39 protein-coding genes, 1 tRNA gene and 1 riboswitch are annotated in these 40435 nt (G+C 67.6%); of the genes, 35 read left to right on the forward strand and 5 right to left on the reverse strand.

What is annotated here, in order from left to right; translation table 11 throughout:
- Window positions 1-45 precede the first annotated feature (45 nt).
- The 18 genes from RJ1_RS35260 to RJ1_RS35345 all read left to right on the forward strand — a co-directional run bounded on the left by RJ1_RS35260 (window position 46) and on the right by RJ1_RS35345 (window position 17602).
- Window positions 46-1008, forward strand: coding sequence for a tetratricopeptide repeat protein (locus RJ1_RS35260; RefSeq protein WP_073367247.1), 963 nt, complete (start codon window positions 46-48; stop codon window positions 1006-1008).
- Window positions 1005-2000, forward strand: a complete 996-nt coding sequence (locus tag RJ1_RS35265) for an HAD-IIA family hydrolase (RefSeq protein WP_073367250.1) — start codon at window positions 1005-1007, stop codon at window positions 1998-2000. Before RJ1_RS35260 ends, RJ1_RS35265 begins: the two co-directional genes overlap by 4 nt.
- Before the next feature lie 77 nt (window positions 2001-2077).
- On the forward strand, window positions 2078-2305 hold the full coding sequence (locus RJ1_RS46350; RefSeq protein ID WP_073367252.1) for a hypothetical protein: 228 nt from the start codon (window positions 2078-2080) through the stop codon (window positions 2303-2305).
- Window position 2306: 1 nt separating this feature from the next.
- A complete protein-coding gene (locus tag RJ1_RS35275; RefSeq protein WP_073367255.1) occupies window positions 2307-3137 on the forward strand; it encodes a TlyA family RNA methyltransferase in 831 nt (276 codons plus the stop codon).
- Entirely contained in the window at window positions 3134-4096 is a 963-nt protein-coding gene (locus RJ1_RS35280; RefSeq protein WP_073367258.1) for an NAD kinase, read from the forward strand. The genes RJ1_RS35275 and RJ1_RS35280 overlap by 4 nt, the downstream gene beginning before the upstream one ends.
- A 2-nt stretch (window positions 4097-4098) precedes the next feature.
- Window positions 4099-5871 (forward strand): DNA repair protein RecN, encoded by a 1773-nt coding sequence (gene recN / locus RJ1_RS35285; protein WP_073367260.1) that lies wholly within the window; start codon window positions 4099-4101, stop codon window positions 5869-5871.
- 110 nt (window positions 5872-5981) lie between these two features.
- Window positions 5982-7166, forward strand: a complete 1185-nt coding sequence (steA, locus tag RJ1_RS35290; protein ID WP_073367263.1) for a putative cytokinetic ring protein SteA — start codon at window positions 5982-5984, stop codon at window positions 7164-7166.
- Complete coding sequence (locus RJ1_RS35295) at window positions 7163-8113, forward strand: copper transporter (protein WP_073367265.1); 951 nt, start codon at window positions 7163-7165, stop codon at window positions 8111-8113. The genes steA and RJ1_RS35295 overlap by 4 nt, the downstream gene beginning before the upstream one ends.
- Before the next feature lie 141 nt (window positions 8114-8254).
- Window positions 8255-10030 (forward strand): CTP synthase, encoded by a 1776-nt coding sequence (gene pyrG, locus RJ1_RS35300; RefSeq protein WP_073367268.1) that lies wholly within the window; start codon window positions 8255-8257, stop codon window positions 10028-10030.
- Window positions 10031-10044: 14 nt separating this feature from the next.
- A complete protein-coding gene (locus tag RJ1_RS35305; protein WP_073367270.1) occupies window positions 10045-10713 on the forward strand; it encodes an NUDIX domain-containing protein in 669 nt (222 codons plus the stop codon).
- Between the two features lies 1 nt (window position 10714).
- A complete protein-coding gene (xerD, locus tag RJ1_RS35310) occupies window positions 10715-11641 on the forward strand; it encodes a site-specific tyrosine recombinase XerD (protein ID WP_174695059.1) in 927 nt (308 codons plus the stop codon).
- A 58-nt stretch (window positions 11642-11699) separates the two neighbouring features.
- Entirely contained in the window at window positions 11700-12707 is a 1008-nt protein-coding gene (locus tag RJ1_RS35315; RefSeq protein ID WP_073367273.1) for a ParA family protein, read from the forward strand.
- Window positions 12708-13595 (forward strand): segregation and condensation protein A, encoded by an 888-nt coding sequence (locus RJ1_RS35320; protein ID WP_073367276.1) that lies wholly within the window; start codon window positions 12708-12710, stop codon window positions 13593-13595.
- Window positions 13592-14284: an SMC-Scp complex subunit ScpB gene (gene scpB, locus RJ1_RS35325; RefSeq protein ID WP_073367278.1), complete on the forward strand. Its 693-nt coding sequence runs from the start codon at window positions 13592-13594 to the stop codon at window positions 14282-14284. The genes RJ1_RS35320 and scpB overlap by 4 nt, the downstream gene beginning before the upstream one ends.
- 16 nt (window positions 14285-14300) lie before the next feature.
- Window positions 14301-15329 carry a pseudouridine synthase gene (locus tag RJ1_RS35330; protein ID WP_073367280.1) on the forward strand — a complete coding sequence of 343 codons (1029 nt, stop codon included), beginning with the start codon at window positions 14301-14303 and terminating at the stop codon, window positions 15327-15329.
- Window positions 15326-16015, forward strand: coding sequence for a (d)CMP kinase (cmk, locus tag RJ1_RS35335; protein ID WP_073367283.1), 690 nt, complete (start codon window positions 15326-15328; stop codon window positions 16013-16015). Before RJ1_RS35330 ends, cmk begins: the two co-directional genes overlap by 4 nt.
- The gene (gene der / locus RJ1_RS35340) at window positions 16012-17439 is read left to right on the forward strand and encodes a ribosome biogenesis GTPase Der (protein ID WP_073367286.1); all 1428 of its coding nucleotides are present in this window, start codon (window positions 16012-16014) and stop codon (window positions 17437-17439) included. The genes cmk and der overlap by 4 nt, the downstream gene beginning before the upstream one ends.
- Before the next feature lie 86 nt (window positions 17440-17525).
- A tRNA-Pro gene (locus RJ1_RS35345) sits at window positions 17526-17602 on the forward strand.
- Between the two features lie 93 nt (window positions 17603-17695).
- On the opposite strand, the gene RJ1_RS35350 is transcribed toward RJ1_RS35345, so the two are convergent.
- On the reverse strand, window positions 17696-18457 hold the full coding sequence (locus tag RJ1_RS35350) for a L,D-transpeptidase (protein WP_073367289.1): 762 nt from the start codon (window positions 18455-18457) through the stop codon (window positions 17696-17698).
- Between the two features lie 182 nt (window positions 18458-18639).
- Here RJ1_RS35350 and RJ1_RS35355 point away from each other — a divergent pair, with 182 nt between their 5' ends.
- Window positions 18640-19518 carry a sigma-70 family RNA polymerase sigma factor gene (locus RJ1_RS35355; protein WP_073367291.1) on the forward strand — a complete coding sequence of 293 codons (879 nt, stop codon included), beginning with the start codon at window positions 18640-18642 and terminating at the stop codon, window positions 19516-19518.
- A 13-nt stretch (window positions 19519-19531) separates the two neighbouring features.
- Here the strand turns inward: RJ1_RS35355 and RJ1_RS35360 are convergent, their stop codons facing one another.
- The gene (locus RJ1_RS35360; protein WP_073367294.1) at window positions 19532-21004 is read right to left on the reverse strand and encodes an MFS transporter; all 1473 of its coding nucleotides are present in this window, start codon (window positions 21002-21004) and stop codon (window positions 19532-19534) included.
- A gap of 154 nt (window positions 21005-21158) precedes the next feature.
- Here RJ1_RS35360 and RJ1_RS35365 point away from each other — a divergent pair, with 154 nt between their 5' ends.
- Window positions 21159-21599 carry an SRPBCC family protein gene (locus tag RJ1_RS35365; protein ID WP_073367297.1) on the forward strand — a complete coding sequence of 147 codons (441 nt, stop codon included), beginning with the start codon at window positions 21159-21161 and terminating at the stop codon, window positions 21597-21599.
- Between the two features lie 6 nt (window positions 21600-21605).
- Here RJ1_RS35365 and RJ1_RS35370 read toward each other — a convergent pair whose 3' ends face one another.
- Complete coding sequence (locus RJ1_RS35370) at window positions 21606-22241, reverse strand: TetR/AcrR family transcriptional regulator (protein WP_073367300.1); 636 nt, start codon at window positions 22239-22241, stop codon at window positions 21606-21608.
- Between the two features lie 210 nt (window positions 22242-22451).
- Between RJ1_RS35370 and RJ1_RS35375 the strand changes: the two genes are divergently transcribed.
- The 15 genes from RJ1_RS35375 to gcvP all read left to right on the forward strand — a co-directional run bounded on the left by RJ1_RS35375 (window position 22452) and on the right by gcvP (window position 37284).
- Window positions 22452-23255: an SDR family NAD(P)-dependent oxidoreductase gene (locus RJ1_RS35375; RefSeq protein WP_073367303.1), complete on the forward strand. Its 804-nt coding sequence runs from the start codon at window positions 22452-22454 to the stop codon at window positions 23253-23255.
- A gap of 41 nt (window positions 23256-23296) precedes the next feature.
- Window positions 23297-24418, forward strand: coding sequence for a DUF5938 domain-containing protein (locus RJ1_RS35380; protein WP_073367306.1), 1122 nt, complete (start codon window positions 23297-23299; stop codon window positions 24416-24418).
- Window positions 24419-24452: 34 nt separating this feature from the next.
- Complete coding sequence (locus tag RJ1_RS35385; protein WP_073367309.1) at window positions 24453-25976, forward strand: acyl-CoA synthetase; 1524 nt, start codon at window positions 24453-24455, stop codon at window positions 25974-25976.
- Between the two features lie 60 nt (window positions 25977-26036).
- A complete protein-coding gene (locus RJ1_RS35390) occupies window positions 26037-26654 on the forward strand; it encodes an NUDIX hydrolase (protein ID WP_073367312.1) in 618 nt (205 codons plus the stop codon).
- A gap of 41 nt (window positions 26655-26695) precedes the next feature.
- On the forward strand, window positions 26696-27754 hold the full coding sequence (locus RJ1_RS35395) for an SMP-30/gluconolactonase/LRE family protein (RefSeq protein WP_073367315.1): 1059 nt from the start codon (window positions 26696-26698) through the stop codon (window positions 27752-27754).
- A gap of 115 nt (window positions 27755-27869) precedes the next feature.
- Window positions 27870-28493: a CDP-alcohol phosphatidyltransferase family protein gene (locus RJ1_RS35400; RefSeq protein ID WP_073367318.1), complete on the forward strand. Its 624-nt coding sequence runs from the start codon at window positions 27870-27872 to the stop codon at window positions 28491-28493.
- On the forward strand, window positions 28493-29356 hold the full coding sequence (locus tag RJ1_RS35405; RefSeq protein ID WP_073367321.1) for a DUF881 domain-containing protein: 864 nt from the start codon (window positions 28493-28495) through the stop codon (window positions 29354-29356). Before RJ1_RS35400 ends, RJ1_RS35405 begins: the two co-directional genes overlap by 1 nt.
- Window positions 29357-29388: 32 nt before the next feature.
- Entirely contained in the window at window positions 29389-29751 is a 363-nt protein-coding gene (locus tag RJ1_RS35410; RefSeq protein WP_073367324.1) for a small basic family protein, read from the forward strand.
- 7 nt (window positions 29752-29758) lie between these two features.
- A complete protein-coding gene (locus RJ1_RS35415) occupies window positions 29759-30505 on the forward strand; it encodes a DUF881 domain-containing protein (RefSeq protein ID WP_073367327.1) in 747 nt (248 codons plus the stop codon).
- A 42-nt stretch (window positions 30506-30547) separates the two neighbouring features.
- Window positions 30548-30952, forward strand: a complete 405-nt coding sequence (gene gcvH, locus RJ1_RS35420) for a glycine cleavage system protein GcvH (protein ID WP_073367330.1) — start codon at window positions 30548-30550, stop codon at window positions 30950-30952.
- A gap of 295 nt (window positions 30953-31247) precedes the next feature.
- Entirely contained in the window at window positions 31248-31772 is a 525-nt protein-coding gene (gene odhI, locus RJ1_RS35425) for an oxoglutarate dehydrogenase inhibitor Odhl (RefSeq protein WP_370183841.1), read from the forward strand.
- Window positions 31769-32509 carry a transcriptional regulator FtsR gene (ftsR, locus tag RJ1_RS35430; protein WP_073367333.1) on the forward strand — a complete coding sequence of 247 codons (741 nt, stop codon included), beginning with the start codon at window positions 31769-31771 and terminating at the stop codon, window positions 32507-32509. The genes odhI and ftsR overlap by 4 nt, the downstream gene beginning before the upstream one ends.
- A gap of 149 nt (window positions 32510-32658) precedes the next feature.
- Window positions 32659-33132: a bifunctional nuclease family protein gene (locus RJ1_RS35435; protein WP_005264201.1), complete on the forward strand. Its 474-nt coding sequence runs from the start codon at window positions 32659-32661 to the stop codon at window positions 33130-33132.
- 282 nt (window positions 33133-33414) lie between these two features.
- On the forward strand, window positions 33415-34035 hold the full coding sequence (locus RJ1_RS35440; protein WP_073367336.1) for a MerR family transcriptional regulator: 621 nt from the start codon (window positions 33415-33417) through the stop codon (window positions 34033-34035).
- A 99-nt stretch (window positions 34036-34134) separates the two neighbouring features.
- A riboswitch (glycine riboswitch) is annotated at window positions 34135-34256 on the forward strand.
- Window positions 34257-34431: 175 nt separating this feature from the next.
- Window positions 34432-37284, forward strand: coding sequence for an aminomethyl-transferring glycine dehydrogenase (gene gcvP / locus RJ1_RS35445; protein ID WP_073367339.1), 2853 nt, complete (start codon window positions 34432-34434; stop codon window positions 37282-37284).
- Between the two features lie 46 nt (window positions 37285-37330).
- On the opposite strand, the gene RJ1_RS35450 is transcribed toward gcvP, so the two are convergent.
- Complete coding sequence (locus tag RJ1_RS35450; RefSeq protein ID WP_073367342.1) at window positions 37331-38485, reverse strand: metallophosphoesterase; 1155 nt, start codon at window positions 38483-38485, stop codon at window positions 37331-37333.
- Window positions 38482-40269: a substrate-binding domain-containing protein gene (locus RJ1_RS35455; RefSeq protein ID WP_073367345.1), complete on the reverse strand. Its 1788-nt coding sequence runs from the start codon at window positions 40267-40269 to the stop codon at window positions 38482-38484. The genes RJ1_RS35450 and RJ1_RS35455 overlap by 4 nt, the downstream gene beginning before the upstream one ends.
- Window positions 40270-40435: the final 166 nt, after the last annotated feature.

The following is a 40435-nucleotide window of genomic DNA, read 5'->3' on the forward strand; positions in this document are numbered from 1 at the left end:
GGGACCCAATATACTGGGTCCCCTTTCGTGGTTTGTGTGAAAGGAATGACTGTGTCGGAGAGTGACGACGGACGTCGATCCTTCCGCGGAGGCAGTGCCTCCTCCAGCGATCGAGGCGGCGCCTCTGATAATCGTGGCGGTGCGTCCGGCGGCAACCGCGGCGGTGCCGGCGGTTCGGGTCGCGGTGGCTCGTCGGGCGGTCCCCGTCGCGATTCGCGCGACAACCGTGGTGGCGGCGGCGATCGTCGTGGCGGCGCCCCTCGTCGTGGCGGCGAGGGCGGCTTCGCGCCCCGCGGACGTGAAGGTGACCGTCCGCAGCGGCAGCAGGCTCGTCCGGACGAACCGGATCTGCCCGAGAACGTCGAAGCCGGCGAACTCGATCCCGGTGTTCGCCGCGACCTCCTGAGCCTGGACAAGACGAACGCGAACACGGTTGCGCGACACCTGGTGATGGCCGGAAAACTCGTCGACGACGATCCGCGCCTCGCGCTTGCACACGCTCGGGCTGCACGTCAGCGCGCCGGTCGCATCGCGGTCGTGCGTGAGGCGGCGGGCATCACCGCCTATCACGCCGGCGAATGGGCGGAGGCTCTCTCTGAGTTGCGTGCTGCTCGTCGCATGGCGGGCGGTCCCGGGCTGCTTGCGGTGATGGCGGACTGCGAACGTGGACTGGGCCGTCCGGAGCGTGCGATCGAACTCGGACGAAGCGAAGAGGCTGCCGCGCTGTCGGGTGATGAGGCCGCCGAGCTGCGCATGGTGGTGGCCGGAGCGCGCATGGACCTCGGGCAGTTCGATCAGGCTGTTGTCACGCTGCAGACCCCCGACCTCGACGCTTCGCGGACCGGTCCCGGTGCTGCTCGACTGTTCTACGCGTACGCGGATGCCTTGGTGGCGGCCGGTCGCATCGAGGACGGACTGAAGTGGTTCCTCAATTCGGCGGCGGCGGATCTCGAGGGTGACACCGATGCGGAGGAGCGTGTGGCCGAGTTGACCGGAGACGATCAGTGACGGCTCTGCGCGACGGTTACGACGCTCTGCTGCTCGACCTCGACGGCACCCTGTACCAGGGTCCGCTCGAAATCCCCGGTGCACGTGAGGCTTTGGCGGCCGGGGATCAGCCGCTCTACTACGTGACCAACAACGCCAGTCGCAGACCGGGCGAGGTCGCGGAACACCTGACCGAACTCGGCTTCACTGCCGACGAGTCGACAGTGGTGACGAGTTCGCAGACCGCGGCCAGGCTACTCGCGGAGAACGTCGCACCCGGTTCGCCGGTGCTGATCGTCGGCACCGAAGCGCTTGCCGACGAAGTCCGGAACGTCGGGTTGCGTCCGGTGCGGTCGTTCGAGGATGCGCCCGCGGCTGTGGTTCAGGGGCATTCACCGACCACGGACTGGGCGATCCTCGCCGAGGCGACCCTGGCGATACGCGCCGGTGCGGTCTGGGTGGCGGCGAACCTGGATTCGACCCTGCCCACCGAGCGCGGTCTCGTGCTGGGCAATGGATCGATGGTTGCGGCGTTGCGGACGGCCACGTCCCGCGAACCGCTCGTGGCGGGTAAGCCTGCCGCGCCGCTGATGGAAGATGCGATGCGGCGGAGTGGCTGTGTGCGTCCGCTCGTCGTCGGCGACCGGCTCGACACCGACATCGAAGGCGCCGACAACGTCGGTCTCGACTCGTTGCTGGTGCTGACGGGAGTGAGCACCGCAGCCGACGTGCTGCATGCCGCCCCAGCTCAACGCCCCACGTATCTGGCAACCGAACTGGACGCCCTCAACCGGCCGGCCGAGGAGTCGCGCATCGGTGAGGACAGCCGCTGGTCTGTCGAGTTCGACGGCACCGATCTGGTGATCGAACCGACCACCGATTCGGCGGAGCCGGTGGATTCGGCTGCGCTGCTGCGAGCAGTGACTGTCGGTGCCTGGAAATTCCCTGACTTCACGCGAATCACGTCGACGACTCCCGCTGTGAGCGCGGTCGTGTCCGGCTGGGGTGCCTGACACCGGGAAAACCCGCGTTGTTCGTCACGCGATTCGCTGTATGCGTATCGGAACGCGATGGACTAGCGTTGTGCCCGATGAGCACGCCAATACCGCGCCCAGGAGCCCATCTACCTGGGCCTCCTCAGAGTGTCGACCCCGACAAGATCCACACGGAGGTCGACGGATTGTTGTCGCGGCTCGGAGCCGTCGAACCCGATCCCGACGACGAGCATGGCGTCGGGATCATTCCGCGCAAGGCCCATCTTCTCGAGAAGGCGCACGAAGTGCTGGTGGAGGCACTGGCCACCGTGGACAAGATCTGACGTGGCCCGAAGAGCACGGGTGGATGCCGAACTCGTTCGGCGGGGACTGGCCCGGTCCCGAGAACATGCGCAGGAACTCATCGCCTCGGGGCGAGTACTGATCTCGGGCGCGGCGGCTACCAAGCCCGCCACCGCCGTCGAGGCGGGAACACCGCTACGTGTGGTCGAGGTCGACAACGAAGTGTCCTGGGCATCGCGTGGGGCACACAAACTGCTCGGAGCGCTGGAGGCCTTCGGGCCCCGCGGACTCGAGATCGAGGCGAAGCGCTGCCTCGACGCCGGCGCGTCCACCGGGGGTTTCACCGATGTGTTGCTTCACCACGGTGCGCGGGAGGTCGTGGCGGTGGACGTCGGCTACGGCCAGCTGGTGTGGCGGCTGCAATCGGACGACCGCGTCCACGTCGTGGACCGGACCAATGTGCGATCCATCGACGCCGAGCAGATCGGCGGGCCGGTGGATCTGGTGGTCGCGGATCTGTCGTTCATCTCCCTGAAGCTCGTTCTCCCGGCGTTCGTCGCCTGCGCGGCGGAGGGTGCGGATCTGATTCCGATGGTGAAACCCCAGTTCGAGGTCGGCAAGGATCACGTGGGTTCCGGCGGAGTGGTGCGCGACCCCGAACTGCGGCTCGCGGCGGTACTGGATGTGGCGAAGACGGCGGCGTCGCTGGGACTGCGTACCGTCGGTGCTGTGGCCAGTCCGCTGCCGGGACCGTCGGGGAACGTCGAATACTTCCTGTGGCTGCGCGCGGATGTCACACCCGGGACGGATGATGTACCGGTCGAGTCGGTGGAAGAGTTGATCCGCACCGCGGTGCAGGAGGGACCACAGTGAGCGGGGGAAGCAGCGGCACCCAGCAACGCGAGCGGGAGATCCTGCTCGTGGCGCATCCGGGCCGCGCCGAGATCACGGAGACCGCGCGACGGGTCGGCAAGATCTTCGAGCGCGCCGGTATCGGACTGCGCGTGCTCGTCGACGAGGTCGACAGCACCCGCATCGAACCGATGGACGCCATGGCGGCCGACGAATTCCTGGTGCCCGGACTGGAAGTCACCATCGTGCAGGCCGGCCCCGACGCGGCCCTCGGTTGCGAGATGGTGCTCGTCCTCGGAGGGGACGGGACGTTCCTCCGGGCAGCGGAACTCGCGCAGGCCGCATCGATTCCGGTTCTGGGCATCAATTTGGGCCGGATCGGGTTCCTCGCGGAAACCGAGGCCGAGCACCTCGACGAGGCTCTCGCCCAGGTGGTGCGTCGTGAATACCGCATCGAGCATCGGATGACGCTGGACGTGCTGGTCCGCGTGGACGACGAGATCATCGAACGTGGGTGGGCGCTCAACGAGGCGAGCATCGAGAACCGGTCCCGGCTCGGTGTCCTCGAGGTGGTTCTCGAGGTGGACGGCCGCCCCGTGTCGGCTTTCGGCTGCGACGGGGTCCTCATCTCCACGCCCACCGGGTCGACGGCGTACGCGTTCTCCGCGGGCGGCCCCGTGGTGTGGCCGGAACTCGAGGCCTTGCTGGTGGTCCCGAGCAACGCACACGCGTTGTTCGCGCGGCCCCTCGTGACGAGCCCGGATTCGCTGATCGCCGTGGAGACGGTGGCCGGCAGCCATGACGGACTGGTCTTCTGCGACGGTCGCCGAACACTGGAGTTGCCCGCGGGAGCCCGCGTCGAAGTCGTGCGTGGCAAGGAACCCGTTCGTTGGGTACGACTGGATTCGGCTCCGTTCGCGGACCGGATGGTGCGAAAGTTCGAGCTGCCCGTCACCGGGTGGCGAGGAAGGAAGCCCTAGACGTGCTGGCAGAGATCAGGATCGACAACCTCGGCGTGATCTCCGAGGCGTCGGCGCAATTCCACGAAGGTTTGACGGTGCTCACCGGTGAGACCGGTGCGGGCAAGACGATGGTGGTGACGAGCCTGCACCTGCTCAGCGGTGCGCGGGCGGATGCGGGCCGGGTACGACTCGGCGCGCCCCGTGCCGTGGTCGAGGGCAGATTCATGACGGACGAGGGCTCGGAGCACGTCGAACGTGCCGTCACCCGGTTGCTCGAATCCACGGGCGCCGAACGGGACGAGGACGGCACCATCATCGCGGTACGCACCGTCGGAAGCGACGGCCGATCCCGGGCTCACCTGGGTGGGCGCAGCGTTCCGGCGGGCGTGCTGTCCGAGTTCACCGATCCGCTGCTCACCGTTCACGGGCAGAACGATCAGCTGCGGCTGCTGCGCCCGGACCAGCAGTGCGCAGCCCTGGACAGATTCGCAGACAAGGCGGTCGGCCCGCTGCTGGCCCGGTACCGCAAGCACCGCGACGAATGGGTGACCGCACGTTCGGAGCTGATCGAACGGACGGGCCGTACCCGGGAACTCGTTCAGGAAGCCGACCAACTGACGTTCGCACTCAACGAGATCGACGGCGTCGCGCCCACTCCAGGTGAGGACGAGTCGATCGTGTCGGAGGTGCGCAGGCTCAGCGAGCTCGACTCGCTGCGCTCGGCGGCGGAGGAAGCGCACGCCGCCCTCGCCGGTGGCGACGACATGGACGGCGACTCCGGGGCGGCACCCGCGCTGGACTTGCTGTCGGAGGCGCGGGCCCGCATCGAATCGGCCACCGACCCCGAACTCGACGGGCTCGGACCGCGCCTCGCCGACGCGATCGCGGTGGTCACCGACGTCTCAGCCGACCTGACCACGTACCTCGCCGGGCTTCCGGCGGATCCGGGGGCACTGGATTCGTTGCTGTCGCGGCAGGCGGAACTGAAGAACCTCACCCGCAAGTACGCCGCCGACGTCGACGGGGTACTGGAGTGGGCAGACAACGCCCGCGCGAGGCTCGAGAAGATCGACGTGTCCTCCGACGCGTTGGCGGCGCTGACGAAGCAGGTCGAGGAGTCGGCCGCGTCCACCGCGGAGGCCGCGTCGAAACTGACCACGGCCCGCGTCAAGGCGGCGACCAAGCTCGCCAAGGCCGTCAGTGCCGAACTCGCGGGTCTGGCGATGGGCCGGGCCGCGCTCGAGGTAACCGTCCGCCCTCGGATCGCCGGACCGCAGGACACGGCGCCGCTCACCGTCGACGGCACGGAACTGCACGCGGGATCGTCGGGCGTCGACGAGGTGGAATTCCGGCTGTCGGCGCACAGCGGCGCGCAGTCGCTGCCCATCAGCAAGAGCGCGTCCGGCGGCGAGCTCTCGCGTGTCATGCTCGCACTCGAGGTGGTCCTCGCCGGCTCCGATTCGGGTGCGACGATGGTGTTCGACGAGGTCGACGCCGGCGTGGGTGGCCGGGCCGCGGTCGAGATCGGCCGGCGGTTGGCCCGGCTGGCCCGGACGCACCAGGTGATCGTGGTGACGCACCTGCCGCAGGTCGCGGCATTCGCGGACACCCACCTGGTGGTCGACAAGGTCGACGACGCGGACGGCGTCGTCAGCAGCGGCGTGCACACCCTCACCGACGACGAACGGGTGGTGGAACTGGCCCGGATGCTGGCCGGACTCGACGACACGGAGACCGGTCGCGCCCACGCGGAGGAGCTGTTGGCCACCGCCAACGCGGAGCGCTCCGCCTGAACAGGCCCGGCGCAGCGTCGGCCGCACCCGTGGTAATGGTGTGACTGATGTGGTAAACGGTTCGGCGCGCCTCCACAGGTCGGTCCCGCTTCCGGTCCATCATCGAATCCATGAAGATGCCGGCACTGCTGTCACGTAACACCGAAACTTTGCCTGGGGTCAGCGGCATCGCCAGGGTGGATCGCAACACGGCCAAGTTGCTGCGACGCGTCGGACCCGGTGACATCGTCGTCCTCGACGAGCTCGACCTCGATCGCGGAACCGCGGACGCGCTGGTGAAGGCCGGCGTTCTCGCAGTGATCAACGCGTCTCCCTCCATCTCGGGGCGCTACCCCAACCTGGGGCCGGAGGTGATCGTCGCCAACGGGATCCTCCTGGTCGATTCGGCGGGCGCCGAAATCTTCAAGAGCATCAAGGACGGCAGCAAGGTCCGGGTGAACGGGGGAGGCGTCTACTCCGGGGAACGGCGCATCGCCAAGGGCGACGAGCAGACCGAGGCGGAGATCTCCGACCGGATGATCGAGGCGAAGACCGGTCTGGTCGACCACCTCGAGGCGTTCTCCGGCAACACCATCGAGTTCATCCGCACCGAGAGCCCACTGCTGATCGACGGTGTCGGTGTGCCCGACGTGGATGTCGACATGAAGGAACGGCACGTCGTGATCGTGTCCGACGGCCCGGACCACGCGTCCGACCTCAAGAACCTCAAGCCGTTCATCAAGGAGTATTCGCCGATCCTTATCGGCGTCGGCGCCGGCGCGGACGTACTGAAATCGGCCGGCTATCGTCCCGACCTCATCGTCGGCGACCCCGAGGACATCACGAGCGCGACGCTGAAGTCGGGCGCCGAGGTGGTGCTCCCCGCCGACCAGGACGGTCACGCGCCCGGTCTGTCGCGCATCCAGGATCTCGGCATCGGAGCGATGACGTTTCCCGCCTCCGGATCGCCGTCCGACCTGGCGCTGCTGCTGGCCGACCACCACGGTGCGTCGCTGATCGTCACCGTCGGCAGTACCGTCTCCCTCGACGAGTTCTTCGACCGCGGCCGCCGCGACAGCAACCCGTCGGCGTTCATGACCCGCCTGAAGGTGGGGCCGAAACTGGTGGACGCCAAGGCCGTGGCGACGCTGTACAGGAGCCGGGTGTCGGGCGGCGCGATCGCACTGCTCGTGCTGGCCGCGCTGATCGCGGTGATCGTGGCCCTGGTCGTGTCCAACATCGGCGGCGAGGCTCTCGACTGGGCCGTCGCGACGTGGAACAGCTTTGCGTTGTGGGTTCAGGGGTTCTTCAAGTGATTTCTCTGCGTCAACATGCCATTTCCATAGCGGCGATCTTCCTGGCTCTGGCGATCGGCGTGGTCATGGGATCCGGCTTGCTGTCGAGCGGTCTCGTGTCGGGACTGCGCGACGACAAGGCGGACCTGCAGACCGACGTGGAGAAGGCGAACGAACGCAACAACCAACTGACCGAGCAGTTGAACTCGGCGGACGGCTTCGACTCCGCGGTGGGCGGCCGGGTGGTGGCCGATTCGCTCGCGCAACGCACCGTGATGGTCGTGACGACCCCCGACGCCGACCCCGCGGACCTCGACGGGGTCAACCGCATGATCGCCCAGGCGGGTGGGTCGGTGACCGGACGGGTGTCGTTGACCGATTCGTTCGTGGACGCCACGGGCGGCGACCGGTTGCGGACCGTCGTCAACAACGTGATCCCCGCCGGGGTCACCCTGAAGACGGGCGCCGTCGATCAGGGCAGCCTGGCGGGCGATCTGCTGGGCTCCGTCCTCATGCTCGGCAAGGAGACCAGCCAGCCGCAGAGTTCCGCGCAGGAGATGGTCCTCGCCCTCGAGACCCTCCGCGGTGCGGGCTTCGTCAGCTACGACGACGGGGCCGTCCAACCGGCGCAACTTGCCGTGGTCCTGACCGGGGACCGTGACGTGGAGGACGGCGTCAGCGGCAACCGTGGTGCGGTCGTGGCCCGGTTTGCGGGCGCGCTGGACTCTCGCGGCGCCGGGGCGGTGCTCGCCGGACGTCCGGCCTCGGCGCAGGGGAATGGTGCGGTCGCCGTGGCCCGGGCCGACGCGGCCCTCTCGGCGGCGCTCACGACGATCGACAACATCGACCGGGAGGCGGGCAAGATCACCGTTCCGCTCGCGCTCCAGGAGCAACTGGGCGGCGGCGCCGGCCGGTACGGCACCGGTCCCGGCACCACCGGAGTCACCGTGGGGGCCACGCCGGCGTAGCGCGGGTCACATCGGGGCGGGCAATCGCGGCGCGTTGTTTCCGGGACGTCCACAGAGGTGTTACCGTGAAGTCCCGTGGGTCGGCAGGCCCCAGCATTGCTCGAACAGACCAAGCCCTGCACAGTCGTCACGGGAGCCCCTTTGCCACAGTCACGCACTCATTCGCGTACCGCTACCAAACACATCTTCGTGAGCGGCGGCGTCGCCTCCTCACTCGGCAAGGGCCTCACAGCCTCGAGCCTCGGGCAATTGCTGACCGCGCGGGGAATGCGCGTGACCATGCAGAAACTGGATCCGTATCTCAACGTCGATCCGGGCACGATGAACCCGTTCCAGCACGGCGAAGTGTTCGTCACCGAGGACGGTGCCGAGACCGACCTCGACGTCGGCCACTACGAACGTTTCCTCGACCGCGACCTGTCCGGTCAGGCGAATGTGACCACCGGCCAGGTGTATTCGACCGTCATCGCCAAGGAACGTCGCGGCGAATACCTGGGCGACACCGTCCAGGTCATTCCGCACATCACGGACGAGATCAAGAGCCGCATCCTGGCGATGAGCGGTCCGGACCTCCAAGGGCACCGCCCCGACGTCGTCATCACGGAGATCGGTGGCACCGTGGGCGACATCGAGTCGCAGCCGTTCCTCGAGGCGGCACGTCAGGTGCGTCACGACGTCGGACGCGACAACGTCTTCTTCCTCCACGTCTCCCTGGTCCCGTACCTGGCGCCGTCGGGTGAGCTCAAGACGAAGCCGACCCAGCACTCGGTTGCCGCGCTGCGGAACATCGGTATCCAGCCGGACGCCCTGATCCTGCGCTGCGACCGCGAGGTCCCCCCGGGCCTGAAGAACAAGATCGCGCTCATGTGCGACGTCGACGTCGACGGCTGCATCTCGACTCCCGACGCCCCCTCGATCTACGACATCCCGAAGGTATTGCACAGCGAGGGCCTCGACGCGTACGTCGTGCGCCAGCTGGGTCTTCCGTTCCGCGACGTCGACTGGACGGTGTGGGGGAACCTGCTCGAGCGCGTCCACCAGCCCCGCGAGACTGTCCGGATCGCCCTGGTCGGGAAGTACGTCGACCTGCCGGACGCTTACCTGTCCGTCACCGAGGCGCTCCGCGCCGGCGGATTCGCGAACCGCTCGAAGGTCGAGATCTCCTGGGTGCCGTCGGACGCGTGCGAGACGGAGGCCGGAGCGCAGGCCGCGCTCGGTGACGTCGACGGCGTGCTGATTCCCGGCGGCTTCGGCATCCGCGGTATCGAGGGCAAGCTCGGCGCGATCCGGTATGCCCGCCACCGGAAGATCCCGCTGCTCGGACTGTGCCTCGGACTTCAGTGCGTCGTGATCGAGGCCGCGCGCAGCGTGGGTCTCGACGACGCCAACTCCGCCGAGTTCGAGCCCGAGACCACGCACCCCGTGATCTCGACGATGGCCGACCAGGAAGACGTCATCGCCGGCGAGGCGGACCTCGGCGGCACGATGCGCCTCGGCGCGTACCCGGCCGTTCTGACGAAGGGCTCGGTCGTCGCCAGGGCGTACGGCAGCGAAGAGGTGTCGGAGCGTCACCGTCATCGCTACGAGGTCAACAACGCGTACCGCGACCGGATCGCGAAGAGCGGACTCCGGTTCAGTGGGACCTCTCCTGACGGTCACCTCGTCGAGTTCGTGGAATACCCGGCCGACCAGCACCCCTTCTTCGTCGCGACGCAGGCGCATCCCGAGCTGAAGAGCCGTCCGACGCGTCCGCACCCGCTGTTCGCGGCGTTCGTCGACGCCGCGCTGAAGCACAAGCTCGAAGAGCGTCTTCCCGTGGACGTGCACGGCGAGGAGCGTGCGAACGCTGCCGTCGCCGACGAACTCGAAGAGTCCGCCGACCGCGACGAGGTCGCGTCGGTCGACAGCGCCGGATAGGAGCGACACGGAGCATGACCGACACCGGCCGGCACGAATTCGCGACGCTCGATTCACGCACCGTCTACAGCGGCGCCATCCTCGCCCTGCGAGTGGATCACGTCGCGATGCCGGACGGACGGACAGCGGAACGTGAGGTCGTCGAGCATCACGGGGCAGTCGCCGTCGTGGTGCTCGACGACGAGGACCGGGTCGTCCTCATCCACCAGTACCGGCACCCGGTGGGACGCCGGTTGTGGGAGATCCCGGCCGGCCTGCTCGACGAACCGGGGGAGGACCCCGTCGACGCCGCCGCACGCGAGCTGGCGGAGGAGACCGGACTCGGGGCCCGTCGCTGGTCCGTTCTCGTGGATGTCGTTCTTTCACCCGGGTTCACGGACGAGTCCGTGCGCGTGTTCCTCGCCCAGGATCTGTACGAGGTGGACCGGCCCGACCCCGAGGACGAGGAGGCCGACCTCGAGATCGAGCGGATTCCGCTCGACGAGGTCGTGTCGATGGTGTCGAACGGGACCATCGTCAACGCGACTGCCGTGTCCGGGGTGATGGCTCTCGCCGCCGCCCGGTCGCGCCCAGGCGGTCTCGGCGAACTCCGCGACGTAACCGCACCGTGGGTCGATCGCCCCGAGAGGTTCGGCGAGAGGAAACGCGCACGCGCCGCCGGGGACGAAACCGCGCGAGCATGACGTGGTGATGACGCGGCAGGTGGATTCGTACCTCGACCACATGGCCGTCGAACGCGGAGCCGCCCGCAACACCCTCGGTTCGTATCGCCGCGACCTCGAGCGGTACACGCAGTTCCTCGCGGACCGGGGCGTCACCGACATCGGCCGGGTCCGGGAGCAGGACGTCAGTGATTTCGTCATCGCTCTGCGGACCGGCGACCCCGCCCGCGAACTGCCTCCGCTGGCCGCGAGCTCCGCAGCCCGCGCCCTGATCGCGGTGCGCGGATTCCACCGATTCGCCGCCGCGGAAGGCGTGATCGCCGTGGACGTGGCGCGCGACGTCCGGCCGCCGTCACCAGCCAAACGGCTCCCCAAGTCGCTGCCGGTGAACGAGGTGCTGGCGCTGCTCGAGGCAGTCGGAGGTACCGGTCCCGCGGACGGACCGCGTGCCGTCCGTGACCGCGCACTGCTCGAGCTGCTGTACTCGACCGGTTCCCGCATCTCCGAGGCCGTCGGACTGGACGTCGACGACATCGACACCGAGACCCGGTCGGTGCTGCTGCGCGGCAAGGGCGGCAAGCAGCGGGTGGTGCCGGTGGGGCGACCCGCTGTCGAGTCCCTCGACGCCTACCTGATCCGGGGCCGGCCGGCGCTCGTGTCCAGGGGAACACCCGCCCTGTTCCTCAATGTGCGCGGCGGACGGTTGTCCCGCCAGAGTGCGTGGAAGGTGTTGCAGACGGCCGCGGACGCCGCCGGCATCACCGCCGCGGTGTCACCGCACACACTGCGGCACTCGTTCGCGACGCACCTGCTGGACGGCGGCGCCGACGTCCGGGTCGTCCAGGAGCTGCTGGGGCATGCGTCGGTCACGACCACACAGATATATACGCTGGTGACAGTGGGTGCGCTGCGCGAGGTGTGGGCCGGCGCGCACCCCCGGGCGCGCTGACCCAACGCGTGTCGAGGGGAAATTTCACGGTACGAAGCGGTAGCGTTCGTATAACGATGTGAGATCGGCAGCGACCATCGAGAGAACAGGGGATCATCGGACCGTGGTGACACCGCAGCCGCCAGCGGCGGAGTCAGAGCACTCGCAACTGGAGGGCGACATGTTCGACGCGCGGCAGACCGGTACCGCAGCCTTGTTCGAAGAGAACGACGCTGCGGTAGTTCAGGGTGAGCTCGGGCCCACGGGGCGCCCGACGCGTGAGGTGCCGGAACCGGCCCCGCTGCCTTCTCACGGCCCCGCCAAGATCATCGCGATGTGCAACCAGAAGGGCGGCGTCGGCAAGACGACGTCGACCATCAACCTGGGTGCATCACTCGCCGAGTACGGTAGGCGCGTCCTGCTCGTCGACCTCGACCCGCAGGGCGCCCTGTCCGCAGGTCTCGGAGTGGCGCACAACGATCTCGAACTGACCGTCCACAACCTGCTCGTCGAACCCCGCGTCTCGATCGACGACGTCCTGATGCGGACCAGGGTCGAGGGCCTCGACCTTCTGCCCAGCAACATCGACCTGTCGGCGGCGGAGATCCAGCTCGTCACCGAGGTCGGCCGGGAGCAGACGCTCGGGCGGGTGCTGCATCCCGTCCTCGACCGGTACGACTACGTCCTCATCGACTGCCAGCCGTCGCTCGGTCTGCTCACGGTCAACGCGCTTGCGTGCGCGGATTCGGTGATCATCCCGATGGAGTGCGAGTACTTCAGCCTGCGCGGCCTGGCGTTGCTCAACGACACGGTCGAGAAGGTCCACGACCGGCTCAATCCGCGACTGGTACTCGCCGGCATCGTCGTGACGATGTTCGACTCGCGGACCCTGCATGCCCGCGAGGTGATGGCCCGGGTGGTGGAGGTGTTCGGTGACCTCGTGTACGACACCGTGATCAACCGCACCGTGCGGTTCCCCGAGACCTCGGTCGCCGGGGAGCCGATCACCACCTGGGCGCCGAAGTCGACCGGCGCCGAGGCGTACCGTGCGCTGGCACGCGAGGTCATTCACCGGTCCGGCCGGTAAGTGGTGGATACGCAGGACATTCCGGCTCCACCGCAGACCGAGAATTCGCAGACCGAGAATTCGCAGACCGGGGACTCGAAGATCGAGGAACCTCGGACCGCGGTCAAGCCCGGTTTCCGGGTCACGCTGCGGAACTTCGAGGGACCGTTCGATCTGCTCCTCACCCTCATCAACCAGCGGCAGCTGGACGTGACGGAAGTCGCGCTGCACCAGGTGACGGACGATTTCATCGCCTACACCCGGACACTCGGCGCCGAGATGGAACTCGATCAGACCACCGAGTTCCTGGTGGTCGCCGCGACCTTGCTGGACCTGAAGGCGGCCCGGCTGCTGCCCGCCGGGCAGGTGGAGGACGCGGAGGACCTTGCGCTCCTCGAGGCGCGTGACCTGCTCTTCGCCCGGTTGCTGCAGTACCGCGCGTACAAGCAGGTGGCGCAACTGTTCGGCGAACTCGAGGCGGCCGCGCTGCGCCGGTACCCGCGTTCGGTGGCACTGGAGGACCACTTCACCCAGTTGCTGCCCGAAGTGTTGCTCGGCGTCGACCCGCAGCGGTTCGCGGAGATCGCCGCGACCGTGTTCACGCCCCGTCCGAAACCCACGGTAGGACTCGACCACCTGCACGACATGCATGCGGTGTCGGTGCCCGAACAAGCGGCGCGGATGCTGGAGCTGCTTCGCGAACGCGGAGCCGGGGAGTGGGCGAGCTTCGGCGACCTGGTCTCGGAGTGTGAGGTGACCGCCCTGATCGTGGCAAGATTTCTCGCGCTGCTCGAGCTGTATCGGGAGCAGTCGGTGCTGTTCGAGCAGCCGGAGCCGCTCGGGGAACTGTTGGTGAGCTGGACCGGGGAGGGCACGGTCGCCCCGGTGACCGAGGAGGATTACGGATGAGTTCGGCCCCGTTCGACGAGTCGGACGACCAGGGCGGCGTCGACGCGGAACCCGAGCTGTCGGACACCGAACTCGAAGCGGTACTCGAGTCGCTGCTGCTGATCGTCGACTCTCCCGCCGGAGCGGACCAGCTCGCCTCCGCGACCGGCGCGTCTGTGAATCGCATCACGGAGACACTGAACCGCATGTCCGCCGAGCTCACCGCCCGGGGAAGCGGGATGGACCTCCGATATGCCGGTGACGGTTGGCGTCTCTACACCCGCACCGCGCATGCGCCCTATGTGGAGCGGCTCCTGCTCGACGGCGCCCGTTCCAAACTGACGAGGGCGGCGTTGGAAACTCTGGCCGTGGTGGCATACCGTCAACCGTTGACCCGCGCACGGATCAGTGCGGTGCGCGGCGTCAACGTGGATGGTGTGGTGCGCACACTTCTCGCTCGCGGATTGATCGCCGAAGCCGGCGTCGATCCCGATACCAACGCCACGCAGTATTCGACGACGGAGCTCTTCCTGGAACGGCTCGGCTTGGCGTCTCTCGCCGATCTTCCCGCCTTGGCTCCGCTGTTGCCGGACGTGGATCTGATAGATGACATCAGTGAGAGTCTGGAATCTGATCCACGATTTGCGAGAATGAATAAAGCTACGGCTTCCACAGAAGAGTTGGACACCGGGCTGGACACCGAAGACTGACAGGGATAGTACAAAAGTGAAGAAACCCGCTCGCCGAGATGGCACACCGGATCGCAACAACAAGAAGCAGCGCCCCACCAGGTCGGAGACCGGAGGGCGCTCGGACAGGGCTGAGACCGGTCATCGATCAGGTCGGCCCGACGCCGCGAAAGGCAAGCCCGGCAGGCCCGACCCTGCCGCGAAGAACAAGCGTGGCAAACCCAAGTCGGCCAAGCCGCAACGCGCCCAGGCCCAGGCGCCGAAGGTCAGCAACGCCAAGCCGGCCCGGCACCAGTACGCCGACGCCGATCGGCCGGCGGGACCCCCGCAGGGCGACGGCATGCGGTTGCAGAAGGTTCTGGCGCAGGCCGGAGTCGCTTCGCGTCGCGCGGCCGAAGAACTGATTTCCCAGGGTCGCGTCGAGGTCGACGGCCGTATCGTCATCGAGCAGGGACTGCGCATCGACCCCGAGAACGCGGTCGTGCGTGTCGACGGTATCCGCGTCGTCGTGCAGAAGGATCTCGTCCACCTCGCACTGAACAAGCCCCGCGGCTGGCAGTCGACGATGTCGGACGACCTCGGTCGCCCCTGCGTCGGCGACATCGTCTCGGAGCGCGTCGCCGCCGGTCAGCGGTTGTTCCACGTCGGTCGACTGGATGCCGACACCGAGGGTCTGCTGCTGCTCACCAACGACGGCGATCTGGCGCATCGACTGATGCACCCCTCGTTCGAGGTGTCGAAGACGTATCTGGCGACCGTGTCGGGCGCCCTCGAACGCGGTGTCGGAAAGAAGCTCAAGGAGGGCGTCGAGCTCGAGGACGGACCGGCGAAGGTCGACACGTTCACGCTCCTCGACATCAACGAGGGCAAGTCGCTGGTGCGCGTCACGCTGCACGAAGGTCGCAAGCACATCGTGCGCCGCCTGTTCGACGCCGTGGGTCACCCCGTGATCCGGCTCGTCCGGACGGATATCGGTGCGGTCGCTCTCGGCGATCAGCGTCCCGGCACGCTGCGGGTCCTCGGTCGCGGCGAGGTCGGCGGACTCTACGGGGCGGTGGGCCTGTGAGTACCTCGTCGTTGATCGTCGCGATGGACGGTCCGTCCGGAACCGGGAAGTCGAGCGTCTCGCGTCTGCTGGCGCAGCGGCTCGGCGCACGGTACCTCGACACCGGCGCCATGTACCGGATCGCCACGCTGCACGCACTGCGCAAGGGTGTGGATCTCACCGATCCCGACGCCATCGCCGACGCGACAGCTGGTCTGCCGTGGTCGATCGGCACCGACCCGACGCGCGAGCAGGTGCTGCTCGACGGTGAGGACGTGGGGGAGGAGATCCGCGGTGACGCGGTGACCAAGGCCGTCTCCGCCGTCTCCGCGGTCCCGGTCGTGCGCGCACTGCTCGTCGAGGCGCAGCGCCGGCTCACCGGCGAGGCCGAGCGGATTGTCGTCGAAGGCCGGGACATCGGCACCGTGGTGCTCCCGGACGCCGACGTGAAGATCTACCTGACCGCCTCGGCGGAAGCCCGGGCCCAGCGCCGAAATGCGCAAAATCTCGCGGAAGGGCGAGGCGACGACTATGCGGCCGTACTGGCCGACGTGCAGCGTCGTGACCACCTCGACTCCACGCGCGCCGTGTCGCCGCTGCGGCCGGCCGACGATTCTGTGCTGGTCGACACCAGCGAACTCGGAATCGACGACGTGATCGGCAGGTTGCTGCTGGTGGTAAGCGACAGAAGTGGAGCAGGGCAGTGACCGAACAATTCACAACCGAGTTCGCAGGCGACGGAACCTGGAGTGAGGAATCGGACTGGGAGGTCCTGGACCTCGAAGACGGTAGCGACGGCGAATCCCACGTCCCGGTTCCCACCCTCGCCGTGGTCGGGCGCCCGAACGTCGGCAAGTCGACGCTCGTCAACCGGATCATCGGCCGGCGCGAAGCCGTCGTCGAAGACATTCCCGGTGTCACCCGCGACCGCGTCTCCTACGAGGCGAACTGGAGTGGGCGCCGATTCATGGTGCAGGACACCGGCGGTTGGGAACCCGACGCCAAGGGCCTGCAGCAGTCGGTGGCGCGGCAGGCGGAACTGGCGATGCAGACCGCGGACGCGATCCTCCTCGTGGTCGATGCCGTCGTCGGCGCCACCGCCACGGACGAGGCCGTGGCCAAGGTGTTGCGCCGCTCCAAGACCCCGGTTCTCCTGGTGGCCAACAAGGTCGACGACGGCCGCACCGAATCCGAGGTGGCCGCGCTGTGGTCGCTGGGTCTCGGGCAGCCGCACTCGGTCAGTGCGACGCACGGCCGCGGCACCGGCGACCTCCTCGACGAGGTGCTCGCCGCGCTCCCGGAAACGCCCCGCGAGGGAATCCCCGGCGGCGGGCCGCGACGTGTCGCTCTGGTCGGCAAGCCGAACGTCGGGAAGTCGAGCCTGCTGAACAAGCTGTCGGGCGACGAGCGTTCGGTGGTCCACAACGTCGCGGGCACCACCGTCGACCCGGTCGACTCGATCGTGGAACTCGGCGGCAGGCCGTGGCGTTTCGTGGACACCGCGGGTCTGCGCAAGCGGGTCAGTCACGCCAGCGGCGCCGAGTTCTATGCGTCGCTGCGGACGAAGAGCGCCATCGAGGCCGCCGAGGTCGCGATTCTGCTGATCGACGCGTCCGAGCCGATCTCGGAGCAGGACCTGCGTGTGCTCAGCATGGTCGCCGACGCCGGACGGGCCCTCGTGATCGCGTTCAACAAGTGGGATCTCGTCGACGAGGACCGTCGCCTCCAGCTCGACCGCGAAGTGGATCGAGATCTGGTGCGGGTGCCGTGGGCGCAGCGCGTCAACATCTCGGCGCAAACGGGGCGCGCGGTGCAGAAGCTCGTACCCGCCCTCGACACCGCGCTGGAATCCTGGGACAAGCGGATCCCCACCGGCCGCCTCAACACCTGGCTCAAGGAAGTCATTGCGGCGACCCCACCTCCGATGCGCGGTGGACGACTGCCTCGCGTGATGTTCGCCACCCAGGCCGGGACGCGTCCGCCGACGTTCGTGCTGTTCACGACGGGGTTCCTCGAGGCCGGTTACCGCCGGTTCCTCGAGCGGCGTCTGCGTGAGGAGTTCAATTTCGACGGCAGCCCGGTCCGTATCTCGGTGCGGGTGCGGGAAAAGCGCGAGCGGCGCAGTCGCTGATCTCGCCGAATATGTTCTGACCAGGCGATTAGCGTTACGGACTGCCACTGATGTAATCTCATCGAGCACCTGAACGAGGGTGTGGACGGGCTGTGGCGCAGCTTGGTAGCGCACTTGACTGGGGGTCAAGTGGTCGCAGGTTCAAATCCTGTCAGCCCGACCAGATGATCAGCGAAGGCGGTTTCCCGGAAACGGGAAACCGCCTTTTCTGTGTCTCGGGCCTCGTGCATTCCGGGTCTTCGACACCGTGCGGGACTCAGTCCGTGACGATGACGGGGTCGCCGATCTTGGCGTTGTCGTAGAACCACTGCGCGTTCTCGGTGCTGAGGTTGATGCACCCGTGGCTGACGTTCTCGTAGCCCTGCGAGTTCACCGACCACGGCGCGGCGTGCACGAAGATCCCACCCCACGTGATGCGGGTGGCGTATTCGACGTACAGCCTGTAGCCCTCCTCCGAGTCGATCGGGACGCCGTACGTCGACGAGTCCATGATCATGTCCCGGAATTGCTCGATGACGGGGAACGTGCCGAGCGGTGTCTCGTAACCGGGTTTGCCCATCGACGCCGGCATCGTCTGCACCACCTGATCGTTGACGCTGACCGTGAACTGGTGCGTCGTCGTGTTCGCGACCGCGACCAGTGCGTCACCCACCTGGAACTGGGTTCTCGCGCCCGCCGCCTGGACGGTCACCTCGGTATTCGCCGGCCAGAAGTGGTCCGGCGTCCACTGCAGCGAGCGGTCGTCGATCCAGGAGAACTGCCCGGGCACGGGTTTCGAGGGGGTGATCTGGACACCACGCTCGGCGAGTGCGCGATCGGATACCGGCGACGCGAACCGGACGACGACAGGATGCGCGATGCCGACGACCTGCCCGCGCGCGGGGGAGAGTATCGGCGCGATGACCTTCCCGGTGACTGCCGCGGAATGCGCCGACGCGGTGGCGCTCACTCCGCACACGGCCAGAGCCGCGAGTACCGAGACGAGAAACAGACGTCCGACCTGCTGTGATTTCCACATGCCGTCCAGCCCTTCAGAGACTGTGAGCGTCATTTCAGTTAACCACGGCGATATCCGACAGCGGAACCGGGGAAACTGGTCGTAGTCCGCGCACCAGTGGGCCACGGACGACACGCCGCTGTCACATCGGCCGCGTTTCGTCGGTCACATAGTTGACAGAGGACGACGGACGGATGTGACCGATGAACGAGAACGACGTATTGGCGGAGCAGTTCGAGTCCCATCGTCCGCACCTGCGGGCGGTGGCCTACCGGATGCTCGGCTCGCTCAGCGAGGCCGAGGACGCCGTGCAGGAATCCTGGCTGCGATTGAGCCGCACGGACACCGATTCGGTGGAGAACCTGGGCGGCTGGCTGACGACGGTAGTGGCACGGGTGTGCCTGAACATGCTGCAGTCACGCAGGTCGCGGCGGGAAGATCCCCTGGATGCGGCGGTGCCCGACCCGATCGTGACCCTCTCGGACGGCAGCGATCCCGAACAGGAGGCGGTGCTCGCCGATTCGGTCGGTCTCGCGCTGCTCGTGGTCCTCGGCACGCTCGGTCCGTCGGAGCGGCTGGCGTTCGTGCTGCACGACATGTTCGCGGTGCCGTTCGAGGACATCGCCCCGATCGTCGAGCGATCCCCGGCGGCCGCCCGGCAACTGGCCAGCCGCGCACGCCGCCGACTGCAGGGAGCGCCCGTTCCCGACACCGATCCGGTCCGCCAGCGTCCGGTCGTCGACGCGTTCCTCGCGGCCGCGAGGGGCGGCGACTTCGACGCACTCGTGTCGGTACTCGATCCGGACGTTGTGCTTCGGGCCGATACGGGAGCACTGCCGGCCGGCGCTTCGACGATGGTGCGCGGTGCGGAGTCCGTCGCGGGCCGCGTTCTCGGGTTTGCGCGACTGGCTCGGTTCGCGCATCCGGCACTCGTGAACGGCGCTGCGGGAGTGGTCGCAATCTCCGAGGGACAGCTGTTGTCCGTCTTGGGCGTCACGATCCGGCAGGGGATGATCGTGGAGATCGACATCCTCGCCGACCGGGAACGCCTCGCCGGGCTCGTCGTCGAGAACCTCGACTGACGAGCCCGCCGGGTCATGCCGTTCGTCGCCCGTCGTCTCCGCGGGTGTTGCCGGTGCGCAGAGCGATCAGTGCTGCGGCGACGAGGAAGACGCTGCCGGTCAGCAGAGCTCGCTGAAAACCGGACGTGAGTGCCTCGGGTACAGGAGAATTCGTTTCCATCAGGTGCCGGGAATGCGAGGTGGCGATGGCGGCGAAGATCGCCAGCCCGAGTGCGCTGCCGACCTGTTGGGAGGCGTTCAGCAACGCCGCCGCGAGCCCGGCCTCGCCGGCCGGCACACCCGCGTTGGCCGCGGTGGTGACGCCGACGAAGACTGCACCGAGCCCGAACGACACGATCATCAGCCCCGGAAGCAGATCGGCGAGATAGGAGCCGTCGACGGGGATTCGGGACAGCAAATAGAGGCCCGCCGACGCCACGAGCGCGCCCACGACGACGACGGGGCGGGTTCCTGTCCGGGTGAGCAACTGGGAGGAAATTCCGGCCGCGACGGCGACGCCCAGGCAGAGCGGAAGGTAGGCCGCCCCGGTCTGCATCGGGGTGTATCCGAGCACATTCTGCATGTAGAGCGTGAGGAAGAAGAACATCGCGAGCAGGCCCGCGAAGGCGATCAGACCCGTGATATTGGCAGCCGCCAACCCCTTGATGCGGAAGATCGACAGCGGCAGCAGAGGATCGGGGTTGCGCTGTTCGTTCACGACGAAAGCGGCGATCAGCACGAACGCTCCGACGAACTCGCCGATCGTGCGAGCAGCACCCCAACCTTGGTCGGGCGCCTCGACCAGGGCGTAGACGAGCAGCAGCATCCCGCCGGTACCGAGCACGCTGCCCACGACGTCGAAGTTCGCGAACCTGGCGCGGCGCCGGTCGCCCGGAATCAGCGCATAGACCGCGGGTAGCACGAGAACGCACGCCAGCGGGTTGACGAACAGCACCCATCGCCAGCCCGGGCCCTCGGTGAGCACACCACCGAGAAACACGCCGACAGCGGATGCGAGACCACCCACGCCTGCCCAGACACCCAGCGCGGTATGACGTTCGGGACCCTCCTCGAACGTCGTCGTCAGGATGGACAGGGCGGCCGGAAGCATCAGCGCCGCACCGACACCCTGTGTGAGCCGGGCACCGATCAGGACCTCCGCGTTGCCGGCGAAACCACCGATCAACGACGACAATCCGATCACGACGGTGCCGGTGACGAGAATGCGACGGCGACCGAGCAGGTCTGCGAGGCGACCGCCGAGCAGCATGAACCCGCCGTACGTGAGGAGATAAGCGCTCGGCACCCACTGCAGTTCCTGCACCGAGAAGTCGAGTTCGCTACGTATGTCGGGCAGCGCGATGTTGACGATGGACGCGTCGACGAAGTCGAGAAAGGCCACGGCGCACAACAACGTCAGGGTGAGTCTGCCGCGGGCGGTGGAGAGAAAACCGGGTGCCGAAGTCGATTGTCGCGACCCGGACGCGCCGGTGACCGAGATGTCCATGTCGAAGCCTTCCTGTGTTCAGGGTCCCTGGGGGAGACGCCGGCGTCGTGGGGCGTCACTTCTATGACCGGCCGGCCGGCGGCGATGTGACCGCGCCTCGGCCGAGTCGCGGGTACTGTCGGAACCCGGCAGGTCACGGAAACGGGAGGCTGGCATGGCTGGACGGTTCGAAGGCACTGTGGTGATCGATCGCCCCATCGAGGAAGTGTTCGAGTACCTCGCTGCCGGCGTCAACGACCGGGAGTTCAGCCCCCGGGTGCAGGAGATCGTGAAGAAGACCGACGGCCCGCCCGGAGTCGGGACCGTCTTCGTCAGCACCGTGAAGGACGCCGGGATGACCACGAAGCGGGAGTTCGAGATCACCGAGTTCGAGGCACCGCGGAAGATCCGCTGGGCCGAGCGCTCGAAGAACACCGTGACCGCGAAGGAAGGCGGTTACGATCTCGAACCCTCGGGTGCCGGCACCAAGGTGACGATCTTCAACGTGCTGGAAGGCCACGGAATCGGAAAGTTGATCGCGCCTCTCGCGCTTCGGGCGGCCCGCAAGGACGCACCCGATTTCGCAAAGCGAATCAAGGCCGCCGCCGAGAAGTAGCGGGCTCTACTGCGCCGGAACGACCAGCGCCAGAACCTGATCGACGTTGTCCGCGAGAGCGTCTGCCGCTGTGGCATCGCCGGACAGATGCCTCGCGAGGCTCTGCTGGAAGAGTCCGTCGAAGACCGCGTACATGGTGGACGGGGCGAGGGTGATCGGTCGCCCCGCCAGTTCCGCGTACCGGGACACGATGCGCCAGATCATGTTTTCCAGGCTCAGGTCGATCGCGGCGACATCGGCGCGGAACGACTCCTCGAACAGCGACTGCGAGCGGAGGTCGTACCAGAGGCGGTGCATGGACGCCTCGTCGCGCAGAGACTCCACCAGCACCCGACCGAATCCTGCCTTCAACTCGTCGGGAGTGTGCGCCGTGGCGACCACGCCGTCGTACCGCGTGACGCAGCGCGCCTTGTAGTGCCGGACACAGTGCGTGATCAGATCGACCTTGTCGCTGAAGTAGTAGTGCAGGACCCCGTGGGAGAACTCGGAGTTCTGCGCGATCTCGCGGAGACTTGTGCGGGCGTAGCCGAGTTCCGACAGGGTCTGCAATGCGGCCTCGGCGAGTTGATCCCGGCGCTCGGCGAATTTGTCGACCTGACGGCGAGAAACCCGGTCGGCGTTCTTCTCGGCGACGGGTGTCACGGCGTTCTTCCTGTTCGGCTCGCGAGGTCCAGCACGGTGTGGCTCAGTTTAGCCCGGGTTCCTTGACGACTGTGTAACAAAAGCTTGACAGTCGTCAAGAGAATTCTTGACAGTCGTCCAAAGTCGAATACTCTGTGACCCACACCACAATGCGGCTTCGGTCACGCGACGTGGTTTCCGCGAATCGTCTCGGTGCGAAGGCAGGTCGGAATGAGCGTGTGTGATCTTGCAGGACGGAAAGCGCTGGTCACCGGTGGTGCGAAAGGTCTGGGGGCCGGAATGGCTGCCGCCCTCGCCGACGCCGGGGCGGCGGTGATGATCGGCGACGTCCTGGAGGACGAAGGGCGCGCGACAGCCGACACTGTCGGAAAATCCGGGGTCGACACCGGGTTCGTTGCCCTCGACGTCACCGACGACGGTAACTGGGAGCGCGCCGTCGCGGCCACCGTGGAGCAACTCGGTGGACTCGACATCCTGGTGAACAATGCGGGTATCGAGATCTCGTCACTCGTGGTCGACATCGATCCCGCCGACATCCGGCGGATGTGCGACGTGAACATTCTCGGTGTCGCGCTCGGTCTGAAGCACGGCCTGCGCGCCATGCGTCCGGGGGGAGCTGCCGGAGCGGGCGGGGCAATCGTCAACGTCTCCTCGGTCGCCGCGACGATCCCGTTCCCCGGCATCGCCGGCTATTCCGCAACGAAATCCGCCGTCGACCGCCTGACCCGGGTCGCGGCCCAGGAGGCCGGCAAGCTCGGATACGGCGTGCGTGTGAACTGTGTGTACCCCGGGCTCGTCGCCACGGAGATGGGCCTCGGGCTGGCGGCGGACATGGAAAAACTCGGGCTGTGGCCCAGCGCCGACGCCGCGGTCACCGACGTGATCGGCCTGACCCCGCTCGGGCGCCTCGGCGAGGTCGCGGACATCGCCGACACAGTCGTCTTCCTGGCCTCCGACGCCGCCCGCTTCGTCACCGGCATCGGCCTGCCGGTCGACGGCGGCATGGGCATGTAACCGATCTCCCCGGACATTTCTCACATTCCGAAAGGCACATCATGACCGACAAGAAACCCGTCATCGTCTACGGAGTCTCCGGATACACCGGGCGGCTCGTGTGTGAATACCTGCGCGAGTTCAACATTCCGTTCATTGCGGCGGGCCGCGACAAGAAGCGGATCCAGGAAGTGCTCGATCGCATTCCCGGCCTCGACACCGTCGACCACGAAGTCGTCGAGGTCGAGCACACCGTCGCGGCGCTGACCGAACTGTTCAGCGAGGCACGCGTGGTCAGCAACATGGTCGGCCCGTTCATCAAGCACGGCGCCGTGGTCGTCGAGGCAGCCCTCGCCGCGGGATGTCACTACACCGACACGACCGGTGAGCAGGACTGGGTTCTGGACGTACAGGCGAAGTTCGGCGACCGGTTCGCGGAGAAGGGGCTGCTGCTGTCTCCGGGCGTTGCGCAGATGTACACCACCGGTGAGATCGCCGCGAACATCGCCCTGGAGACTCCGGGGTTGGACACTCTCGACATCCTGGTGTTGTGGAAGGGCTTTCCCACCTACGCGTCCACGCAGACGATCTTCACGATCCTCAAGGCCGACTGGTACTACCTGGAACAGAACCGATACGAGAAGTGGGACCCCGGTACCACGTTCGAGGTCGTGGTGCCGGGACAGCACCAGATGGCCCTCGCGCTGCCCTGGGGCGGCACCTGCCATCCCGTGTGGTTCAAGGACGATCCGCGGGTGGCGAACGTGAAGGCGGCCGGCGGCGTGTTCGACCGTTCCGTGATGGAGGGCGTCGTCGCGACGCAGAAGATGGTCGAGGAGCAGATCAAGACCCTTCCCGCGGACCAGCAGGACGCGGCGCTCGCGGAGATCGCCGGTTCCGTGCAGGCGGGAATGCCACCGAGGGAGAACCCACGCGTCAACACGTCGCTGGACTCCGTGTACGCGTCGGGGCCGTTGGGTCGGGCGCACTGCGTCATCCACGGCAACTGCAACTACAAGCAGACCGGCCTCCTGCAGGCGTACGCCGCGTACTCCCTGTTGCAGCAACCCCCGAAGCGGACGGGCCTCGCGTCGGCGTGCCAGGCTTTCGGCCACCGCGAACTCCTGGGAATCCTGCGCAGCTTCGGCCTCGTGATGGAGCCGGTCCTCACCGTGCAGAGCTGATCGTCCCGGCCGCGACTTCGAGGAGGACCGCACGATGCGCTTGACCGACTACCTCGACAAGGGTGCCTCGCTCGGCCCGGCGGCGCCGTGCCTGACGATGGGCGACCGGACACTGTCGTACGCGGACGTCCAGCACCTGAGCCGACGCGTCGCGGCGGCGCTGGCGCGGTCGGGGATCACCCCGGGCGACACCGTGGCCGTCCTGTCCGGCAACGATCCGACCGCGTTCTCCTGCGTGTTCGGGATCAGCCGGGCAGGGGCGGTGTGGTGCCCGATCAACCCGCGGAACGAGGCGGCGGAGAATCGGGATCTGCTCGACCTCTTCGACTGCCGCTGCCTGATCTTCCAGAAAGCGTTCGGGCCCTTGGTCGATCGGATCCGCGGACAATTGCCGCTGTTGACGACGCTCGTGTGTCTCGACGGTGACGAAGAGTACGCGCACCCGTTCGACGACTGGCTGGGCACCGAACTCCGCGACGCAGCCCCCGTCGACGACCTCGCGATGATCGTCGGGACCGGCGGGACCACAGGCAGACCGAAAGGCGTGATGCTCACGGACCGGAACATCGAGACGATGTCCGCGCTGACCTTGATGAGCTATCCGTTCGACGGCAGACCGGTGTACCTCGCCCTCGCGCCGTTGACGCACGCGGCCGGGGTCCTGTGCTTTCCGATCCTCACGCTCGGCGGCCAGGTGGTCATCATGCCCTCGCCCGATCTGGGGCAGTTCCTCGCCCACATCGACCGCGACCGGGTCACCCACACCTTCCTGCCGCCGACCCTGATCTACATGCTGCTGGACCAGACCGACCTGGAGAACACGGACCTGGGTTCGCTGCAATGCTTCTGGTACGGCGCGGCGCCGATCTCGCCGACGCGGCTCGAGGAGGCGATGACCCGGATCGGGCCGGTGATGGCCCAGCTGTTCGGGCAGAGCGAGGCGCCGATGATGATCGCGACCATGGCGCCGAAAGACCATTTCCACGCGGACGGCTCGGTCGCGACCGCCCGGTTGCGCTCCGCGGGCAGACCCTCCCCGCTGGTGACGGTCGCGATCATGGACGGACAGGGGGCGTTGCTCCCGGCCGGTGAGCGCGGCGAGGTGGTGGTGCGCAGCTCGCTCGTCATGAAGGGCTACTACAAGAATCCCGTTGCGACACAGGAGGCGTCGGCGTACGGCTGGCATCACACGGGCGACATCGGGTACCTCGACGACGACAACTTCCTGTACATCGTCGACCGCGCCAAGGACATGATCATCACCGGCGGATTCAACGTCTACTCCGTCGAGGTGGAACAGGCGCTCATGGCGTACCCGGGAATTCAGGACTGCGGCGTGATCGGGCTTCCCGACGAGAAATGGGGTGAACGGGTCGTCGCCGTGGTCCAGTCCCGGGCCGATTCGCAGATTGCGGCCGACGAGCTCACGGCGTTCGTGAAGGCCCGCATCGGCAGCGTGAAGACCCCGAAGGAAATCCTGATCTGGCCGGATCTGCCTCGGTCCAAACTCGGGAAGGTCCTCAAGAACGAGATCAAACAGAAGCTGCTCGGGCCGTAGCGGTCGAAACGCGGGGGATCGGAACGTGGGTTTCGCGGCGACTGGAGATACTGTCGGGTGATGGTGAATGGGCACGTACTCAGCAGGGAACTGCTCGCCGACGCGCTGGCACGCTTCGAACCACGGATCGTGGACCCCACGAATCGGCGGTCCGCGGCGGTCGTGATCGCCGTGATGAACGACGGGGCGGACGGTCAGGCCGTTCCGCTGACGAGGCGTCCGAGCAAGATGCGAGCGCATCCGGGCCAGTTCGCATTGCCCGGCGGAGGGGTGGATCCGGGGGAGACCGGCGAGGACGCCGCCCGGCGGGAACTGCACGAGGAGCTGGGCCTGGACGTAGAGCCGTCCGCGGTGCTCGGCCGGCTCGACGACTACGTCACCCGATCCGGTTACGTCATCACACCGTTCGTCGTGTGGTCGGACCAGCCGATCACGTCCCTCGTCCCCAATCGCGAGGAAGTAGCGGAAGTGTTCTCGGTGGCCGTCCCCGAGATCGATGCGGAGCCGCGGTTCGTCGAGATCCCCGAATCGTCGAAACCGGTGATCCAGTGGCCGTTCCGGCGGCACCTCGTGCACGCCCCGACCGGCGCGGTCGTGTACCAGTTCCGGGAGGTCGCGCTGCACGGGAGGCACACGCGCATCGACGGATTCGACCAGCCGGTGTTCGCCTGGCGTTAGCGACACACGCCGACCGGCGCACGCGACTAATCTCACAGTTCGTGACCCTCTTCGAGTCCCTCGCCCGAAAGCTCGACCGCACCGGCGTCGACCCCGTCGCCTGGCATCCGCCGTCGCCGCCACCGCTCACGGGAGTGCTCGCTCCCAACCGGATTCTCGACGACGTCCAACGATGGGTTCTGCCCACCGGTGAAGGTCCGGAAGACGTGGCGGTCGATCATGACGGCCGGGTGGTGACCGGGGGGAACGACGGGCGGATCTGGCGGTTCGACCACCAGGGTGCTGCCACCGAACTCGCGAACACGCGCGGGCGACCCCTCGGTGTGGAGGTACTCGACGACGGCCGGTTCCTGATCTGCGACGCCGAGCGTGGCGTGCTGAGGGTCGACGAGAAGGGGCGCGTCGACGTCCTGGCCGACTCCGCGGTCGGACGCCCACTCGTGGCGTGCAACAACTCGGCGGTCGGCCGCGACGGAATCGTGTACTTCACCGACTCCTCCGCGCACTTCACGATCGCCGACCACCGCTACGACCTCCTCGAGCACCGGGGGACCGGTCGCCTGCTGCGGCTCGACCCGGGTACGGGACAGACCGACCTCCTGGCCGAGGGACTGCAGTTCGCGAACGGCGTCGGTCTGGCGTCGGACGAATCGTTCGTCCTCGTCGCCGAAACCGGGTCCTACCAGGTCTCCCGCGTCGATCTGACCGGTTCGTCACAGGGCAGGACGTCGGTCTGGGCGGAGAATCTGCCCGGCATCCCGGACAACATGACGTCCCAGACGCGCGACGGGCTGTTCTGGGTGGCGCTCTACAGCCCGCGGATGAGGCTCCTGGACATGATCGCGCCCTACCCCACGCTGCGGATCGTGACGGCGAACCTGCCGGACGCCGTCCAACCGGATCCCGAGCACGCCGGCTGGGTGATCGCGCTCGACGTCGAGGGCCGGATCGTGCACAGCCTGCGCGGAGGCAAGGGCAGCTACTCACCCGTGACCGGGGTGCGGGAGCACGACGGGTGGCTGTACCTGGGAAGTCTGTCCGCGGACTCCGTCGCGCGCGTCCCATTGCCGCCATCACCGGACGTCGCGCCCGGCGCGTGACACAACCGGGCGCACGGGACGATCGACCGGGCACCATCCCGGTTGTGGAAGAGTGGCGACAGCGGTGCGACGAGCGCCCGAAGACAGGTCCGCACTCGACGCTGGGGAGATTTTGGTGAATTCGGTGGACCGGGACACAGCGCGGTCGGACCGGATCATGACGGTTCCGAACCTCCTGAGCGTGGTCCGACTCCTCGGCGTGCCGTTGTTCGTGTACCTGCTGCTCGTCACCCACTCCGACGGGTGGGCGCTCGCGATTCTCATGATCAGCGGCTTCACCGACTGGCTCGACGGAAAACTGGCGCGGATTCTCGACCAGTCGTCGAAGCTGGGTGCGCTCCTCGACCCGTTCGTCGATCGCCTGTACGTCGTCACGACGCTGGTGACGTTCGTCGTGCGCGGATTCATTCCCTGGTGGGTGGCGGCGATCCTGATCGGCCGCGACGCCGTGCTCGCACTCACCCTGTTGATCTACCGCCGCCGCGGCCTGCCGCCCCCCGACGTCATGTACCTCGGCAAGGGCGCGACGTTCCTGCTGATGTTCGCACTGCCGATGATCCTCGCGGCGCACGGTGACTGGAGCATCGCCACCGTGGCGCAACCGCTCGGTGTGGCTCTGCTGATCTGGGGCACGGTGCTGTACGTCTGGACCGGACTGCTCTACACCGTCAACGCGCTGACCGTCGCGCGCACCGTTCCCGTGCGAGGACCGGGCGGCGATGAACGCGAGGCCGATTGATGAAACGGACAGAGTCCGGCATCCGCCGGAATCCGGTGCCGTCCCTGCTCAGGTCCCTGATGAACGATCACCTGGACCCCGGGTACGAGGGCGCCGCCGAGGATCGTGAGCAGGGCCATTCACGACAGACCCGGGTCGGTCAGCAGGTGTGGATCGCGATCGGAGCGCTGCTCGTCGGTCTCGTGTTGTCGGTCGCGTACCGGCAGGCCACCGAACGGATCCCGGGCACCGAGCAGGTGCGCTCCGAACTTCTGAGCAAGGTGCAGGACGCCGAGGATCGTGCGAGCGCGCTCGCCGGCACCCGGGACACGCTGTCGACACAGGCCGACGACGCCCGTGCCACCGCGCTGGCGGGCGACGCCCGCGGTGCGGCGCTGCTCGGCGAACTCCGCGGCCTCGAGGGGGACGCGGCGCTCGAGGCCGTGCACGGTCCGGGTCTGACCGTGACCTTGACGGATCCGGCGGCCAAACCCAACCTGTCCGACTCGTCTCAGCGCAGCGTCGGTGGGAAGGCTGTGGTGCTCGATCGCGACCTGCAATCGGTGGTCAATTCGCTGTGGGCGAGTGGAGCGGAGGCCATCGCGGTCGGCGATGTCCGGGTAGGCCCGTCCGTGACGATCCGGCAGGCCGGCGGCGCGATGCTCGTGGACAATCAGCCGGTGTTCTCGCCCTATGTGGTGTCGGCGATCGGCCCACAGGGGCCGATGCAGACCGGGTTCGTGGTGAGCGACGCCTACCTGCGGATGTCCAGCGTGGCGCAGCTGTACGGCATCGGCTTCGCAGTGGCCGAAGCCGATGATCTCCACTTGCCTGCCGCCCCGGCGCGGGAAGTGCGTGCGGCCCGGGAAGTGGGAACACGATGACAACGGCGGAGTCGAATGGAGGCGTCACACGAATGAAGGCAGCACTGAAGGGTGGATCCGCGATCTACGGGGTGCTCGCCCTGATGGTGGGCATCGTGCTGGGAGTGGTGTTCAGCCCGCAAGTGCCCGACGCCGTGCAGCCCTACCTGCCCATCGCCGTCGTCGCAGCTCTCGACGCGGTGTTCGGCGGGTTGCGTGCGTACCTCGACGAGATCTTCGACTCGAAGGTGTTCGTCGTGTCCTTCGTGTTCAACGTGCTGGTGGCGGCGCTGATCGTGTGGCTCGGTGACCAACTCGGTGTCGGAACCCAGTTGTCCACTGCGATCGTGGTGGTGCTGGGCATCCGCATCTTCGGCAACGCGGCGGCGCTCCGGCGGCGCCTGTTCGGGGCGTGAGCGGCACATGAGCGGGCACGAAGGCAGGCACGAACTGCACGGGGAGGAACCGGCGACGTCGCGGCGCTCGCACGTCGTCTTCGCGCTCCTGGCCGCGATCCTGCTCGGCGGACTGGGGATCGCGATCGTGACGCAGGTGAAGAACACCGGGTCCGGCGACACGCTGGACTCCGCGAGCCCCGCCGATCTGCTGGTCGTCCTGGACACCCTGAATCAACGCGAGGCGGCCCTGCGGCAGGAGATCGCGGGGCTGGAACAGACCTTGGCAACGTTGCAACAGAGTGGGAGTTCCGGGGCCGCTCTCGACGAGGCGCAGGCGCGGTTGACCGCCCTGTCGATCCAGGTCGGGAGTGCGCCTGCCACCGGCCCCGGAGTGACGATGAGCATCACCGACCCCAACAAGGGGGTCGGCTCCGAGGTTCTGCTCGACCTGGTGCAGGAATTGCGCGCCGCCGGCGCCGAAGCCGTCCAGATCCAGGGTGCGGACGGCGCCCCCATCCGGATCGGCGTCGACTCGTGGGTGTCGGGTTCGCCGGGCGGTGTCTCGGTGGACGGCCGGAAGGTCGGCGCGCCGTACGGGGTGGTCGCGATCGGTGATCCGCCGACTCTGGCGGCGGCCCTGAACATTCCCGGAGGGGTCGTCGACACCGTCGCGCGCAGCGGGGGACAGCTGACGATCGAACAATCACAGCAGGTCACGATCTCCGCCTTGCGAGAGGCGAAACCTCGCCAATACGCTCAGCCCGGAAATTGATCTTCGCATCCGCCCGCGGATTGCCATCGAAAGGAAGCCACTGTGAGTGAGCTCGAAATCCCCGCCGATCGTCGGTACACCGCCGAACACGAGTGGGTCGAGCGGACGGGGCCCACGACGGTACGCGTCGGCATCACCGATTTCGCGCAGTCCCAGCTCGGCGACGTCGTGTTCGTCCAGCTTCCGGCAGTGGACGACGACGTGACGGCGGGCGAATCGTTCGGTGAGGTGGAATCCACCAAGAGCGTCTCCGACATCTACGCCCCGCTGACCGCGAAAGTCGTTGCCGCCAACGCTGATCTGGACGGCAACCCGGAACTCGTGAACTCCGCCCCCTACGGGCAGGGGTGGCTGGTGGAACTCGGCGTCGCCGACGAGGCGACGCTCGACGCGGCCCTCGGCGACATGCTGGACGCCGCCGGCTACGGCGAGATCGCGGCAGGGTAATTTCCCGGGCACCCGCGAAACGGTAATCGGACAGTTTCGGACGTCGCCGACAGCGCGGAAATCCGGGATGCCGGAGAAATCCGCTGTCGGAATACCGGTTCGTAATGCGCTGGCGGCCTGTCTCACTACACGCACCGGCGTGCGCAGGGTACGGTCGAAGTGAACGCATGTGCCGTGTCGGGGCGCAGGTCCGTAGTTTGAATGTGATCGTGGGAGTTTGCACAGAAGTTAATGTGCACGGGAACCGAATTATGTAGTACCGAGTGGCATTGCGTAGTCCAGCGAATCTTGCTGGATGATCGAACTAGGAGGAGAAACGGTGAGCGAGAACGGCAACGACGCGGTCTATGGGGAGACGCCGGCGGAAACGACGTCGGTCTTCCGCGCGGACTTTCTCAATGAGCTCGACAACTCCTCGGCAACCCAGGCTCCGGAGGCTCCGGTGTCAGGTGTGGAGGGACTGCCCGCAGGCTCTGCTCTGCTCGTCGTCAAGCGTGGACCGAACGCGGGTTCGCGCTTCCTGCTCGACCAGCCGACGACGTCGGCGGGACGGCATCCCGACAGCGACATCTTCCTCGACGACGTGACGGTCAGCCGCCGTCACGCGGAGTTCCGCCAGGAGGACGACGAGTTTCAGGTGGTCGATGTCGGCAGCCTCAACGGCACGTACGTCAACCGTGAGCCGGTCGACTCGGCTGTCCTGGCGAACGGCGACGAGGTCCAGATCGGGAAGTTCCGGCTGGTCTTCCTGACCGGCCCCCGGACCACGGCCGGTGGCTCGCAGATCGGTGAGACGTCAGCTGGTGCGGGTAGCCAATGACCGCGGTGCGGCAGCAGCAGGCACAACCGGGGATGTCGATCGGCTCCGTGCTCGATCGACTGCGCCCCGATTTTCCTGATGTGACGATCTCGAAGATCCGATTCCTCGAAGCCGAGGGTCTCATCAGCCCGGAGCGCACTCCCTCGGGGTATCGGCGTTTCTCGATCGCCGACTGTGAACGACTGCGCTACGTCCTTACCGCGCAGCGCGATCAGTATCTGCCGCTGAAGGTCATCAAGGAGCAGCTCGAGGCCATCGACAGAGGTGTAGCCACGGTCGGCGCCGGCGATTCTTCGCCGCGCCGGCCGCGCACGCTCACCGTGGCACCGGGTGAGGTGTCGCCCGAGGAGTTCCTCACCGACCGAGAGGTGCGGATCAGTCGCGACGATCTGATCGCACGAGCGGGGATCGACGAGAAGTTCCTCGGCGAACTGACCCGAGGGGGACTGGTCGTTCCCGGACCGGCGGGATTCTTCGACGAGGACGCGGTGACGCTCGCACGCACCGCGAGGGCGATGTCCGAATTCGGACTCGAGGTGCGGCACCTGAGGGCGTTCAAGCTGGCGGCAGACCGTGAGGCCGGGTTGGTCGCGCAGATCGCCGGGCCGGTCGCCAAGAGCCGCGACGCAGGCGCACGGGACCGCGCCGAGGAGATGGTGCGCGAACTGGCCGCGTTGTCCCTGACGCTGCACACCTGCCTGGTGAAGTCTGCAGTCCGAGGTGCGCTCGACCGGTGAGGTGAGTTCACCGACAGCCCCACCTCGGAACTTCCCAACGACGCTGCGCTCGAACGGCTGTACGGTCGAAGAGCAGACACGAATCGAATAGAATCCTGGTACGGCATTGTGTGCCGCGGACGGACCATTGCAGGGTGGAGGCAGACGCGATGAGCGAAATGCACGTGATCGGAGTTCGTGTCGAGCAGCCCCAAAATCAACCTGTTCTGCTGTTGCGTGAAACCGACGGCGAGCGGTACCTCCCCATCTGGATCGGTCAGACGGAGGCCACCGCGATCGCGCTCGAACAGCAGGGGGTCGAGCCGGCGCGCCCGCTGACCCACGATCTGATCAAGAACCTGATCGAAGCCTTCGGCCGCACCCTGAAAGAGGTGCGCATCGTCGACCTCCGCGAGGGCACGTTCTATGCCGACCTCGTGTTCGACCAGAACACACGGGTCTCTGCCCGGCCGTCCGACTCCATCGCCATCGCACTGCGGATCGGCGTGCCGATTTTCGCGGAGGAGGCGGTGCTCACCGAGGCCGGTCTGGTCATGCCGGACGAGCGCGAAGACGAGGTCGAGAAGTTCAAGGAATTCCTCGAGTCCGTGTCGCCGGACGATTTCAAGGCCACTGACGGCTAGATTGCACCTGCGGTTGAGCTCCGGCGCGCAGTAACGGTTGAGGTTCTTCCGGCGCGTTGCGTTGACCCCGTCTCTTCGGAGTCATAGCGTTCGGTGCAGTGATTTTCTGCCCTGCAGATTGTATCGGGCGTACGCTGAGTAGGTTCAGGGTACGGACTTGCTCGATGTCACTGGTGGCGCTCGCGCCGCTCGATGTGCTGTGGTTCGCCGCGGACACTGGCGACGCGCGTCACAGGCGCACTGATCGTCGGGTTCAGTGCAACATGCGAGAGGGAGTAGTCAGTGGGAGATCGGCCGCAGGAGAATGCGCTGAACCTTGCGCCCGGCGACGTCGTTGCCGAGCCCGAGTTCAGCTCCGAGGAGATCCAGCCGGGCCTCTTCCCGGACGATTCCGTGCCCGACGACCTCGTCGGATACCGCGTCCCCATCGCCTGCCAGATCGCGGGAATCACTTACCGCCAGCTCGATTACTGGGCTCGCACATCTCTCGTGGTGCCGTCCATTCGTGGCGCAGCAGGTTCGGGAAGCCAACGGCTGTACTCGTTCAAAGACATCCTCGTCCTCAAGATCGTCAAGCGTCTGCTCGACACCGGAATATCGTTGCAGAACATTCGCGTGGCCGTCGACCACCTCCGTAAGCGCGGAGTGCGGGACTTGGCGAAGATCACACTCTTCTCGGACGGGACCACCGTCTACGAGTGCACGTCCGCCGAAGAGGTCGTCGATCTGCTCCAGGGCGGGCAGGGTGTCTTCGGTATCGCGGTGAGCGGTGCGATGCGCGAACTGACCGGCACCATCGCCGATTTCCCGGCCGAGCGTGCCGACGGCGGCGCGAGCGAGCAGAGCCCGGAGGACGAACTGGCGTCGCGGCGCAAGAACCGCGCGAGCCGCAAGACGGGCTAGGCCCCTCCTTCATCGGCGAGCGCCGGCGGCGCCGTCATCGGTGGTCGTGACCGGCGGCGGCGCCGCCTCAGGTGGTCGTGACATAGACTGGCGGTGCGTCGACGCCGTGCGGGAGAGTTCCGGGCACTGCATGCACAGAAACAGTGTGTGCGGGAGTTCGGGCGCCGAAGGAGCAACACCTCCCCGTCAATCTCTCAGGCAGACAGGACCGTGCGGGCTCCGACGTCTCTGGAAAGCGGTGGGAGCACCCACCCGCCCACGGGGAAAGGGCCGTCTTCGCACGCGAACGACGGTACCGAATCTCTCAGGCGCTCGACGAGAGCAGGCGACAGAGGGGGAGGAACGTTCCGCTGACGCGGGGCGTGTCCTGATCCTCCGAACTGCTTGGGAGTTGTCGTGATCGACGCTGGAAGCCGTACATTCGCCGATCGTCATGTCGGCCCGAACGCTGCGGAACTCGCGCACATTCTCGAACTGGTCGGTGCCGATTCGCTCGACGACCTCGCGTCGAAGGCCGTCCCCGCCGTCATCCTGGACGGGGTCACGGGCGGCATCGCCGACGGACTCGACGCGCTGCCCGCACCGGTGTCCGAGCACGAAGCGCTCGCCGAACTGTCCGCACTCGCCGCGCAGAACACCGTGGCGACGTCGATGATCGGTCTCGGCTACTACGACACCCTCACCCCGCCGGTCCTGATCCGGAACATCATCGAGAACCCGGCCTGGTACACGGCCTACACGCCGTACCAGCCGGAGATCAGCCAGGGCCGCCTCGAGGCCCTCCTCAACTTCCAGACGATGGTCGCCGACCTCACCGGCATGGAGGTCGCCAACTCGTCGATGCTCGACGAGGCGACCGCCGCCGCCGAGGCGATGACGCTGCTGCGCCGCGCGAGCAAGAGCAAGTCACCGCGATTCGTCGTCGACGCCGACCTGTTCCCGCAGACCCTTGCCGTCGTCGAGACCCGCGCGGAACCGCTCGGCATCGAGATCGTGGTCGCCGACCTGTCCACCGGACTGCCGGAGGGTGACTTCTTCGGCGTCCTCGGACAGATGCCCGGCGCATCCGGTCGCATCGTCGACTACACCCACGTGATCGCCGCAGCCCACGAGCGCGGCGCACTGGTCGCCGTCGGTGCCGACCTGCTGGCGCTCACCCTCCTCACCCCGCCCGGCGAGATCGGTGCCGACGCCTGCTTCGGCACCACCCAGCGGTTCGGTGTCCCGATGGGCTTCGGCGGCCCGCACGCCGGTTACCTCGCCGTGCACACCAAGCACGCGCGGCAACTCCCCGGCCGTCTGGTGGGCGTCTCCGTCGATGCCGACGGCGACAAGGCCTACCGGCTGGCCCTGCAGACCCGCGAGCAGCACATCCGCCGCGAGAAGGCGACGTCGAACATCTGCACCGCGCAGGTGTTGCTGGCGATTCTCGCGGCCATGTACGCCAGCTACCACGGCGCCGAGGGTCTGAAGGCGATCGCCCTGCGCGTCGCGAACTCGGCGCACTCGCTGGCCGCCGCGCTCCGTAAGACCGGGGCTTCCGTCGTCCACGAGCACTTCTTCGACACGATTCTCGTGCGCGTCGACGGCGGGGCCGCAGAGGTCGTGGCGAAGGCGAAGGAGGCGGGCGTCAACCTGCGACTCGTCGACGCCGATCACGTCGCCATCGCCTGCGACGAGGCCACTACCGACGACGACGTCGCCCGCGTACTGGCCGCGTTCGGCGGCGACGGCGCCGTCACCGCGGAAGCGGGCACTTCCGTCCCCGATGCGCAGCTCCGCGGGTCCGACTACCTCCAGCACGAGGCGTTCACCCGTTACCGCACCGAGACGGCGATGCTGCGCTACCTGCGGGCGTTGTCCGACAAGGACATCGCACTCGACCGCAGCATGATCCCGCTCGGCTCGTGCACGATGAAACTCAACGCCACCGCCGAGATGGAAGCGATCACCTGGCCCGCGTTCGCCGGACTGCATCCGTTCGCGCCCACCGGCGACACACCGGGCATCCTCCGCATCATCAAGGACCTCGAGAACTGGCTCGTCGCCGTCACCGGCTACGACGCGGTCAGTCTGCAGCCGAACGCCGGAAGCCAGGGCGAGTACGCGGGACTGCTCGCGATCCGCAACTACCACCTCAGCCGCGGAGACGATCACCGCGACACCTGCCTCATCCCGTCCAGCGCCCACGGCACCAATGCCGCGTCCGCCGTCATGGCCGGGATGCGCGTCGAGGTCGTCGCCTGCCGCCCCAACGGCGACGTGGACCTGGACGATCTGCGGGCGAAGATCGCCGACCATGCCGAACGTCTCGCGGCGATCATGATCACCTACCCGTCCACACACGGTGTGTACGAGCACGAGATCGCCGACATCTGCGCCGCCGTCCACGACGCCGGCGGCCAGGTCTACGTCGACGGTGCCAACCTCAACGCTCTGGTCGGCCTCGCCCGGCCGGGCCGGTTCGGCGGCGACGTGAGCCACCTCAACCTGCACAAGACGTTCTGCATCCCGCACGGCGGTGGCGGTCCCGGGGTCGGGCCGATCGGCGTGCGGTCCCACCTCACCCCGTTCTTGCCCGGACACCCGCTCGCACCCGAACTCGGCACCGCCGGTCCGATCTCCGCAGCCCCCTACGGCAGCGCGTCGATCCTCCCCATCACCTGGGCGTACATCCGGATGATGGGCGCCGTCGGACTGCGCCGCGCCAGCCTGACCGCCATCGCTTCGGCCAACTACATCGCGCGCCGCCTGGACGAGTACTTCCCCGTCCTCTACACCGGCGAGGGCGGCATGGTGGCCCACGAGTGCATCCTTGACCTCCGGCCGATCACCAAGGACACCGGAGTCACCGTGGACGACGTCGCAAAGCGCCTCGCCGACTACGGTTTCCACGCACCGACCATGAGCTTCCCGGTGGCGGGCACGCTGATGGTGGAGCCCACCGAGAGCGAGAACCTGGAAGAGATCGACGCCTTCTGCGAGGCGATGATCGCGATCCGCGCCGAGATCGACCGCGTGGGCGCGGGGGAGTGGCCGGTGGACGACAACCCGCTGCGCGGCGCCCCGCACACGGCCGGCTGCCTGGCCGCGGAGTGGAACCACCCCTACACAAGGGAGACGGCCGTGTTCCCCCGCGGCAAGGCCCGGCCGAAGGTCTGGCCCGCGGTGCGGCGCATCGACGGTGCCCACGGAGACCGCAACCTCGTGTGCTCCTGCCCGCCGATCTCCGCGTTCGAAGGCGCCTGACAGCGGGCGGCCCGTCCCGCCCGGGCGGGACGGGCCACCGCCGGGGTCAGTCCTCGCGTACCAACTCGAGGATCGTGATCTCCGGCGGTGCGCCCACACGCACCGGTGGGCCCCACGTGCCCACGCCGCGGGTGGTGTAGAGGACAGTGTTCCCGATCCGGTCGAGACCCGTCACCGACGGCTGCTGCAGCGGCACCAGGTAGCGCAGCGGCCACATCTGTCCGCCGTGCGTGTGCCCCGACAGTTGCAGGTCCACACCGAGATCCGACGCTTCCAGTGCCTGCCGCGGTTCGTGCGCGAGCAGTACCACGAACGTCGACGGATCGCGTCCGGCGAGGGCGGCGGGAAGGTCCGGTTCGTACGGGTCCGGTGACGAATAGTCGTGGATGCCGGCGATGTCGATACTCGCGCCCCCGCGGGTGAGTGTCGCTCGCTCGTTGCGCAGCGTCCGGATGCCGAGCCGGTCCCACACGTCCAGCCACCGGCCACCGTCGTCGGCGTAGAACTCGTGGTTGCCGCTCACCCCGAACACCCCCATCGGGGCGTCGAGGTCGCCGAGCGGTTGCAGGTCGGGCGACACCCTCGCGACGGTCCCGTCGACCAGATCGCCCGCGATCGCGACCAAATCCGGTTTCTCCGAGTTCACCAGGTCGACGACGCGGCGGGTGAAATCCACTCCTCGAACCGGGCCCACGTGCAGGTCGGACACGAGTGCCACGCGCACACCGTCGAACTCGGCAGGGAGGCGCTGCAGGGGCACCCGAACCCGCACGATCCGCGGGCGCGCCGCCTCCGACACCCCGTAGCCGGCGGCGCCGACGGCACCCACCACGACCACGGCGGTCGCGATGCGCAGACTTCGCCGGCGCGACAGATCGACCTGCTCGTCGTGCGCGGCGCCGCGTAAACGGTTGACGAGCTGCATCAGCAGGGACATCAACGCGATCAGGAGAAGCCCGAGCACCAGATAGAACATCGCGCCGAGCCACACCCAGCCCACCCAGTCCGGGGGACGCGCCCACCCCGGGTCGAAAGCCTCGCCGCTACCGACACCGATGACGGCGAGCACCCACAGACCGACCAGGGTGACGTCGACGACCACCGACCACGGACGGCCCAGCCCGGTCGCCCGGACGAGTCGCCGATGGAGCCACCACGTGACCAGTGCGAGGAAGACAGCGAAGACCAGCAGCCTCGTCACGACAGCAGCTTGCTGATCGCGGTCGGCAGCGCCGCTCCGTCCGACGATGCAACCTTTTCCAGCGACCCGCCGGTGCGATCGGCCAACGCCTGCAGCGTGTTGAGATCAGGATTCTGGCCGATCGTCACGACGTCGATGCGTACAGGCTTCGACGAACTCGAGGCCGCGGCGATGGCGGACAACAGGTCAGGACGCGACACGGAGTCGTCGTTGGCGCCGTCGGTGACGAGCAGAACCGAGTTGGTGCGTCCCGGCGTGTAACCGTCGACCGCGCTCTTGTAGGCGGCTTCGAGCGACGTGTAGGTCGAGGACCCGGTGGCGGGTGTCGCCTTGGCCAGCCGGGCGTCGAGGGCCTGCCTGCGAGTGCCCTCGGTGAAACCGCCCGCGGAGAGGGGACCGGTGGCGACCACCGTCGTGTAGGGCCGCGACCCGTCGAGGGTCGTGCTGTACTCCCACAAGCCGAGGCTCGACGCGTCCGGAGAACGGTCGACGTGCGCGGCCAGTGCCGCCGTAGTGTTCTCGAGACGCGTCGCCGACCCCTCGGTCTCACCCATCGAGCTGGACAGGTCGAGCAGGATGGTCGAGCTGCGTGCCGTGATCGGATTGCGGATCACCTGCATCAGCTCGGCCGCGGCAGCGGCGTCGGCGGGGACCAGGGTCGATTCGAGACCGGGAAAGGCCAGCGTGGTGTCGTCGGGGCGGGCCAGTCCCTCGACCCGGAAGCCGGCGTCGGCCAGGACCTGAGCCTGGTCGGGTTGACGGACGAAATCCGCGAACTGCGCGGCTGCGCGGCTCTGCGTCTCGTCGACGGCGGGACCGGCCAGGATGGCCGCCGGGTGATCTGCCACAGGTGTCGGGCCCTTCGGTATGAAAGCAGTGAGGTCGGCGCCGGGTGCGTCGCGCAGGAGTCGGTAGACCTGCTGTTCGGTGGCCGCGACGGCGTGGACGGCGGAGGTGGCGGGGTCACCCTGCTCGACCAGTGCGGTGAGCGCTTCTCCCGTGGTGGCGGGTTTCGTCCCCGCCGATGCCTCGTAGCCGAGCGCCAGACCGGTGAGCGCCGATGTCACAGGGGCGGAACGTGCCTGCTCCTCCGTCACCGGACCCGTCGTGCTTCCCGTGACCGCGGCGGCGACCGCTTCGACCGCCATCTCCGTGCTCTCGGCGCCGGGGCCGACGGGAAGCGCCATGCCCAGGCTGCCCCAGCCGGTCAGTCCGAGGGTCTCGAGCGAATCGCGGCCCGTCTGGAGCGACGGCAAGTCCTTCCAATCGATCGCCGCGGTAGCCGGTGCGTTCGCGAAGGCCGTCCGGACCGCGAGCACCACCGGGCTGGTCGCGAGGGGACGCGCTTCGCCGCTGATGACTCCCGTCGCCGGTACCTGCTTGACAGAGTGCGAGCTCGACGGAATCCACAGTGCGGGGCGGGGCCCGAGCGCCCCCGGGTCCCAGGGGCCGTCGGGACCTTTGGACAGGGCGTCGCGGACGGTGTCGGACGCGACGGCAGTGACGGTTACCGACACGCACTGATCCCGGATCACCGGATCGGTTGCCGTGAAGCGGTCGGCGAGAGTCTGGATCTGGGGCGCGATATCGGGGTCCGCCGCCACCGCGAGTTCGGAGTCGCCCTCGACGCAGGCGCCTGCTGCAGCCGCGCCCTGATCGTTGATCCGGTCGCGCAATTGGAACCAGCCGAAGACGCCCAGCACGATCACGACGACGAGACCGAGCGCGATCAAAGGTCCCTTACTGATACCCCTGGCGCGCGATTCGCCGCGATGTTGCCCCACGTGCTTTCCTGCCCCTGTCCGACGAGTTCGACGTTGACCCTCGCAGTGTAGTGATGTGCGAGATCACCCCGAGAAAATCGGCCCCGCCACCAGGCTGGTGACGGGGTCGATCGTCGACCTCACCTGATACGTGAGTGGCGATGCGTGCCGGGGCACACATCGCCAC

It is taken from the genome of Rhodococcus jostii NBRC 16295, from assembly GCF_001894825.1.
Taxonomy (GTDB): Bacteria; Actinomycetota; Actinomycetes; order Mycobacteriales; family Mycobacteriaceae; genus Rhodococcus_F; species Rhodococcus_F jostii.

Excerpts from the sequence above, each read along its gene's own strand:
- RJ1_RS35350 (WP_073367289.1), bottom strand. The coding sequence starts at position 18,457 with ATGTGGAAATCACAGCAGGTCGGACGTCTGTTTCTCGTCTCGGTACTC.
- odhI (WP_370183841.1), top strand. The coding sequence starts at position 31,248 with ATGATCGAACTAGGAGGAGAAACGGTGAGCGAGAACGGCAACGACGCG.
- RJ1_RS46350 (WP_073367252.1), top strand. The coding sequence starts at position 2,078 with ATGAGCACGCCAATACCGCGCCCAGGAGCCCATCTACCTGGGCCTCCT.
- RJ1_RS35390 (WP_073367312.1), top strand. The coding sequence starts at position 26,037 with ATGGTGAATGGGCACGTACTCAGCAGGGAACTGCTCGCCGACGCGCTG.
- ftsR (WP_073367333.1), top strand. The coding sequence starts at position 31,769 with ATGACCGCGGTGCGGCAGCAGCAGGCACAACCGGGGATGTCGATCGGC.
- RJ1_RS35355 (WP_073367291.1), top strand. The coding sequence starts at position 18,640 with ATGAACGAGAACGACGTATTGGCGGAGCAGTTCGAGTCCCATCGTCCG.
- RJ1_RS35415 (WP_073367327.1), top strand. The coding sequence starts at position 29,759 with ATGAGCGGGCACGAAGGCAGGCACGAACTGCACGGGGAGGAACCGGCG.
- RJ1_RS35365 (WP_073367297.1), top strand. The coding sequence starts at position 21,159 with ATGGCTGGACGGTTCGAAGGCACTGTGGTGATCGATCGCCCCATCGAG.
- RJ1_RS35410 (WP_073367324.1), top strand. The coding sequence starts at position 29,389 with ATGAAGGCAGCACTGAAGGGTGGATCCGCGATCTACGGGGTGCTCGCC.
- RJ1_RS35375 (WP_073367303.1), top strand. The coding sequence starts at position 22,452 with ATGAGCGTGTGTGATCTTGCAGGACGGAAAGCGCTGGTCACCGGTGGT.
- RJ1_RS35385 (WP_073367309.1), top strand. The coding sequence starts at position 24,453 with ATGCGCTTGACCGACTACCTCGACAAGGGTGCCTCGCTCGGCCCGGCG.
- RJ1_RS35405 (WP_073367321.1), top strand. The coding sequence starts at position 28,493 with ATGAAACGGACAGAGTCCGGCATCCGCCGGAATCCGGTGCCGTCCCTG.
- steA (WP_073367263.1), top strand. The coding sequence starts at position 5,982 with ATGAAGATGCCGGCACTGCTGTCACGTAACACCGAAACTTTGCCTGGG.
- RJ1_RS35305 (WP_073367270.1), top strand. The coding sequence starts at position 10,045 with ATGACCGACACCGGCCGGCACGAATTCGCGACGCTCGATTCACGCACC.
- scpB (WP_073367278.1), top strand. The coding sequence starts at position 13,592 with ATGAGTTCGGCCCCGTTCGACGAGTCGGACGACCAGGGCGGCGTCGAC.
- RJ1_RS35435 (WP_005264201.1), top strand. The coding sequence starts at position 32,659 with ATGAGCGAAATGCACGTGATCGGAGTTCGTGTCGAGCAGCCCCAAAAT.
- RJ1_RS35380 (WP_073367306.1), top strand. The coding sequence starts at position 23,297 with ATGACCGACAAGAAACCCGTCATCGTCTACGGAGTCTCCGGATACACC.
- RJ1_RS35260 (WP_073367247.1), top strand. The coding sequence starts at position 46 with ATGACTGTGTCGGAGAGTGACGACGGACGTCGATCCTTCCGCGGAGGC.
- RJ1_RS35360 (WP_073367294.1), bottom strand. The coding sequence starts at position 21,004 with ATGGACATCTCGGTCACCGGCGCGTCCGGGTCGCGACAATCGACTTCG.